56 protein-coding genes and 1 tRNA gene (1 of these 57 cut by a window edge) are annotated in these 57,061 nt (G+C 62.8%); 40 read left to right on the top strand and 17 right to left on the bottom strand.

Annotation, left to right across the window (positions count from 1 at the left end):
- A protein-coding gene (locus INT29_RS11940) for an aldose 1-epimerase family protein (protein WP_193071756.1) crosses the window boundary here: on the bottom strand, positions 1-636 show its 5' portion. It extends 306 nt beyond the left edge of the window; the window shows 636 of its 942 coding nt (coding positions 1-636); it begins with the start codon at positions 634-636; the stop codon falls past the left edge of the window.
- A 180-nt stretch (positions 637-816) separates the two neighbouring features.
- Between INT29_RS11940 and galT the strand changes: the two genes are divergently transcribed.
- Together galT and galK are read left to right on the top strand one after the other, a co-directional pair.
- The gene (galT, locus tag INT29_RS11935) at positions 817-2,016 is read left to right on the top strand and encodes a galactose-1-phosphate uridylyltransferase (RefSeq protein ID WP_193071755.1); all 1,200 of its coding nucleotides are present in this window, start codon (positions 817-819) and stop codon (positions 2,014-2,016) included.
- Entirely contained in the window at positions 2,013-3,251 is a 1,239-nt protein-coding gene (gene galK, locus INT29_RS11930; RefSeq protein WP_193071754.1) for a galactokinase, read from the top strand. Before galT ends, galK begins: the two co-directional genes overlap by 4 nt.
- A 107-nt stretch (positions 3,252-3,358) precedes the next feature.
- On the opposite strand, the gene INT29_RS11925 is transcribed toward galK, so the two are convergent.
- From INT29_RS11925 to INT29_RS11890, 8 genes are all read right to left on the bottom strand, one after another.
- Positions 3,359-3,646 carry a hypothetical protein gene (locus INT29_RS11925; RefSeq protein ID WP_193071753.1) on the bottom strand — a complete coding sequence of 96 codons (288 nt, stop codon included), beginning with the start codon at positions 3,644-3,646 and terminating at the stop codon, positions 3,359-3,361.
- A gap of 17 nt (positions 3,647-3,663) precedes the next feature.
- On the bottom strand, positions 3,664-5,361 hold the full coding sequence (locus INT29_RS11920; RefSeq protein WP_101571327.1) for a sodium:solute symporter family protein: 1,698 nt from the start codon (positions 5,359-5,361) through the stop codon (positions 3,664-3,666).
- A gap of 115 nt (positions 5,362-5,476) precedes the next feature.
- The gene (locus INT29_RS11915; protein WP_193071752.1) at positions 5,477-6,610 is read right to left on the bottom strand and encodes an ABC transporter permease; all 1,134 of its coding nucleotides are present in this window, start codon (positions 6,608-6,610) and stop codon (positions 5,477-5,479) included.
- On the bottom strand, positions 6,607-7,575 hold the full coding sequence (locus INT29_RS11910) for an ABC transporter permease (protein WP_193071751.1): 969 nt from the start codon (positions 7,573-7,575) through the stop codon (positions 6,607-6,609). The genes INT29_RS11915 and INT29_RS11910 overlap by 4 nt, the downstream gene beginning before the upstream one ends.
- Positions 7,572-9,176: a sugar ABC transporter ATP-binding protein gene (locus INT29_RS11905; RefSeq protein WP_193071750.1), complete on the bottom strand. Its 1,605-nt coding sequence runs from the start codon at positions 9,174-9,176 to the stop codon at positions 7,572-7,574. The genes INT29_RS11910 and INT29_RS11905 overlap by 4 nt, the downstream gene beginning before the upstream one ends.
- Entirely contained in the window at positions 9,145-10,233 is a 1,089-nt protein-coding gene (locus tag INT29_RS11900) for an ABC transporter substrate-binding protein (protein ID WP_193071749.1), read from the bottom strand. Before INT29_RS11900 ends, INT29_RS11905 begins: the two co-directional genes overlap by 32 nt.
- 145 nt (positions 10,234-10,378) lie before the next feature.
- Complete coding sequence (locus INT29_RS11895; RefSeq protein ID WP_193071748.1) at positions 10,379-11,152, bottom strand: DeoR/GlpR family DNA-binding transcription regulator; 774 nt, start codon at positions 11,150-11,152, stop codon at positions 10,379-10,381.
- 10 nt (positions 11,153-11,162) lie between these two features.
- Positions 11,163-11,879, bottom strand: a complete 717-nt coding sequence (locus INT29_RS11890) for an IclR family transcriptional regulator (protein WP_101571322.1) — start codon at positions 11,877-11,879, stop codon at positions 11,163-11,165.
- A gap of 196 nt (positions 11,880-12,075) precedes the next feature.
- Between INT29_RS11890 and leuC the strand changes: the two genes are divergently transcribed.
- The 7 genes from leuC to INT29_RS11855 all read left to right on the top strand — a co-directional run bounded on the left by leuC (position 12,076) and on the right by INT29_RS11855 (position 19,119).
- Positions 12,076-13,566 (top strand): 3-isopropylmalate dehydratase large subunit, encoded by a 1,491-nt coding sequence (gene leuC / locus INT29_RS11885; protein WP_101571320.1) that lies wholly within the window; start codon positions 12,076-12,078, stop codon positions 13,564-13,566.
- A 13-nt stretch (positions 13,567-13,579) separates the two neighbouring features.
- On the top strand, positions 13,580-14,179 hold the full coding sequence (gene leuD, locus INT29_RS11880; RefSeq protein WP_101571318.1) for a 3-isopropylmalate dehydratase small subunit: 600 nt from the start codon (positions 13,580-13,582) through the stop codon (positions 14,177-14,179).
- A 111-nt stretch (positions 14,180-14,290) separates the two neighbouring features.
- A complete protein-coding gene (murA, locus tag INT29_RS11875) occupies positions 14,291-15,607 on the top strand; it encodes a UDP-N-acetylglucosamine 1-carboxyvinyltransferase (RefSeq protein ID WP_101571316.1) in 1,317 nt (438 codons plus the stop codon).
- Positions 15,604-16,359 (top strand): lysophospholipid acyltransferase family protein, encoded by a 756-nt coding sequence (locus INT29_RS11870; protein WP_193071747.1) that lies wholly within the window; start codon positions 15,604-15,606, stop codon positions 16,357-16,359. The genes murA and INT29_RS11870 overlap by 4 nt, the downstream gene beginning before the upstream one ends.
- On the top strand, positions 16,356-17,369 hold the full coding sequence (locus INT29_RS11865; protein ID WP_101571312.1) for an NAD(P)H-dependent glycerol-3-phosphate dehydrogenase: 1,014 nt from the start codon (positions 16,356-16,358) through the stop codon (positions 17,367-17,369). The genes INT29_RS11870 and INT29_RS11865 overlap by 4 nt, the downstream gene beginning before the upstream one ends.
- 44 nt (positions 17,370-17,413) lie before the next feature.
- A complete protein-coding gene (locus INT29_RS11860; protein WP_193071746.1) occupies positions 17,414-17,947 on the top strand; it encodes a YbhB/YbcL family Raf kinase inhibitor-like protein in 534 nt (177 codons plus the stop codon).
- Between the two features lie 56 nt (positions 17,948-18,003).
- Complete coding sequence (locus INT29_RS11855) at positions 18,004-19,119, top strand: D-alanine--D-alanine ligase family protein (protein WP_101571308.1); 1,116 nt, start codon at positions 18,004-18,006, stop codon at positions 19,117-19,119.
- Between the two features lie 202 nt (positions 19,120-19,321).
- Here the strand turns inward: INT29_RS11855 and INT29_RS11850 are convergent, their stop codons facing one another.
- The gene (locus INT29_RS11850; RefSeq protein ID WP_193071745.1) at positions 19,322-20,278 is read right to left on the bottom strand and encodes a hypothetical protein; all 957 of its coding nucleotides are present in this window, start codon (positions 20,276-20,278) and stop codon (positions 19,322-19,324) included.
- A gap of 266 nt (positions 20,279-20,544) precedes the next feature.
- Positions 20,545-21,075: a DUF3515 family protein gene (locus tag INT29_RS11845; protein WP_226841906.1), complete on the bottom strand. Its 531-nt coding sequence runs from the start codon at positions 21,073-21,075 to the stop codon at positions 20,545-20,547.
- A 32-nt stretch (positions 21,076-21,107) separates the two neighbouring features.
- Between INT29_RS11845 and INT29_RS11840 the strand changes: the two genes are divergently transcribed.
- The 5 genes from INT29_RS11840 to INT29_RS11820 all read left to right on the top strand — a co-directional run bounded on the left by INT29_RS11840 (position 21,108) and on the right by INT29_RS11820 (position 27,140).
- A complete protein-coding gene (locus INT29_RS11840; protein ID WP_193071744.1) occupies positions 21,108-22,214 on the top strand; it encodes a thiamine-phosphate kinase in 1,107 nt (368 codons plus the stop codon).
- A gap of 1 nt (position 22,215) precedes the next feature.
- On the top strand, positions 22,216-23,856 hold the full coding sequence (locus INT29_RS11835; protein WP_193071743.1) for a DAK2 domain-containing protein: 1,641 nt from the start codon (positions 22,216-22,218) through the stop codon (positions 23,854-23,856).
- Positions 23,853-26,000 (top strand): ATP-dependent DNA helicase RecG, encoded by a 2,148-nt coding sequence (locus INT29_RS11830; protein WP_101571300.1) that lies wholly within the window; start codon positions 23,853-23,855, stop codon positions 25,998-26,000. The genes INT29_RS11835 and INT29_RS11830 overlap by 4 nt, the downstream gene beginning before the upstream one ends.
- Positions 26,001-26,067: 67 nt before the next feature.
- Complete coding sequence (locus tag INT29_RS11825; protein WP_193071742.1) at positions 26,068-26,862, top strand: RsmD family RNA methyltransferase; 795 nt, start codon at positions 26,068-26,070, stop codon at positions 26,860-26,862.
- A complete protein-coding gene (locus tag INT29_RS11820; protein WP_193071741.1) occupies positions 26,859-27,140 on the top strand; it encodes a hypothetical protein in 282 nt (93 codons plus the stop codon). Before INT29_RS11825 ends, INT29_RS11820 begins: the two co-directional genes overlap by 4 nt.
- 104 nt (positions 27,141-27,244) lie before the next feature.
- On the opposite strand, the gene ehuA is transcribed toward INT29_RS11820, so the two are convergent.
- Genes ehuA through INT29_RS11800 form a run of 4 tightly spaced genes read right to left on the bottom strand, consistent with a single transcriptional unit; the run spans position 27,245 to position 30,391 of the window.
- Complete coding sequence (gene ehuA, locus INT29_RS11815) at positions 27,245-28,033, bottom strand: ectoine/hydroxyectoine ABC transporter ATP-binding protein EhuA (RefSeq protein ID WP_193071740.1); 789 nt, start codon at positions 28,031-28,033, stop codon at positions 27,245-27,247.
- On the bottom strand, positions 28,020-28,679 hold the full coding sequence (ehuD, locus tag INT29_RS11810) for an ectoine/hydroxyectoine ABC transporter permease subunit EhuD (RefSeq protein WP_193071739.1): 660 nt from the start codon (positions 28,677-28,679) through the stop codon (positions 28,020-28,022). The genes ehuA and ehuD overlap by 14 nt, the downstream gene beginning before the upstream one ends.
- Positions 28,676-29,482: an ectoine/hydroxyectoine ABC transporter permease subunit EhuC gene (gene ehuC, locus INT29_RS11805; protein WP_193071738.1), complete on the bottom strand. Its 807-nt coding sequence runs from the start codon at positions 29,480-29,482 to the stop codon at positions 28,676-28,678. Before ehuC ends, ehuD begins: the two co-directional genes overlap by 4 nt.
- A gap of 24 nt (positions 29,483-29,506) precedes the next feature.
- On the bottom strand, positions 29,507-30,391 hold the full coding sequence (locus INT29_RS11800) for a transporter substrate-binding domain-containing protein (protein ID WP_193071737.1): 885 nt from the start codon (positions 30,389-30,391) through the stop codon (positions 29,507-29,509).
- A gap of 115 nt (positions 30,392-30,506) precedes the next feature.
- Between INT29_RS11800 and INT29_RS11795 the strand changes: the two genes are divergently transcribed.
- The 8 genes from INT29_RS11795 (at position 30,507) to INT29_RS11760 (ending at position 36,022) form a co-directional block, all read left to right on the top strand.
- The gene (locus INT29_RS11795; RefSeq protein ID WP_193071736.1) at positions 30,507-31,268 is read left to right on the top strand and encodes a GntR family transcriptional regulator; all 762 of its coding nucleotides are present in this window, start codon (positions 30,507-30,509) and stop codon (positions 31,266-31,268) included.
- On the top strand, positions 31,265-31,753 hold the full coding sequence (gene coaD, locus INT29_RS11790) for a pantetheine-phosphate adenylyltransferase (RefSeq protein WP_101571284.1): 489 nt from the start codon (positions 31,265-31,267) through the stop codon (positions 31,751-31,753). The genes INT29_RS11795 and coaD overlap by 4 nt, the downstream gene beginning before the upstream one ends.
- Positions 31,754-31,756: 3 nt before the next feature.
- Entirely contained in the window at positions 31,757-32,944 is a 1,188-nt protein-coding gene (locus INT29_RS11785; protein ID WP_193071735.1) for an MFS transporter, read from the top strand.
- Between the two features lie 121 nt (positions 32,945-33,065).
- Complete coding sequence (locus tag INT29_RS11780; RefSeq protein WP_101571280.1) at positions 33,066-33,584, top strand: YceD family protein; 519 nt, start codon at positions 33,066-33,068, stop codon at positions 33,582-33,584.
- Between the two features lie 2 nt (positions 33,585-33,586).
- Entirely contained in the window at positions 33,587-33,790 is a 204-nt protein-coding gene (rpmF, locus tag INT29_RS11775) for a 50S ribosomal protein L32 (protein WP_009885115.1), read from the top strand.
- A 3-nt stretch (positions 33,791-33,793) separates the two neighbouring features.
- On the top strand, positions 33,794-34,498 hold the full coding sequence (gene rnc, locus INT29_RS11770) for a ribonuclease III (RefSeq protein WP_193071734.1): 705 nt from the start codon (positions 33,794-33,796) through the stop codon (positions 34,496-34,498).
- Between the two features lie 61 nt (positions 34,499-34,559).
- Complete coding sequence (gene mutM / locus INT29_RS11765) at positions 34,560-35,504, top strand: bifunctional DNA-formamidopyrimidine glycosylase/DNA-(apurinic or apyrimidinic site) lyase (protein WP_101571276.1); 945 nt, start codon at positions 34,560-34,562, stop codon at positions 35,502-35,504.
- A gap of 122 nt (positions 35,505-35,626) precedes the next feature.
- A complete protein-coding gene (locus INT29_RS11760) occupies positions 35,627-36,022 on the top strand; it encodes a DoxX family protein (RefSeq protein WP_193071733.1) in 396 nt (131 codons plus the stop codon).
- Positions 36,023-36,133: 111 nt separating this feature from the next.
- Here the strand turns inward: INT29_RS11760 and INT29_RS11755 are convergent, their stop codons facing one another.
- Together INT29_RS11755 and INT29_RS11750 are read right to left on the bottom strand one after the other, a co-directional pair.
- Entirely contained in the window at positions 36,134-38,005 is a 1,872-nt protein-coding gene (locus INT29_RS11755; protein WP_226841905.1) for a BCCT family transporter, read from the bottom strand.
- 290 nt (positions 38,006-38,295) lie between these two features.
- A tRNA-Asn gene (locus INT29_RS11750) sits at positions 38,296-38,368 on the bottom strand.
- An 86-nt stretch (positions 38,369-38,454) separates the two neighbouring features.
- On the opposite strand from INT29_RS11750, the gene smc reads away from it, so the two are divergent.
- The 18 genes from smc (at position 38,455) to INT29_RS11660 (ending at position 56,979) form a co-directional block, all read left to right on the top strand.
- Positions 38,455-42,036: a chromosome segregation protein SMC gene (smc, locus tag INT29_RS11745; RefSeq protein WP_193071732.1), complete on the top strand. Its 3,582-nt coding sequence runs from the start codon at positions 38,455-38,457 to the stop codon at positions 42,034-42,036.
- Positions 42,037-42,235: 199 nt separating this feature from the next.
- The gene (locus INT29_RS11740) at positions 42,236-42,637 is read left to right on the top strand and encodes a hypothetical protein (RefSeq protein WP_009885107.1); all 402 of its coding nucleotides are present in this window, start codon (positions 42,236-42,238) and stop codon (positions 42,635-42,637) included.
- 178 nt (positions 42,638-42,815) lie between these two features.
- The gene (ftsY, locus tag INT29_RS11735; RefSeq protein WP_101571270.1) at positions 42,816-43,958 is read left to right on the top strand and encodes a signal recognition particle-docking protein FtsY; all 1,143 of its coding nucleotides are present in this window, start codon (positions 42,816-42,818) and stop codon (positions 43,956-43,958) included.
- A gap of 110 nt (positions 43,959-44,068) precedes the next feature.
- Positions 44,069-45,289 carry an ammonium transporter gene (locus INT29_RS11730; RefSeq protein ID WP_193071731.1) on the top strand — a complete coding sequence of 407 codons (1,221 nt, stop codon included), beginning with the start codon at positions 44,069-44,071 and terminating at the stop codon, positions 45,287-45,289.
- 133 nt (positions 45,290-45,422) lie between these two features.
- Entirely contained in the window at positions 45,423-47,036 is a 1,614-nt protein-coding gene (gene ffh, locus INT29_RS11725; protein WP_193071730.1) for a signal recognition particle protein, read from the top strand.
- Positions 47,037-47,196: 160 nt separating this feature from the next.
- Positions 47,197-47,625, top strand: coding sequence for a 30S ribosomal protein S16 (gene rpsP / locus INT29_RS11720; RefSeq protein ID WP_193071729.1), 429 nt, complete (start codon positions 47,197-47,199; stop codon positions 47,623-47,625).
- A gap of 2 nt (positions 47,626-47,627) precedes the next feature.
- The gene (locus INT29_RS11715) at positions 47,628-47,858 is read left to right on the top strand and encodes an RNA-binding protein (RefSeq protein WP_009885102.1); all 231 of its coding nucleotides are present in this window, start codon (positions 47,628-47,630) and stop codon (positions 47,856-47,858) included.
- A gap of 226 nt (positions 47,859-48,084) precedes the next feature.
- The gene (rimM, locus tag INT29_RS11710; RefSeq protein ID WP_101571262.1) at positions 48,085-48,585 is read left to right on the top strand and encodes a ribosome maturation factor RimM; all 501 of its coding nucleotides are present in this window, start codon (positions 48,085-48,087) and stop codon (positions 48,583-48,585) included.
- Between the two features lie 8 nt (positions 48,586-48,593).
- A complete protein-coding gene (trmD, locus tag INT29_RS11705) occupies positions 48,594-49,424 on the top strand; it encodes a tRNA (guanosine(37)-N1)-methyltransferase TrmD (RefSeq protein WP_193071728.1) in 831 nt (276 codons plus the stop codon).
- Positions 49,425-49,599: 175 nt separating this feature from the next.
- A complete protein-coding gene (rplS, locus tag INT29_RS11700) occupies positions 49,600-49,941 on the top strand; it encodes a 50S ribosomal protein L19 (protein ID WP_193071727.1) in 342 nt (113 codons plus the stop codon).
- Between the two features lie 33 nt (positions 49,942-49,974).
- Positions 49,975-50,598, top strand: coding sequence for a signal peptidase I (gene lepB / locus INT29_RS11695; RefSeq protein WP_193071726.1), 624 nt, complete (start codon positions 49,975-49,977; stop codon positions 50,596-50,598).
- Positions 50,599-50,821: 223 nt separating this feature from the next.
- A complete protein-coding gene (gene lepB / locus INT29_RS11690) occupies positions 50,822-51,526 on the top strand; it encodes a signal peptidase I (protein WP_101571257.1) in 705 nt (234 codons plus the stop codon).
- On the top strand, positions 51,526-52,257 hold the full coding sequence (locus tag INT29_RS11685) for a ribonuclease HII (RefSeq protein ID WP_193071725.1): 732 nt from the start codon (positions 51,526-51,528) through the stop codon (positions 52,255-52,257). Before lepB (INT29_RS11690) ends, INT29_RS11685 begins: the two co-directional genes overlap by 1 nt.
- Positions 52,254-52,571 (top strand): DUF2469 domain-containing protein, encoded by a 318-nt coding sequence (locus INT29_RS11680; RefSeq protein ID WP_101571252.1) that lies wholly within the window; start codon positions 52,254-52,256, stop codon positions 52,569-52,571. The genes INT29_RS11685 and INT29_RS11680 overlap by 4 nt, the downstream gene beginning before the upstream one ends.
- A gap of 182 nt (positions 52,572-52,753) precedes the next feature.
- Complete coding sequence (locus INT29_RS11675; protein WP_101571250.1) at positions 52,754-53,152, top strand: YraN family protein; 399 nt, start codon at positions 52,754-52,756, stop codon at positions 53,150-53,152.
- Complete coding sequence (locus tag INT29_RS11670; protein ID WP_193071724.1) at positions 53,149-54,699, top strand: YifB family Mg chelatase-like AAA ATPase; 1,551 nt, start codon at positions 53,149-53,151, stop codon at positions 54,697-54,699. The genes INT29_RS11675 and INT29_RS11670 overlap by 4 nt, the downstream gene beginning before the upstream one ends.
- Positions 54,696-55,952, top strand: coding sequence for a DNA-processing protein DprA (gene dprA, locus INT29_RS11665; protein ID WP_193071723.1), 1,257 nt, complete (start codon positions 54,696-54,698; stop codon positions 55,950-55,952). The genes INT29_RS11670 and dprA overlap by 4 nt, the downstream gene beginning before the upstream one ends.
- A 52-nt stretch (positions 55,953-56,004) precedes the next feature.
- Positions 56,005-56,979 (top strand): tyrosine recombinase XerC, encoded by a 975-nt coding sequence (locus tag INT29_RS11660; RefSeq protein WP_193071722.1) that lies wholly within the window; start codon positions 56,005-56,007, stop codon positions 56,977-56,979.
- Positions 56,980-57,061 lie beyond the last annotated feature (82 nt).

Raw genomic sequence — 57,061 nt, 5'->3', positions numbered from 1 at the left:
CCGGAAGTCCTTGCAGACGATGCACGAGGCCTCATCGGGTTCATGGTCGGTGGGGATGAACGACCCCGAGTTGAACGTCCCGGAGTTGAAGGGCCGTTCCTCGATCGGGATGAGTCGGTCATCGACAGTGAACCAGGTCTGTGCCGGAGTGAGCAGCTGAGCCTCGTCGACCGTGGCGGCACCGGGGTGGATCCAAGGATGGAACCCGAAGGCGAACGGTGCGGACTGCGTTCCTGAATTGCTGGCATGAGCGACGATTGCGACCGCGTCCTCGCGAAGCGTATACGTCACAGTCAGGGTGAGCTCGAAGGGGTAGCCGGGACTGGGCTCGATCGTGGTTCTCAGAGCCACCGAAGTCTCGTCACGGTCCGCCACGTCCCAGACCGTGTTCGCCACCAGTCCGTGGAGCGCGGTTCGGCGGGAGGGTTCTGTGATCGGCAGCTGGTGACTGCGTCCCCTGAAATCGTAGCGGCCATCGGCGATGCGATTGGGCCAGGGGGCGAGCACGGCCCCGTCGAAGGCGTTCATGCCGAGGACCACGGGACGATCGCCGACGGTGTATTCGAGGAGTGCTGCCCCGGTTCGGGAGATGACCGCGGAGTCCTCGCCGAGAGCGAGTTCGATGAAGGCGGCCATGCGACTCCTTCGTGTTAGGTGGACAAAAGTTCCTCTGCACCGGAATTCTACGCGAGATCTGGGATCTCCCCCGGGCGAGTGTTAGCATTATGATCGAAAATGATCACTTTTGGGAGGTCTGATGGGTCTGAGCTGCTTTTCTCAATCCCGCCGTCGAGTCGTTGAGTCCGTGGGCGTCCGTTGAGCACACGGATCCGTAGGGACGAGCTCGCCGACGGCAGAGAGATCCTGTTCTTCCAGGACGCCGATTCGCTGTCGGCGCCGATTGTCGAGGATCACCGCCCCGCCGAGCCTCGTCCCACAGGCGGACAGCTGCGCTTCGACCTGCTCACAGGCCAATGGGTGGCTGTTGCCACGCATCGCCAGTCGCGAACGCATCTCCCCGTCGCCGCAGAATGCCCGCTCTGCCCATCCTCGCCCGGACGACCTACCGAGATCCCCGCCGCCGACTACGAAGTCGTGGTCTTCGAGAATCGGTTCCCTTCGCTGGGACCTGAACTTGGTGCGGTGAGTGCCGATCCGAGTCAGGATTTCGCCGAGGCGGCGTCAGGAGCCGACGCAGCCTCCGAACCCGGGGCGGCTTCAGCGTCCGCATTGACCGCTCCAGCCTATGGTCGCTGTGAAGTCGTCGTTTTCTCTTCCGAGCACAACGGATCGTTCGCCGACCTTGACCCGGCCCGTGCACGCACGGTCATCGACGCCTGGGCGAACCGGACGAGCGAGCTTTCCACCCAAGAGGGAATCGAGCAGGTCTTCGTGTTCGAGAATCGCGGTGAGGAGATCGGCGTGACGATGAATCACCCCCACGGTCAGATCTATGCTTATCCGTTTGTCACTCCGCACACCGTTCTCACCTCGGCCCGAGCGGTGCAGCATCACCGCGAGACTGGCCGGCCGCTGATGGGCGACATCCTCGCCTTCGAACGCTGCTCGGGTGAGCGGATGGTTCTCGAATCCGCATACTTCTCTGCCTTCGTGCCCTACGCGGCTCGATGGCCGGTCGAAGTCCACATCGTTCCGCATCGGCAGGTGCTGAGCATCGACGAACTCGACGAGGCCGAACGCGACGACCTCGCTCGCATCTATCCCGAGGTGCTGGGAAGGATCGACGGACTCTATCCGACGCCCACTCCTTATATCGCAGCGTGGCACCAGGCACCGGTCAACTGTGAGGATCGCGGCGCAGAGTGGATGCATCTGGAGATCACCAGCCCCAGGCGGGCAGAGAACAAGTTGAAGTTCCTCGCCGGGTCCGAAGCGGCTATGGGGGCCTTCGTCGGCGACGTCTCCGCCGAAGAGACTGCGGCGCGGCTGCGTGCAGCGATACCTGACCAGCGGCAACGTACCGCGACTCCTGCAGACGAGGACGGTCGCCGATGAGCACGGCCACGGCTCCGACGGAAACACACTTGCGCAGCGAGTTCGAAGCACTCTTCGGCTATTCGCCGCTCGGCTGCTTTCGTGCTCCCGGACGCGTCAATCTCATCGGTGAACACACCGACTACAACAACGGGTTCGTCCTGCCTATCGCCATTGACAGAGCCGTATACGTGGCCATCGGACGGCGATCTCAGACGCACTACAGCAGCCACGATGCTGGTAGCGCGACACCGCCTCGGTGCGAAGAGAGCGTCCGGATCGTCTCCGATCATCGGGATGAGCGAGGCGAGCGACTCACGGACCAGTTCGCCGCCGAGGAGCTCGTTCCCGGAACTCTGCGTGGGTGGCTCAGTCATCCGGCGGGAGTCGTCGATGAGATCGCCAAAACGACGGGCACGACAGTTGGCGGCATCGACCTCTACATCGAATCGACAGTCCCGGTAGGGGCCGGGCTGTCCTCCTCTCATGCGCTCGAGGTGGCGGTCCTCATTGCCCTCGACGACGTCTACGGTCTCGGCCTCGATGACCGGGAGAAGGTGCTGCTCACCCAGCGTGCAGAGAACGACTTCGTCGGCGCTCCCACCGGAATCGTCGACCAGGCTGCCTCCGTGATGACCGAGGCAGGACATGCGCTCTTCCTCGACTGCAGGGACCTGCGAACTCGACAGATCCCCTTTGATCTCGACGCCGAAGAGCTGCGGCTGCTTGTCATCGATACCCGGGTGTCCCACTCGCACAGCGAAAGCGGCTACGGCGACCGCCGGCGTACGTGTGAGGAAGCCGCAGCGATCCTCGGTGCCGCGAGTCTGCGTGAGCTCGACGAGGCGGTCGACCTCGCTCCGCTCACCGAGGAGCAGCGGCGGCGATTACGGCACGTCTTCAGTGAGAACGCCCGGGTTCTCGACACCGTTGAACTCTTAGAAGGGCACGGGGGAGAAGGCCGCAGCATCCGCGGAATCGGCGAACTCCTGCTTGCCTCCCACAACTCGCTCGCCCATGACTATGAGGTCTCGTGTACCGAACTCGATGTCGCCGTTGCGGCGGCCATGTCGGCCGGTGCGATCGGGGCGCGAATGATCGGTGGCGGCTTCGGTGGATCTGCGATCGCTCTCGTCGACGTTGCAGGCGCCGACCAGATAGGTGAGACCGTCATGTCTGCGTTCGCCGAACACGGATATCGCGCACCCGATGTCTTCACCGTCAGCGCCGGAAAAGGCGCCGGCAGAATCGACTGATGCGGCCGGTGCCTACTTGCCGCTTTCTTGAGGCACCGCAGCCAATCTAGGCTCCACGGTCACACCACAGCGACGTTGGGCACCGCAGCCCAGGCTCCACGGCCAAACTAGGCGACCGTGTCGCCGGTCCCGGCCGTGTCCTCAGCCGAGTCTGTGTCGATGATGCGAATCGGGCGCAGCTTGGCCCAGACGAGAAACAGCACTGCGGTGAGAACCAGGCCGATTCCCGTCCAGAGGTTCGCGTCGATTCCGCCTGTCCGTTCCGCTTCGTCTGGGGTGAAGCCGACGATGCCGAGGATCGTGAGGATGACCCCGAAGATTCCCAGCAGCACGCCGATGAAGTTGCGGATGTCGAATGCACCAGCGGTCTTAGTCAGTTCGTTCGAATTGCTCACTAGTCTCACTTGTTCCTTTAGCCGAAGGTGATGTTGAGGATGATGACGATGACCAGTGCAAGCCCTGCGACTGGCACCGGACGTTTCCAGATCGGGGGCTTCGGCTCGTTCAAGTCCTCGAAGTCGGTCTTCGGCGTCTCCGAATAGACGAGTCCTCGAAGTTCATGCGCGGGCTTCGGCGCGGTCCTGTAGGTGACGATCACGGAGAGTACGATGTCGACAACGAAGGCCGTGCTGGCGGCGAGGAATGCTGCGCCCTGACCTGGCAGGTCGAATACTCCGGTCTCACTGAGGATAAAGACGGCGACGGCCGAGAGGGTACCGCCGACCAAGCCGACCCAACCGGCGGTCGCGCTCATGCGCTTCCAGAACATGCCGAGGATGAACGTGGCGAACAGCGGCGCATTGAAGAAACCGAACAAGGTCTGCAGGTAGTCCATGAGGTTGGAGAAGTTCCCGGCGATGAGAGCCGTGAAGATCGCAACGATGCAGGCACCGACTGTGGCATAGCGGCCGACCTTGAGGTAGTAATCGTCGTCTCGGTCCTTGACGACGTACTGCTGCCACAGGTCGTAGCTGAAGACAGTGTTGAACGCGGAGATGTTGGCGGCCATTCCCGCCATGAACGCGGCGAGCAGGCCGGCGATTGCCACGCCGAGGAGCCCATTGGGCAGAACCTCGCGCATGAGCAGCAGGAGCGCATCGTTATAGGTCACGCCGGTTTGGGCCTGAGCGGTCACCTCGTCGACGCTGCTCGCGATCTGCTTGAACTTGGTCAGCTGCGTCACGAGCACTGCGGCGATCATTCCGGGGATGATGACGATGAACGGGATGAACATCTTCGGGAAGGCGCCGAGGATCGGGGTCAGTCGTGCGGCGTTGATGCTCTTCGAAGCCATGGCCCGCTGGACCTCGACGAAGTTCGTCGTCCAGTAGCCGAAGGAGAGCACGAAGCCCAGGCCGAAGACGATTCCGACCACCGAGAGCACAGGGTTGGAGAATCCGGAGAGCTGTTCACCCGGCCAGCTGCTCAGCTGCTCTGCGCCGAGCATGCCGTCGTTGCTGATCTTCGCCACGAGTCCATCCCAGCCTCCCACACGGTTGAGGCCGATGATCGTCAGCGGCAGCAGAGCCGCGACGATGACGAAGAACTGGAGCACCTCGTTGTAGATCGCTGCCGTCAGCCCACCGAGCGTGATGTAGGACAGGACGATGGCTGCGGCGACGACAAGGGCGATCCACAGAGGCCACCCGAGAAGGCGATTGACGATGGTGCCGAGCAGGAAGAGATTGACGCCAGCGATGAGGATCTGAGCGACGGCGAAGGACAGCGCGTTGACCAGGTGGGCTCCGGTGCCGAAACGCCTGCGCATGAATTCGGGAACGGACCGAACCTTCGAACCGTAGTAGAAGGGCATCATGACGACGCCGAGGAAGAGCATCGCCGGGACGGCGCCGATCCAGAAATAGTGCATCGTCGGCATTCCGTACTGGGCGCCCGTCGCCGACATGCCCATGATCTCCACGGCGCCGAGGTTGGCTGAGACGAAGGCCAATGCCGTCACCCACGCCGGCAGGCTTCTTCCTGAGAGCAGGAATTCGATGCTCGAGGAAATACCGCGCTTGGCGAACCAGCCGATACCGAGAACGAATATGAAATAGATCGCTATCAGCACATAGTCGATCCACTGGGCGTCCAGACGGATGTCTTCCACAGGTCCTCCAACGTCTTCGGTGAATGGCTCCTTGTGATCAAAGCCACCTCAAGCGGATACTCTAGAGGACAGATCGGCTGATCTCCAGTGATCGAACATGAAAAGTTTTGATTGATTATGATCGCTCGCCTGTGAGCGGGGATTCTCCCTCCGAACTCGGCGTGTCGGAGGCGCCCACGACTTCGCCTACGCCAGTACCTTCGCCGTCGGCTCCGTCGGTCTCACCTCCGCGTCTGCGCTCACGCTCCTTCGCCTGGACCCGGGAGAGGAGGACCTGTGCGACCGCGACGACGAGGAGGACGGCGCCGTTGACGATGGCCTGCCAGTTCGAATTCGTCAGCCCGAGGCGGTTGATGAGATTGGCGACTACCTGCAGCAGCGTGACGCCCACCAGCGAACCCACGACCGTGCCGGCACCGCCGGTGAGCAGGGTCCCACCCAAGACCACCGCGGCGATGGCGGTGAGCTCAAGGCCCACTCCCAGAGTCGTGACACCGGAGGCCGTGTAGGAGGCCGTCAAAGCGCCGGCCAGACCCGCCATCGTGCCGCTGACCGCATAGACGATGAGTGTCGAGCGCAGCACGGGTAGACCCATCAGCCGAGCGGCATCCGGCTGACCTCCGATCGCCAGCAGGGTGGAGCCGTAAGAGGTCCGATGCAGGACGAGGACGCCGATGGCGAAGAGGACCACGACGATCCAGACCGGATAGCCCAATCCCAGAAACGAGCCGCGGCTGAGCTGGAGGAACGCCGCCTCGGCGGGCACCTTGTACGTTTCAGAGCCCTCCTGGGTCAGCGCCAGCAGCAGCCCCCGGGCGAACAGCAGCCCGGCCAGGGTGACGATGAACGCCGGGATCGACGTCCCGGCGATGATGGCCCCTTGGATGAGCCCGATGAGTGTGCACACGATGAGAGGGAGGAGCACCGCGGCCAGGAACCCGTACTGCGAGGCCCAAGCCGCAAGCACGCCGCCGAGGGCGAAGACCGATCCGACGGACAGATCGATTCCGCCGGTGAAGATGACGAAGGTCAGCCCCAGGGCCAGGGGGGCGAGGAACGCGGACTGCAGGGCGATCTGAGACAGATTCCCCGCCGAGGCGAATGACGGAAACGCGATTGACGTGATCACCACGAGTCCGAGCAGAATGGCCAGGGCGCCGTTGCGCTGGGTGAGTCTGGCCAGCATCTCGATGCGTGAGCGATTGGTCTGGTTGGCCGAGACCACATCGACGGGATCCTGGTTCGTCATGTTCTCCTCCTTCCGACTTGGAGTGCGACCGCGACGACGATCACGACGGCCTGGACCATCTGCGAGATTGAGTCCGCAACATTGTGGGAGACCAAGGTGGAGACGATGAGCTGCATGAGCAGTGCGCCTCCGACGGTGCCGAGGACTCTGACGCGGCCGCCGTTCAGCGACGTTCCGCCGATGACCACGGCTGCGATGGCGGAGAGCTCCATGAGCAGACCTAAGGTGCGCGGGTCGCTGGCCTGTGACCGGGCGGCGACGAGAATCCCGGCGAAGGCCGCGAGCAGGCCGGAGAGGACATAGACGGTGACGAGTACCGACTTGATCCGAATGCCGGCGAGCTCAGCTGCACGTTTGTTGCCGCCGATCGCCTCGATCATGACCCCGAACGAGGTCCGGCGCATGAGGAAGCCGACCACGATGACGAACACGATCGCGCTGAGCACCGAATAGGGCACGCCCAACAAGGAGCCGGTGCCCAGGACCGCGAGGCCGGGATCGGAGAGATTCTTGATCTCACCGCCGATGACATTGGCCAAACCCCGTCCGCCGATGAGGACGGCGAGGGTGGCGACGATCGGTTGGAGCCCGAAATGGGAGACGAGGAGGCCGATCATCAATCCACTGAGCCCACCGGCGACGATGCCGACGATGATCGCCGGCATCGTCCCATACCCGATGTAGAGCGGCATGACCGCGGCCGACAGGGCCATGACGCTGCCGACGGAGAGATCGATGCCCTTCGTGCCGATGACCATCGCCATCCCCAGGGCGACGATGAGTACCGGCGCGGTCTGGATCAGCTGCAGGCGCAGGTTGGACACGGTGAGGAAGTGCGGGGTGATGATGACGTTGACGACGACGAGCAGGGCAAGAGCGAGATAGACACCGTAGGCGGCGATCCACGTGCGCACCGAGGTCGAGCGCTTCAACGGCGCCGAGGTGGTGGCTGCGGCACTCATCATTCCTGACCTCCCGAGACCAGGGACTGCAGGAGTCGCGTGTTGTCGACCTCATCGCCGGTAAGTATCTCGCTGATCTCACCGTCACGCAGCACGATGACGGATTCGGATCCGGCCACGAGTTCCTCGGTCTCCGAGGAGATGAGGACGACGGCCATCCCTCGATCGGCGAGTTCGTCGATGAGTGCCTGGACCTCCTGCTTGGCTCCGACATCTATACCGCGGGTGGGCTCGTCGAGGAGGAATACCGACGGTTGGGTGGCCAGCCATCTGGCGATGAGGACCTTCTGCTGGTTGCCTCCCGAGAGCTCCGAAACGAGCTGCCTGGGCGAAGCCACCTTGATTCCCAGACGGTCGATGTAGGTGTCGACGAGTTCGTCGATCGTCTGCCGCGAGAGCACCCCGGCGGTGGACACCCGGGGCAGGATGCCGAGGACGATGTTGTCGCGGACGGAGAGCTCGGGCACGATGCCTTCGGATTTGCGGTCTTCGGAGAGCAGGGCGATGCCTGCCTTCAGCGCCGCAGGCACTGATTGTCGTCGAATGGATGCACCTTTGACGGCGATCGAACCGGCGCTCGTGTCGAGGGCGCCGTAGATCGCCTTGACGGTTTCGCTGCGCCCTGACCCCAGTAGTCCGGCCAGGCCGATGATCTCGCCGGCCCTAACCTCGACATCCACGTCGTGCAGACGTCCCGGAGCATTGAGCCCGATCGCCTCGAGCACCACCTCGGCGGTGGGGGAGTCGTCTGCAGAGGAGGGAGAATCCTCAGCAAACGATGTCACTCCGTGCTCGGCGATGTCGCGGCCTAGCATGGCCGAGATGAGGGATCGGCGATCAAGGTCAGCCATCGCTCCGGTGTGGACGACCTCACCATCGCGGAGGATCGTGACCTCGTCGCAGATCTCCCACAGCTCGTCGAGACGGTGGGAGACGAAGACGATCCCGGCACCCTGATCCCGGAGCCGACGTGCGACTCCGAAGAGGACGTCGACCTCGCGCCGTTCGAGTGAGGAGGTCGGCTCGTCCATGATGATAACCTTCGCCTCAGTAGTCACGGCCCGCGCCAGCGCGATCATCTGCTGGACTCCCAACCCCAGCGCACCCAGCTCGGCGGTCACGTCGACGTCGATGCCCAGGCCGGACACCACCTCGGCGGCACGCGAGTTCAGCGCTTTGAGGTCGATGAGTCCCAGGCGTGTGCGAGGCTCACGGCCGAGGAAGATGTTGCGCGCGACCGTGAGCAGCGGGACGAGGTTGACCTCCTGGTAAACGGTCGAGATCCCCGCGTCCTGAGCCTGAGACGGATGATTGAACCACACCGGGGTCCCGGCAAGCTCGATGCTGCCGGAATCCGCCTGATAGACCCCGGTCAGCGATTTGATCAGGGTCGACTTCCCAGCCCCGTTCTCACCCACAATCGTGTGGATGGTCCCGGGGCCGAGCACGAAGTCGACATCGCGCAGCACATGCACACCGGAGAAGGACTTGTTCAGTCCACGCGCAGACAGCACAGGCTGGGCTGCCGGTACCGGCTGAGCCTCGGCCGAGAGAGATCCGGGCTCCGCCACGTCAGAATGCCTGTCCGACCTGCTGCTGCGCATTGTCGGGGGTGTATTCGCCGTCCTTGATGATGATGTCCTCAGGGATCTTCTCACCGTCGTAGAACTTCGTGAGGGTGTCGAACACCAGCGGACCGAACCGAGGGTTGGATTCGATGACCGCGTTGTATTTGCCGTCGACGATGGCCTCTACCGCATTCTTCGTGCCGTCGATGGACACGATCTTGACCTCGTCACCCGGTGTCTTGCCCGCTTCCTGGATCGCAGCCATCGCGCCCAGGCCCTCTTCGTCGTTGAAAGCGTAGACGGCGTCGATGTCGGGGTCAGACTGGAGCAGCTGAGCCGTGACTTCCTGGCCCTCCGACCGTGAGGCATTGGCCGTCTGCTCCGCGACGATCTCGATGTCGGGATACTCGGCCTTGACCTGGTCCTTGAAGCCCTTCTGGCGACCATCGGTGACGTTGTTGCCCGAGGGTCCGAGCAGAACCGCGACCTTGGCCTTTTCGTCTGTGGCCTTCGCAAGGGCATCAGCGGCGCGCTCGCCCTGTTTGACGAAGTCCGAGCCGATGAACGTGAGGTAGTTATCGCAGGATTTGTTGGTCACCTTGCGGTCGATGGTGACCACAGGAACCTTCTTCTCTTTGGCCGCCTTGAGGGCAGAGTCCAGACCGTCGGAGTTGACCGGGGCGATGACCAGTGCCTTGATGTCCTGGCTGAGCAGATTCTCGATGTCGCTGATCTGCTTGGGCAGTTCATTGTTGGCATTGGTGACGACGAGATCTGATCCCGCCTCTTTGGCTGCGTCTTTGAGCGACTTCGTCTCTGCAGCTCTGAAGCTCGCAGAGTCCGGTTCGGACTGGGAGAAGCCGATCTTGGCCCCATTGAGGTCGATTTTGTCGACTCCGTAGTCGTCCATAGTGCAGGTGGGGCCCGAAGAACCTGCGCTGTCGGCTGCCTGTGCGGCCTCGCCGCTGCTCGTCGGCTCGGACGTCGACCCTTCGTTCGTGCAGCCGGACAGCAGGAGGGCCCCTGCTGCCGCGACTGCGGACACTCGGAATGCAGTGGCCTGGATGACTGAACGCGATGGTGCGGTTTTCATATGTACCTCTTCTGTCCAGCACGGCGCCATCGCCGCGATTGATCAGAAGTTATCAGAATCACAACAAAACAATCAAGAAGTGACACCGGATCGTCATCAGATCGAGAGGTCGAGATGCTCCGGCTCGCCCGGCGCAGGTCCTCGGTCAGCTCGCCGAGGTGGTCGTGACCTCGACATCGACGCCGGCGGTGCGCAGCGCATCCAGCTCGGAGCCGTCGCTGCCGGAGTCCGTGATCAACTGGTCGATCTCCTCAGTCGGAACCGTGAGCACTGAGGATCGCAGACCCACCTTCGTGTGGTCGACGAGCGCGACCACCTTCCCAGCCCCGGCCGCCATGGCCCGGTCGGTGTCGGCCACAGGAAAAGCAGGTGTGGAGAGACCGAAGTCCGCGGCCAGGCCATTGCCTGAGAGGAAGACGGTGTCGGCCCTCAGCCCGAGGAGCTGCGAGACAGTTCCGCCGCCCACGAAGGCGCGGATCGAATGTCGCAGGATTCCGCCGACGACGATGACTTCGATGTCGGGGGAGGAGACCATCGCCTCGGCGACGAGGAGGGAGTTGGTCACGATGCGGATGCCGGAGCGTTCTTTGAGCTCCTCGGCTAGCAGCTCGGTGGTGGTGCCGGGGCCCAGTGCCACAACGTCGCCGTTGCGCACATGCTTCGCTGCGGCACGGGCTATTGCGGTCTTCTCTGCCAGCGCCTGTTCGAGCTTCTCCGCATACGTGGACTCGCGCGCACTGGAGAAGAGGACCGCACCTCCATGGGTGCGAGTCAGGCGTCCTTCATCGGCGAGCTGATCGAGATCACGCCGAATGGTCACCGCTGAGGTGCTCAGCAGGTCCGAGAGGGCGGAGATGGAGACCGCACCATCTCGTTCGATCGTCTCGATGATCACGTTGCGTCTCTGGGCGGCGATCATGGCGGCGTCCTCAGCCCCTGATGAGGGCTTCGCTCAGGGTCCGGGCCGCGTCGATGATGGACTTCGCGTGCAGGCGTCCGGGCTGACGTGTCAGGCGATCCACGGGTCCGGAGATCGACACCGCGGCCACGACGCGGTTGCTGGGCCCGCGGACTGGGGCTGAGACGGAGGCGACGCCCCGCTCGCGTTCTGCGATGGACTGGGCCCAGCCTCGGCGACGGACACCGGAGAGCATGGTTGCAGAGAAGCGGGCACCGCGCAGGCCCGTGTGCAGACGGTCGGGCTCTTCCCAGGCCAGGAGGACCTGAGCGGCAGAGCCGGCGCGCATGCTCAGTGTGGCGCCGATCGGCACCGAGTCGCGCAGACCCACGGGACGTTCGGCGGCGGCCACGCACAGGCGCAGGTCGCCCTGGCGGCGGAAGAGCTGAGCGGACTCGCCGGTCTGGTCGCGCAGCTGGCCAAGGACGGGTCCGGCCGCGGCAAGCAGGCGGTCCTCGCCGGCAGCAGAAGAGAGTTCGGCCAGACGTGGACCGAGGACGAAGCGACCCTGGAGATCACGACCGACGATGCGATGGAATTCGAGCGCAACGGCGAGTCGGTGGGCAGTGGGTCGGGCGAGTCCAGTCAATGAGACCAGCTCGGCCAGTGATGCGGGTCCGGCCTCAAGGGCGGAGAGAACCATTGCGGCCTTGTCGATGACTCCGACGCCGCTACCATTGCTTGTCATAGACACTATTGTGCGCGTCTCAGTGGGCGAGATGCAAGTTCGAAATGCGATACGGGCGAGTAAGTTTCCTGTACACACTCGTTGAGACCCCATTGGGCCCTCCTCGAGTCACCATATCGAATGTCACTCGCGCCCGAATACGGGCCATCACAGCAGTAAGCATGTACAGGCAATCCCTGTACCCGCGGGAGGAATCATGCCACGCACTTTGGCCGAGAAGGTCTGGGCCGACCACGTCGTATCCCTGGGCGAAGACGGTGCGCCCGACCTCATCTACATCGATCTCCACCTCGTCCACGAGGTCACCAGCCCGCAGGCATTCGACGGACTCCGACTCGCCGGGCGCCCCGTGCGCCGCCCCGACCTGACGATCGCCACGGAGGATCACAACACTCCGACCTGGGACATCGACAAACCCATCGCCGAACCCACCTCCGCCACACAGATCGAAACTCTGCGGCAGAACACGAAGGAATTCGGGATCCGGCTGCACAGCCTCGGCGATGCTGATCAGGGAATCGTCCACGTCGTCGGCCCCCAGCTGGGCCTGACCCAGCCGGGCACCACCGTCGTCTGCGGCGACTCGCACACCTCCACCCACGGCGCCTTCGGTGCTCTCGCACTGGGCATCGGCACCTCCGAGGTCGAGCATGTGCTCGCCACCCAGACGCTGAGCCTCAAGGCCTTCAAGACGATGTCGATCACCGTCGACGGCGAACTGCCCGAAGGCTCGAGCGCCAAGGACATCATCCTCGCCATCATCGCGAAGATCGGCACCGGCGGCGGTCAGGGCTATGTGCTCGAGTACCGTGGCTCGGCGATCCGGGCGCTGTCGATGGAAGCACGGATGACCATCTGCAACATGTCGATCGAGGCCGGAGCCCGCGCCGGCATGGTCGCCCCCGACGAGACCACCTTCGACTACGTCAAGGGTCGCCCGCACGCACCCGAGGGTGAAGACTGGGACGCAGCGGTCGAGTACTGGAAGACCCTGTACACCGACGAGGGCGCCACCTTCGACCACGAGGTCGTCCTCGAAGCCAAGGACATCGAACCGTTCGTGACCTGGGGAACCAACCCCGGACAGGGACTGCCGCTGTCTGCCTCCGTGCCCTCACCGGATGACTTCGCCGACGAGAACGACAAGGCCTCGGCCGCCAACGCACTGGCCTACATGGGTCTGACGCCGGGCACCCCGCTGCGTGAGATCGAAGTCGACACCGTGTTCCTCGGTTCGTGCACGAACTCACGCATCGAGGACCTGCGAGCCGCCGCCGAGGTGGTTCGGGGCCGGAAGAAGGCCGAGAACGTCCGCTTCATGGTCGTTCCAGGCTCCGCGAAGGTCCGCCTGCAGGCCGAGGACGAGGGCCTCGACAAGATCTTCAAGGACTTCGGAGGTGAGTGGCGCTTCGCCGGCTGCTCGATGTGCCTGGGCATGAACCCTGACCAGCTGGCCGACGGTGAACGGTGCGCCTCGACCTCGAACCGCAACTTCGAGGGCCGTCAGGGCAAGGGCGGGCGCACCCACCTCGTGTCCCCGCTCGTGGCCGCCGCCACCGCCGTGCGCGGGACCCTGTCCTCACCCGGTGACGTCAAGGATCTCCCACGCGACGCCGAGCCGGTGGCGTGGACGGACGATAAGCCCACCTTGACACTGACACCCACCCCCACCTCGGCGAACGTTTAAGGACTGACGACTGATGGAAGCTTTCAGCACACATACCGGCACCGGCGTTCCCCTGCGCCGCGCCAACATCGACACCGACCAGATCATCCCGGCGAAGTTCCTCAAACGCGTCACCCGCACCGGATTCGAAGACGCCCTGTTCTACCGGTGGCGGACCGCCGAGGACTTCGTCCTCAACGATCCCGACTTCTCCGCCGGCTCGGTCCTCGTGGCCGGACCCGACTTCGGCACCGGCTCCTCGCGTGAACACGCCGTGTGGGCACTGAAGGACTACGGATTCCGTGTCGTTCTCTCCTCCCGCTTCGGCGACATCTTCCGCGGCAACTCCGGCAAAGAGGGCCTCCTGGCAGCTCAGCTGGAACAGGACGACATCGAACTGATCTGGAAGATCCTGGAGAACCACCCGGGCACGCCGATCACCGTCGACTTGAACGAGAAGACCGTCACCTGCGATTCGGTCACCGTGACCTTCCAAATCGATGACTACACGCGCTGGCGCCTCCTCGAGGGCCATGACGACATCAGCCTGACCCTGGCCAAGGAATCCGAAATCTCTGATTTCGAATCCCGACGCGCCGCATTCAAACCGAAGACCCTGCCCGCGAAGGTCTGAGAGCCTTCCCACAGGGGACCCACGCGTCGTCTGCGCTAGTCTTGGACGAGTCCGGATTAGTCTGGACCACGTCCGGATCCCACCGGGTGCAAGTGTGACGCAGGGAGGAACATGCTCGAAGTTCGCGGCGGCAATCCGCTAGGCGGAACCGTCCAGGTCAGAGGTGCCAAGAACCTGGTACCCAAGGCCATGGTCGCCTCATTGCTGGGGGAGACACCCTCCGTGCTGCGGGGAGTCCCGCAGATCAGGGACGTTGAGATCGTCACCGGTCTGCTCGAACTCCACGGAGTTCGGGTCACGCCCGGTCCCGATGGGCAGTTGCCCGACGGTGAGCTCCACCTGGATCCCTCGGACATGGCGCAGGGGTCGATCGTCGACATCGATGCGCATGCCGGTTCCTCACGGATCCCGATCCTCTTCTGCGGACCTCTCCTGCACAGCTTGGGCCAAGCGTTCATTCCTGACCTGGGCGGCTGCCATATCGGTGACCGTCCCATCAACTTCCATCTCGACGTGCTGCGGCAGTTCGGCGCCGAGGTCGACAAGACCTCCGGCGGCATCATGCTCACCACCCGGGGACGCCTCCAAGGCACGAAGGTCGAACTGCCCTTCCCCTCCGTCGGAGCCACCGAGCAGGTGCTGCTGACCGCCGTCCGCGCCGAAGGTGTGACCGAACTGCGCAATGCGGCCATCGAGCCCGAGATCATGGATCTCATCGCGCTGCTCCAAAAGATGGGCGCCATCATCACCGTGGACACCGACCGGGTGGTGCGCATCGAAGGTGTGGACTCCCTGCGCGGCTTCATCCACCGGGCGCTGCCTGATCGCAATGAGACCGCCTCATGGGCCTCGGCCGCGCTGGCCACCGGCGGAGACATCTTCGTCGAAGGCGCCTCCCAGCCCGAACTCATCACCTTCCTCAACGTCTTCCGCCGCATCGGCGGCGAATTCGAGGTCGAGGAGTCAGGGATCCGCTTCCGCCACCCCGGCGGCAAACTCACATCCTTCGCGCTGGAAACCGATGTGCACCCGGGCTTCATGACCGACTGGCAGCAGCCGCTCGTCGTGGCCATGACCCAGGCCGAGGGCCTGTCGATCATCCACGAGACCGTGTACGAGAACCGCTTCGGCTTCACCCACGCACTCGGTGAGATGGGCGCCCAGATCCAGCTCTACCGCGAGTGCCTCGGCGGCACACCCTGCCGCTTCGGGCGCCGCAACTACCAGCACTCGGCCGTGGTCTCCGGACCCACCGAACTCACGGGAACACGCATCGACGTGCCCGACCTGCGCGGCGGGTTCAGCCACCTCATCGCCGCATTGGCGGCACGCGGCACCAGCCAGGTCCACGGCATCGAACTCATCAACCGCGGATACGAGAACTTCCTCGACAAGCTGCTGGGTCTCGGCGCCGAGGTCTCCGCATGAGCGAGGATGTTGAGTCGAAGGAGCTCGTCTCCTTCGACCCCGCTTCGGTGCGTTCGCAGAAGCGAGTGGCCTTCGCCGCCGCGACCTCGGCCTACGGGCTCATGCGCACCGCCACGAAGATGACGGTCGAGAACTCGGAGAATCTGCCGCCCCGGGGTACCGGAGCGATCGTTGCCGCCTATCACGCGAACCACCTCGACCCGATCCTCGTCGGCCTCGCACTGTGGCGCAATGGTCGGGTCCCACACTTCCTTGCGAAGTCGACTCTGTTCTCTGGGGCACTCGGTGTCATTCTCAAGGGCCTGGGCCAGATCCCGGTGCTGCGGGCTTCGGCACAGGCCGGTGACTCCCTGGACTACGCCAAGGAAGCGCTGGCTAGGGGTGAGACCGTCGTCATCTACCCCGAAGGCACGCTGACGAAGGATGAGGAGTTCTGGCCCCAGCACTTCAAATCCGGAACCGCGCGGCTGGCGCTGGAAACTGGGGCCCAGATCATTCCCGTCGCCCACTGGGGGCTCAACGGAATCTACCCACGGGGAGCGAAGCTGCCCAAGTTCAGGCCGATGAGCAACACCTCGGTGGTGCGCTTCGGTCCTGCCCTCAGCTATGACGATTTGTGGGGACATCGCGACGAGAAACGATCGAAGACGTTGCTGACGAAGCGTCTGACGAACACCATCGCAGTGATGGTGGGTGAGCTCTCGGGCCGGGAGCTGCCAGAGAGATTCCACAACGAGGAGGCAGGCGAATGAGCGTCGAGAAGACAGCAGTACTGGGTGCAGGATCGTGGGGGACCACCTATGCCGCCGTCGTCGCCGATGCCGGATTCCCCGTCACGCTCTGGGCCCGGAGGGCCGAGGTCGCAGAAGAGATCACGCGCTCGCACACGAACGAACGGTACCTGGGCGATCGGGTCCTGCCCGAGCTGCTGACGGCCACCGATGACGACGTTGCCGCGGTCACCGACGCCGAGGTCATCATCCTCGCCGTTCCCGCACAGACCCTGCGAGAGAACTTGAGTCGCTGGAAGGATCACCTGCGTCCGGGAGTCAGGCTCGTGAGCCTGATGAAAGGCATCGAGGTCGACACCGGCATGCGCATGTCCGAGGTTATCGCCGAGGTCGCCGAGGTGGATCCGGGCCAGATCGCGGTCGTGTCCGGACCGAACCTGGCCCGTGAGATCGCCGACCAACAGCCCACCGCCACCGTCGTCGCCTCGGAGAGCATCGACACCGCCGAGGTGGTCGCTGAGATCAGCGCCAACGGGTACTTCCGTCCATACACGAACACCGACGTCGTCGGTGTCGAGATGGGCGGCGCGGTGAAGAACGTCATCGCACTGGCCGTCGGCATCGCCGATGGGCAGAAGCTCGGCGACAACTCGAAGGCGTCGATCATCACCCGTGGTCTGGCCGAGACGTCCCGCTTGGCTGCCGCCATGGGCGCCCAGTCGCATACCCTCTCCGGGCTGGCCGGGCTCGGTGACCTCGTCGCCACCTGCGCCTCGCCGCTGTCGAGGAACAGAACTTTCGGGCGCCACCTCGGCGAGGGCATGAGCCTTGACGACGTCATCGCCCACACCCTCCAGACCGCTGAGGGAGTGAAATCGGCTCCTGCCATCCTTGCGCTGGGACGCAAGTACTCGGTCGACCTGCCGATCACGGAAGCCGTGTGTGCCGTCCTCGCCGGGCGGCTGCGGGTTGACGAACTCGCCGGTTTGCTGTTGTCTCGGAAGCGTAAGCACGAAGGGCCACCGGCCTGATCGCCTCAGCGTCTCAGCAGGAATTTCAACGAGAAGGAGCAGTCATGAGCGTCAACTCACCGTTCTACAACCTTTCCGACGTCCCGACATTCACCCTCACCAGCACAGACATTGAGAACGGCGCCGAACTCACCGGTCCGCAGCTCTCGGGTGCGATGGGTGTTGACGGCGGTCAGGACGTCTCCCCGCAGCTGTCCTGGTCGGGATTCCCCGAAGAGACCAAGGCCTTCGCTGTGACCTGCTATGACCCGGATGCACCCACCGGTTCCGGCTTCTGGCACTGGGTTGTGACCGACCTCGACGCGTCGACGACCAGCCTGCCCGCCAACGCCGGCGATCCCTCGGCAGACCTCCTGCCGGCAGGATCCGTGACGCTGCGCAACGATGCAGGTGAACCCCGTTTCGTCGGTGCTGCACCACCCCAGGGGCACGGATCACACCGCTACTTCTTCATCGTCACAGCACTCGCTGAGCCGCTGGGCCTCGACGATTCCGCTTCACCGGCCTTCGCCGGGTTCAACATGTTCTTCAAGGGCATCGCCCGTGCCTGGTTGGAATGCACGTTCGAGCTCAAGTGAGCTAGAGTTTTCCAGTCCGTACAAACGGTCACGCGCTCTGACGACCAAGGATTCCTATGCCTGAAAATGATCACCGGCCACTCGTCGCAGTCCTCTTCGGCGGACGATCGAGCGAACACGCCGTCAGCTGTGTCACTGCTGCCGGAGTCATTCAGGCCATCGATGAAGACGCCTACCGAGTGCTGCCGATCGGCATTACGAAGGCCGGTGTGTGGCGCATCGTCGACGACTGGTCGACGATGGCCTTCGACCCGGCCGATATGCCAGAGGTGCTCGACAACGGAACCGAGGTCATCCCGCCGATCTCCGCTCAGGGCTCGCCCCTGCTGCAGCGCGATGCCGAGGGCCGCTACACCGAACTCGGATCCGTTGATGTCTACTTCCCGCTGCTGCACGGCCAGTACGGGGAGGACGGAACTCTGCAAGGTCTGTTCGAGCTCAGCGACACGGCCTTCGTCGGTTCCGGGGTCTTCGCCTCGGCGGCGAGCATGGATAAGCACTACACGAAGTCCCTGATGGCCCATGCCGGAATCCCGACATGCCCCTGGGAGCTCGTGACCGAAACCATGTGGGACGCCGATCAGGCCGAGGCGCAGGAGCGGATCGCCGGCCTGGGGCTGCCCGTGTTCGTCAAGCCTGCTCGGGCAGGATCGTCGATGGGAGTCAGTCGCGTCGAATCAGCCGAGGGGCTGGATCAGGCGCTGCGCTCTGCCTTCGAGCATGATGCGAAGGTCATCGTCGAACCACAGGTTGTGGGCCGTGAGATCGAGTGCGCGGTGCTCGGCTCCGTCTACGACCGTGAGATCCGAGTCTCGTACCCCGGAGAGATCGAAGTCTCAGGGGAGCACTCGTTCTATGACTTCGAGGCCAAATACCTCAACCTCGCGGATGCGCAGCTGACCTGCCCGGCACGGGTGGACGAGAAGACGACGGCCCGGATCCAGGAACTCTCGGCCCAGGTCTTCCGGCTCTTCGACTGCACGGGACTCTCACGCGTGGACACGTTCGTGACAGGGGCGGGGGAAGTCCTCATCAACGAGATCAACACCCTCCCAGGCTTCACCCCCACCTCGGCGTACCCATTCATGTGGTCGAACTCGGGCATCGAGTACCCGGCACTCATCTCAGAGCTCATCACCATCGCACTGGTCGATCACGCCCGCACCCACTGAGTTCCGGTGCCATACGGCGCTTCTCGTCGAGGGGCCTACTTAGCGTCGAAGGATCACGCTATAGCCTCGTCGCTCGAGGCTAAGTAGCCCGGTCAATGCTGAGTGGTCTCACTGAGGCGTCTCATTGAGTCACCTTGCTGGGTGTGCACGCCCGTTCTTGCTTGCCGCAATGCACTCAGTTGATTGTGTGCGTCGGCGGCTGTCAGTCGAACTCGGCGAGAGCTGCTCTGATCCTCACGAACTCACTCGTGCGGAAGAGGTCTGCCCAAACGAGGTTGAAGACTCGGTATCCGGCGTTGAGCAGCTTCATGTGTCGTTCATGGTTAGCAGAACTCGCTTGGTCTGGCCCTGCGGCATTGAGATAGTACTTTCCCACGCCGTGGACCTCGACGATCAGCGGATGCTTGTCATGTTGGAAGTCATTGCGTGCGATCCACTTTCCGGAGAGGTCGTAAGCATTAATCTGCGGAACCATCCCGGTGATGTTGAAGCGAAAGAACTTCACGGCGCACAGTGCTTCCGCAGATGACTCGTGAGCCGGGCTGGCCAGATTGATAGCCTGCACGGCTTGTCTGCAACCACGAGTGCCTGTTCGGATACCGTCGCGCAGCGATTCGCACGAAGTGAGTCCTCGCCGCAGTGCCTCAGAGATGTAGGGGACCGATACTTCCAGAGGATAGTCGCTGGCAAGGTCGAGAAGTGTTCTGGCGATGGTGGTCACGGGCAGATCGCCGATCTCTGCCAGTTCTTCAGAGTTCAGTGCACGGTCCCGAGTTAGCAGGGTCTTCTTTGCACGGTGCATGCCGGGCCGGATCACCTCGGCGGACTCTGTTGCCGGAAACGGAGGGGCAAGACCGTGTATCAGCGCTGCGGACACGTGAGAGAAGACCGCTCCCGACTGAAGTTCATCAGCATACGAGCGGATAAGCACCTTCAGCCATTCCGAATTGTCTCGAATGTCCCCATATTGTCGCGGGTAGTCCGTGGCGGTGGCGTCGTGCAGAAGGTGGAGCGGTATATGTTCAGTCGTGGTGCAGGGCGAATACAGAACGAAGTGTCCGCGCCGAATCCGGCGCAGACAACAGCTCAGCGCACCCTGAATGCCCGCCTCGGTGAACCCGAGGTTATGGAGCTCTTTGGATCTGAAGACAGAGACCATGGGCTCATTATGACTCTCAATGATGCCGAAATGCAATGAACGTCATCAAGCGTCATCAAACGGCGTTGAGTACACACATGTCCAGTGATCGCCCCTCATCGTTTACAAGCATGGTGACTGCGCCGAGGGGGCTACTTATCATCGAGCGGCCATAGTAGAACGTCTACCCTCGAAGGTAAGTAGCCCGGTCGAGGCTAAGTATGCCCCTCGATGTTGAGGGGGCCTGCTGAGGGGACTGGTTCAGAGCACCAACTCAGCGGACCTGCTCAGCTGTCGAGGTCTTGGGCTCCTACGCACTTGGCCTCTGCCTTGACGGCGGTCAGGGCCGGTGAGATGGCAGCGAGGACATTGTTGCCCGATTCTGCTTTGCGGTTGACAAGAACTTCGACCGCCGGGGTGCGACCGTAGCTGGTGAACACCCAAGTGTCGTCCTCTTCGGAGGCCTTTGAAATCCAGTCGACGCTGCTCACGCTCACGCACTGATCAGTCGTCGGTCCCGGAGGAGTGACGCCGCAGCGGACGACAGCGATATTGGGATCTCCCCACGCCATCGTGCCCTGGGAGGATGTCGTGCGTGACTTCTGGCCGGCGATCTCATCGGGCATGCGCAGCATGATGTCGGCGCATTTGGGATTCTGTGCGTCCTGAGCCGGGTCAACGACGACGGTTCTCTCGCATCCGGCCAGGCTCACACCAGCCACCACAGTGGCAATGGCTGCGAGTGCGATAGTGCGCGTCTTCTGAGGCCTCTTCCGAAGCGAGGGGCGAGGCGACGGGCGGAGGCGACGAGATCTCATACAACTACCGTATCTCCCGATAACCTTGAGTCATGACCCGACTGTCCGAACTTGGCGAATCACACGTGCTCGAACGCATCCTCTCTCACAATCGCGGCGGTTCGCAGGTGATCATCGGACCCGGAGACGATGCCGCGGTGACCGCGGTGGAGGGTAATCTTGTGTCGACTGCCGACATGCTCGTGGAGAACGAGGACTTCACTCGCACCTGGCTCGACTGGTCTCGGCTCGGAGTCAAAGCCGCAGCACAGAATCTTTCCGATGTGTGCGTCATGGGCGCCGTGCCGCACGGGCTGCTCGTGTCATTGGCCGTGCCGAACTCAACCGATATCGATGACCTCGAGGCACTCTTCGCAGGCATCGTCGCCGAGGCGGCGCGTGCCGGTGAGGAGCTGGACTGCGACATTCCCATCATCGGTGGTGACCTTTCGTCCTCCGGGCTCATCGTCGTCGCGATCACAGCGCTGGGCACCGTCGGAGGCCCTGAAGCCACAGCTGCAGGAAGCGGCGCAGCGATCACCCGCGTGGGTGCCAAGCCGGGCGACTCGATCTACCTGGCCGGGACCATCGGTCGCGCCGCTGCCGGATTGGATCTTCTCTTCGCCGGTCTCGGCGATCGTGCCGGGAACACGGGCGAGCAGCCCGAGCTCGATGCGAGTCTCAAAGAGCTGATCTCCACTCAGTTGGCCCCACAGCCGGACTATGCGGCCGTCTTGAGCATGGGGGCAGCCTCGGCGATGATCGATGTCTCCGATGGGCTGAGCACGGACCTGGGCCGGGTCGCAACGGCCTCGGGCGTCCACGCAGACATCGACCGAGCCGCACTCCAGGAACTCATCGATCCGCTGCTGCCCGCAGCACGCTACCTGCTGGCCAGCGCTAAGAGCACCGACGAAGCCGAGGCACCTGAGGAAGGAGCCGAAGCCCCGGCACCTGTGGCAGAAGCCCGGTCTGCCGAGGAATTGGCGTTGAGCTGGGTGCTGAATGGGGGAGAGGACCATGGCTTCGTCGCGTCGTCGATGCAGTTCGACACGCCTCCGGTAGGCTGGCGGAGAATCGGAGAGATGACAGTCGGCAGCGGGGTCAGTCTCGACGGCGCACCGGTGCCGACGAGCGGCTTCAGCCATTTCGGGAAGTGACATGAGCGGACCCAATCAAGCCATCGGCCTCAACGGGCGTCTGGCCGCCAGGTGGGCTCGGCGGGCCGTGGATCGTCTGCGCAAGGAACGCGTCGAAATCGACGAACTCAACGTCTTCCCTGTCCCCGACGGTGACACCGGCACAAACATGTATCACACGCTGCGCAGCGCCTACTTAGCCGTCGAAGAGCTCACTGGCCCCGTCACCTTGCCCCAGGTCGTTGCCGCACTGGCAGAGGGCGCCGGTCGCGGGGCTCGTGGGAATTCCGGACTGATCCTGGCCGTCGCGCTCCAAGGTGTTGCAGATGCCTTGGACGGTGTGACCGTGGCGACGCCCGAAGCGATGGCAGCAGCCCTCGAGCTCGCCTCCGGTCGGGCCAGAAAGGCAGTGGCCCGACCGGTCGACGGCACTATGCTCACCGTCCTCGACGCCATGGCCACCGAGGCACATGAGAAGGCCGAGAAAGGCGCCAACCTCATCGAACTCATCTCCGCGGTGCGGCTGCGCTCCCGGTCGGCTCTGCGCGAGACCACCGGACAGCTGCCCGTGCTGCGCGAAGCCGCGGTCGTAGATGCCGGCTCGACAGGGATCGTTGAACTCTTCGACCTCCTCTACGCCACGGTCACCGGCCGCACACCCCAAGACTCGATGCTCGTCGAGGTCACCAGGGCCCCACGAATCGTGCATCAGGCCAGTTCCGATGAACTCGAGATCATCGCCATCCTGGCCACGAACCCGGCATCCGTCGATTCCGAAAAGACGTCATCCACCCTCGCCGAGGCGCTTGATGCGCTCGGTGGGACATCGATCGTCATCAACGGTCCCAAGGTCCACGTCCACGTCGCGGACGAAGCCACCGCCGTGATCGTCCTCGACCACCTCGCCAGCTACGGCATCGCCCGCCTCGACATGGAGGACTTGCGCCTGCACGAGGAAGAGGGCGAGACCCATCTGGTGGCCATCGTCTCGGGCACCGGCCTGCTCATGCACTGCGCACTCAACGGAGCAAGCGCCCTGTCACCGGATGCCGGTGACGCGGTGGCCATGACCACAGACATCATCGCCGAGGAGGAACGAGAGGTCCTCGTCGTCCCCAGTTCCACCACGGTCCTCAAATCGCTGGGACAGGTGAGCGGGGCACAGGTGCTGCGCTCCCGCAATGTGGCCACGCTGCTATCGGCACTGGCGGTCTATGACCCCTTCGCCCCGACCAACGAGATCGTCGCCGATATGACCGAAGCCGCAGCCGGTACCCGCGTGGGAACCATCGTCTCGGCCGAGCAGCTGGCACTGAACCCACCGACCGGTGCCCTGCCGATCATCGATGACTCGATGGGCGCTGAACCTGGCTCGGAGGGTGGGCGGAGGATCCCACTGTCTCATCCTTCGCAGTTCTACCGCGTCTTCATAGATGGGAAGGTCAAGACTCAGAGCACCGAGCTCAGCACCTTGGTCGAGAAGCTTGCGGATCGTCTGCTGGGCGCCGGAGGGGAACTCCTCACCGTCGTCCACGGGCCGGGCTGCGCACCCGATGTCCTCTCGCACCTGCGGGACTGGATCCGGAAATCACACGCCCAAGTGAGGTTCCAGGACATCGACTCAAGGGATCGGGCCACACTGCTCATCATGGGAGTCGAATGAGCGCCCGCCTCGACGACTACTTCACCGCACGAGACCGCGGTGCACTGAAGAAGCGGGGGATCACCTCGGTGGCGGATCTGTTCCGCTTCTTCCCTCGCCGGTTCCTCGTGCCCGGAGAGAAGACGCCACTGGGCGGGCTCCCCCTGGGCGAGACCGCGATCCTGCAGGCCGAAGTCATCTCCGTGGACACCAGACGCATGCAGAAACGCCGCGGCACCATCACCGACGTGATCGTCCACGATGGACAGCAGTCGATGAAGATCGCCTTCTTCAACCAGCGCTGGCTGGACAGCCAGCTGGTGCCCGGGCTCACCGTCGTCTTCGCCGGGAAGGTCGAGGAGTACCGCGGGCAGCTGACGCTGAACTCCCCCACCTGGCTGAACCGGGACGAACACGATGAGAAGTGGACGCCGGAGGACCTCAACTCCCCATTCCCCGTCTACTCACGAGTCAAAGGCATCGCGCAGACACGACTGTGGAAGGCCATCAAGGTTCTCCTCGATGTCGCCGACCCTGCCGAGTTCGAAGACCCGCTGCCAACCGCCATGCGAGAAAACCTTGACCTGCCCGACCTGCGCACCGCATTCAACGACATGCACCGGCCCAGGTCAGCGGCGGCGACGGAGAAAGCCAAGCAGCGGTGGAAATGGGAAGAGGCACTCGCCTTGCAGGCGGAGTTCGTCTCCCGCAAGGCTGATTACGAAAGGCTCGAGGCCACCCCTCTGCTCAACGTCGGAGCCAGAAGTGAACGCTTCGACAACAATCTGCCCTTCTACCTCACCGCCTCTCAGCTGCGCGTCGGTGAGGAGATCGAGGCAGACATGGGCCGGAAGACGGCGATGCATCGGCTGCTCCACGGCGACGTCGGCTCCGGCAAGACCGTCGTGGCGCTGCGGGCGATGCTCACAGCCGTCGATTCGGGAGCGCAGGCCGCCATGCTGGCCCCCACCGAGGTGCTGGCCACTCAGCATTTCCGCTCAATTGAGAGCCTCCTCGGCGATCAGATGGCGCTCAGCCCTCTGCTCTCGAGCGATGATCAGGTGCGGGTGGCGCTGCTGACGGGGTCGATGCCGGCTCGGGAGCGCAAACAGCTGGCACTCGACCTCGCCACCGGTCAGATCGACATCGTCGTGGGCACGCATGCCCTGATGTCGGACACCACGATGTTCGACGCCTTGGGTCTCATCGTCGTCGATGAGCAGCACCGGTTCGGCGTCGAACAGCGTGAAGCGCTGCGGGCGAAGGCCGGACTCAAGGTTCCGCACACCCTCGTGATGTCCGCGACCCCGATCCCACGCACCGTGGCGATGACCGTCTTCGCCGACCTCGATGTGTCCACCCTCGATGAGATGCCCGCCGGCACCAAGGACATCACCACCCACGCCGTCTCCCTGGGCGATCATCCCAACTGGTTGGCCCGCGTACTCCAGCTCATCGACGAGGCAGCCGAGAACGGGCGGGGCACCTTCGTGGTCTTCCCCCGCATCGACCCCTCCGACATCGAAGATCCCGAAACGGGCGACGTGATCGGCAGCCGACAGGGAATCGAAGACCTGAGAGACCTGCTGCAGAACTCCGAGCAGCTCCGGTCACGTTCGATTGCTCTGCTGCACGGTCGGATGCCTCCGGCGGAGAAGGACCGGACGATGGCGGCCTTCGTCTCCGGCGAGACCGACATCCTGGTCTCCACCACCGTCGTCGAGGTGGGCGTCGACGTCCCTCGGGCAACCATGATGGTCGTCTTCGAGGCTGAGCGCTTCGGCGTCGCTCAGCTCCATCAGCTGCGCGGACGCGTCGGACGTGATGGCAGTGCGGCCATGTGCTTCCTGCTCACCGAGGTGCCTGAAATCGATGAGAGCTTCGAACGGCTCAGCGAGGTCGCAGGCACCCTCGACGGCTTTGCGCTGGCCGAATACGATCTCGGCACCCGTGGAGAAGGTGATGTGCTCGGGTCCTCACAGTGGGGAGGATCGTCGTTGAAGCACCTGTCTATTCTCCGTGATGCACCGATCGTCGAAGAGGCGAGAGCCATCGCGGAGAAGATCATCTCCGTCGACCCCGACCTGAGCGCACTGCCGGCTCTGCGGACCTTCATCAATAGGGTTCTGCCCGCAGAATCGGCTCACTTCATCGAGGCGAGCTGATGTCGCGCTACTGTGAGATGACAAGGTTTCGTGTGCTGTCGAACCACCCCCTTGAGGAGGAGACGCAATGAGAATCATCGCTGGTGCGTTCAAAGGTTCCAAGCTTGTGGCACCGGGCGGGTCCAACACCCGTCCGACCTCGGACCGGGTCAAGGAATCTCTTTTCTCCATGCTCGACGGTTACGGGGTGCTGCAGGCTGCGAATGTTCTCGATCTTTTCGCCGGGTCCGGTGGGCTGGGGTTCGAGGCCATGTCGCGGGGTGCTGCCGAGGTCGATTTCGTCGATTCGGCCGGTGCCTCGGTCCGCGCGGTCGAGGCGAATGCCGCGAAGCTCGGAATCGATCACTCGACTCGGATCCATTCCTCGGACGTTGTGTCATTCCTCAGCGCTCAGCGTGTCCCTAAGCTGCAGGCTGCCGCGCAGCAGGCATCGGGGCAGCAGTCTTCGTCGGAGCAAACTTCGGCGCAGCTGCAACCCGAGGGCCACAACGGGGGAGTGGAGCACGCTGACGGGCTCGACGCGGTTCTGGACGGCGAGGTACTGGAAACCAGAAGCGACTTCGACGACGGTGAGGGGCGCATCTTCGACCTGGTGTTCATGGATCCGCCGTACCCGCTGGGTGAGGACGCAGTGACTCAGATTCTGGGCAGGCTCTCCGGGCTCCTCGACATGGAATCCATCGTCGTACTCGAACGCGCATCACGCGCACCTGAGCCGACGATGCCGGCGGCGCTTGAAATCTTCCGTTCGAAGAGCTTCGGTGAGACCGCTCTGTACTTCGTCCAACTCAAGGCCGACTCTGAAGAGGCAGCGGATGTCGCCAGCGCAGTAGGTGCTACGGCAGCAGACGAGTCGGCGTGAGTTCTCATCGTCCCTGGCACCGCACACCCTGGGTGTTCGCAGCCTGCGGGGTGGGTCTGCTGCTCCTCTGGTTGGCACTCAGGTGGCTGACGAGTCAGTCGGAGACTGATGCCGGTGCAGGCAGGAGCGACGCGGTCACGAACGCAGCGGATCCGGTGCGGCGCTCCGATGTGTTCTGGGCCGGGCCTTCGGACATCCTGTTCTGGGTGGCCATGGTGCTCATCGCCATTGCAGTCGTCGTGAGGATCTGGCGGCTCGTGCGCCGCATCCGCAGCTGAGGTCCGTCGGAACGATCGAGACCTGAAAGTACGGCTGAAGCCCACCGGGAACGCCAGAGGCCCACCGGAATCGCATACCGGTGGGCCTCCGTTGAACGTGAGGCTTACTGCACGCTGGAGAGGAACGTACGGGTCCGTTCATGCTGCGGATTGTTGAAGATCTGATCGGGCGGACCCTCTTCGAGGACCTGGCCGCCGTCGAACATCATCACCCGGTGTGAGACCTCGCGGGCGAACTGCATCTCGTGGGTGACCAGGAGCATCGTGATGTCGGTCGTCTCTGCGATATCGCGGAGGACTCCGAGGACATCTCCCACGAGCTCGGGGTCGAGCGCGGACGTCACCTCGTCGAGGAGGAGGATCTCCGGGCTCATCGCCAGTGCCCGTGCGATAGCCACACGCTGCTGCTGACCGCCCGAAAGGCGAGTGGGATGCTCATCGGCCTTGTCTGCGAGTCCGACCTTGTCCAACAGCGACTTCGCCTCTGCCACGGCATCGGCCTTGGATCTGCCCAGCACATGGACGGGAGCCTCGATGATGTTTTCGAGCACCGTCATATTGGGGAAGAGATTGAACTGTTGGAAGACCATGCCGATCCGTGTTGTCATGGCGCGCGTCGTCTTCGACGGCAGCTCGACCCGCTTGCCGTTCTTCTCCGTGTGAGTCAGAGGCTTGCCGTCCACGAAGATGTAGCCGCCGGTCAGTTCTTCCAGGGTCATAACCAGACGCAGAATCGTCGTCTTGCCCGAACCGCTGGGCCCGATGAGGGTCACACGCTCGCCGGGAGCGACAGTGAAGTTGAGGTCTTTGAGGACCGTCGTCTTCCCGAAGGACTTCTCCACGTCCTTGAACTCGATGGCCGGGCTTGATGAGGTGTTCTCAGTAGGTGGCAAGGCGCTTGTCCAATCGTTGGATGAGCAGGGATGTCGGGTAGCTGGCGGCCAGGAAGATGAATCCGGCCAGGGTGAAGGCTTCCGTGTAGGCGAAGGTGGAACCGCCGAACTGCTTCGCCGAGGTGACGAGTTCGACCACCGAGATCGCGAACAGGAACGGGGTGTCCTTGAACATCGCCACGGCGTAGTTGCCCAACGACGGGATCGTGGCGCGCAGCGCCTGCGGGAGGACGACGGCGGTGAATGTGCGCACCGGTGGTAGGGACAAAGCCGTGGCGGCCTCGTGCTGTCCCGGAGGCACCGAATCGATGCCCGCACGGTAGCTTTCTGACATGTATGTCGAATAGTGGATGCCGATGACGATGCAGCCGATGGCAAGCGCCGGAATGTTCACCAGTCCGGGAATGTCAGAGAACGCAAAGTAGACGAACATCAGCTGCACGATCAGCGGCGTGTTGCGAACGAAGGCGACGAGCAACCTGACCAGCCAGTTGATCCAGCGGGGCAGTGAGCGGATAGCCACAGCTATGAGGAGGCCCAGAATTGCGGCGATGATGGTGCCGACCACGGTGGCGATGAGCGTGTTGACGAATCCTCGGAGGAGGATCGGCAGCGCTTCGGCGGCGAATTCCCAGTTCCAGATCACAGGCCACCTCCTTGACCGGTAGGGCCTAGCTTGGAGGCTCCATGTTTGGCAGCAGCATTGGATTTGAGACGATCGCGGCGAAGTTCCTCGCGAGCATCGCGACGAGCATCTCGTCGATCACTCCGGGAGTTCGGACGTCTGCGTCCCAGCCGTTTGGTGGCTTGGCGTTCGAGAAGGTTCATGCCCTCCTGGATCAACCAGGCGAGGGCGAAGTAGATGAGGAGACCGATGGTGAAGGCAAAGACGGTGTCTCCGGTCGACTGGCGCAGTTGTTGGATCTTGTCCGTGAGGTCACTGAGCGTGATGAAGAAGACCACAGCCGTGCCCTTGAGGAGCTGGATGAGCAGAGTGGCAAGCGAGGGAATCATCAGAGCCCAAGCCTGGGGAAAGATGACGCGGATCATACGTCGGGTCGGGGAGATGCTGAGCGCGATTGCCGCCTCCCATTGGCCTGGGTTCACGGTCTTGATCGACGATCGGACCACCTCGGCGGAATAGGCCCCGTAGTTGAGTGACAGGGCAACGATGCCGCACATCAGAGGGTCAAGGTGGATATCGAAGACGAGCGGGAAGACGTAGAAGAGCCAGAACAGCTGGACCAGCAGTGATGTGCCGCGGAAGAATTCCACGATGATCCTGGCTGGGATGTGCAGCCAGGAGTGAGGGGAGGTCATCGCGAGTCCGAGGATGAGCGCGATGATGATGGTGCCGATCGAGCCGGCGATGGTGAGGATGATCGTCGTCTGAATTCCCTCCCACAGCTGTGGGAGGAAATTCAGCAACGTTGTGAGATTGTCAGTCATGATCGGCAGTGACTAGGGGCCGGTTCAGGACTCGGCTGTGGGCAGTTCGCCCTTGCACAGCTGATCGGTCGTGATCTCACCGTCAGGACGCTCTTCCTTGGTGAAGCCGAAATCGCCGACGACATCGAGGTACTTCTTCTCATCGGAGACGATCTCGTCGAGCTTCTCATTCCACTTGTCGCGGAGTTCGGTGTCATCTGTGCGGAACACCGTGGCACCGGCACCGACCTGTGGGACTCCCTTGATCTCCTGGACGAAGGAATCGCCGACCTCGACGTCTGCATCCTTGTTGTTCTTCTCCATCCAGTTGAGCGAGATGGCGGTCAGTGCGAAGACGTCCGCGCGGCCCGTGGTCACGGCGTCCATGCCGTCCTGCGGAGTGCCGACTTCCTGAGTCTTGATGCCGAGTTCTTTGGCATAGATGGTGGTCTCAACCGCTCCGGTCATGGTGGCGAGCTTGAGGCCCTTCTTCTTCACATCGTCCATGGTCTTCATGCCGTCCTGCTTGCCCTTCTTGGTCATCAGGGCGGTGGTGTACATGAACTCCGGGTCGCCGAAGGCGGCCTGCTCACAGCGATCGGGCAGGATGGACATGCCCGCGGAGATCGCACCGAAGCGGTCGGCGTTCAGTCCGGGGATCAGCGAACCGAATTCGGTGTTGACACCCTCGACGTCGTCGACACCGAGTTCCTTGAAGACTGCTTCTGCCATGGCGACCGATGCACCCTGGAGCTCGCCGTCCTTTTCGAAGCTGTACGGAGCCTCACCGGCGAAGCCGACGGTGATCTTTCCGTCATCGACGGCCTTCTGGAGAGTGCTCTTGTCGGAATCGCTTCCGCCGCAAGCCCCCAGGGTGAGTGTCAGAGCGAGGATCGAGGTCGCGGCGGCTAGCCCCTTGATGGCTTTCATAGCTGTCCCTTTCTTAGTACGTCGACACATCTTCGTGACATGCGTCTCAAGAACACTATTCAATACTTTTGTTGTTCGGATGTCACACTGTCAGACAACGTTATATGATCGTGATATGCCTCAACCCCCGACTTCGGAGCTTCCTGTCCTGCGCAAGGTCATCCGTTCCTCGACGATCGACCTCATCGCCGATCAGATCAGGAACGCCATCTACAGCGGCTCGCTGGCGCCGGGGCAGTCCATCAACGAGGTGCGCACGGCAGAGCTCCTGGTCGTCTCCCGCCCCTCCTTGCGGGAGGCCCTGCAGCGTCTTGTCAGCGAAGGGGTGATGACCCACGCACCGGGCCGCGGAGTCTGGGTCAAGCGGATGACGTCTGATGACATCGACGACGTCTATGCGGTCAGGGAAGCCATTGAGGCGCAGGCTGTGAAGATCATTATCCGGTCGGGCAAGCCGATCGCCCGCATCCACCAGGCGCTGGCCAAGCTTGAGCTCGCGATCGAGGAGAACACTGCGCGAGCAATCGGCGACGCCGACCTCGACTTCCACCATTCGATCGTCGCCTGCTCCGGCTCCATCAGGCTCAGCAGCCTGATGAAGGTCTCGATGGTCCACACCCGACTTCTCTCACTCTCCGATCCGCGCGGATACGAGGTCAGGTGCGACCTCATCGAAACGCACAGAGAGCTGAATGAGGCCATCGCAGCCGGTGACGAGCGCCTCTCCTTGGAGATCGTGGGCAGGATCATGACCGGCGCCGCCTGCCGTCTGCACAATCCGCTGACTGAACCCGAAGCCGTCATCGTCAGGGCCGGTGATCAGGACGGGCTCGTTGATGACCAGTGGTCGCAGCTGAGAGATACGATGAAGACATGAAGGTTGTCTGCCCCGGTTCCTATGACCCGATCACTATGGGTCATCTCGATGTCATCGCCCGCAGTGCCCGACTCTTCGACGAGGTGGTCGTGGCCGTTGTGCACAATCCCAAGAAGTCCGGACGTTTCGACCCTGAAGTTCGCGCCGATCTTATCCGGCGGTCCCTGGACGAGGACGAGCGGACACGCGACGCCGAAAACGTCATCATCGACACCGTCGCCGGGGGGCTCCTCGTTGACTACTGCACCTCTATCGGAGCCCCCGCCGTGGTCAAGGGACTGCGTTCGGGCACAGACTTCGCCTACGAACTTCCGATGGCGCTGATGAACAAGCATCTGAGTGAGCTCGAGACGATCTTCGTCCCCGGCAACCCCGAGTACGAGCATGTCTCGTCCTCGCTCATCAAGGAAGTCCACGGTGGTGGGGGAGACATCGAAGGTCTGGTTCCCGGCGCGGTGCTGTCGGCGCTGAACGCCAGCGCCTGAGGCATGCCGATTCCCTCTTCCTCGTCTCGGGCGTGGTTCCTCGGTCTCATCTTCCACACCGTGATCGCACATGCCACCTACAACGGCGTGCGCGTCCTCATCTCCTACCGGACCCTGGAGCTGGGCGGCAGCGGGGTCGTCCTCGGTCTCATGACCGCTTGCTATTCACTCGTGCCGCTGATCACAGCGCTCCTTGTGGGCCGGCTCGTCGACCGCGGATACGCCACCGCTGTGCTGTGGACGGGAACGATCCTCTCGATCCTGCCCGTCGGGCTCGCAGCGATAGCGCCCAACCTCGGCATGCTTCTCATCGCCACGATGTGCCTGGGGCTCGGGCAGCTGCTGACCACGGTCGCGTCGCAGGCGCTGATCCCACAAAGCTTTCCCGCCTCGGCGCTGACCTCGAAGTTCGGCTACCTCACCCTCGGCGTCTCGATCGGACAGACAATCGGTCTGCCCGTAGCCGGTGCCATCGCCGGCGCCACCGATGGTGCGCCGCAGATCGTCAACGCCCTGTGGTTCATGACCGGGGTCTCCGCGCTGACCCTGGTCGCCGCAGTCATCGTCATGCTCCGCGGTCGCACCCCGCACGTCTCCCGTGCTGATGCGGCCAAAGACGCCCGAACCCCCTTGTCTCTGCTGGCGATCCGGGGCATGAAGCCCGCGATCCTCGCATCAATGACGACCCTGGCCGCCGTCGACCTGATGACGGCCTACCTGCCGCTCATCGGACAGCAGAACGGGTTGTCGGTGACGACGGTGACCTGGTTGCTGACCCTGCGCACACTCGCCTCGGTGATCTCACGACTCATCATCGGACAGCTCACCCGCAGATGGCGCAATCTCTCGCTCCTGTGGACCGCCTCGGCGCTGGCAGGGGTCTGCATCATCCTCATCCCTGTCTTCACCCAACCGTGGGCGCTGGCGATCCTGCTGCTCGCCTCCGGGTTCTGCTTCGGGCTCACCCAGCCGCTGACGATGACCTGGGTCTCGACATTGTCGGACCCGGCCAACCGGGCCGCAGTCCTCTCGATCCGACTTGCGGGCAACCGACTCAGTCAGGTGGCGATCCCCTCGGCGGCCTCTCTGCTCACCATCGTTGCCGGATCCGGAATCGTGTTCACGATCTCCGGGGCACTGCTCTTAGTCGCCGGTGGCGTCACCTGGCGCAACCAGCACGAGAAATGGTGACCAGGAACACCCGCGCATCCGCACAGGCTCGATTGGTAATGACCGGCGATGATGACTAGAATGGTGAGTCGCGTGTGAACGCAGGAGTAAGCATCCTCAATCACGTAAAGGAGGAGTGAGCATGAAGAAGCAGTCTGAGTTCGTCTACGATCTCAGGTCGATGGGATTGCTCGGTCATCCTGGTGAATGGGAACGGGTGAACACCACCCTGTCTGCTCCGTCGGATCTCAAGATCGAAGTGATCGGGGTCGCCGAAGGTTCACCACTGACACTCGAGCTGATGTTCGAAAGCGTGTCGGAGGGAATCTACGTGTCGGGCACAGTCTCGACAGTGGCCCGCGGCGAAGATGTAAGGACTCTCGACGAAATCGAGTTGCCTATAGATGTCGACATCCAAGAGATGTATGTCTATGAGCAGGCCGATGGCGACGAGGATTCCTATGTCATCGATCGCGATCAGCTCGACCTCGAGCCCGCAATCAGAGATGCTGTCGTCATGGCTCTGCCCTTCAGTCCGTCAAAGGACCGGAGCGAAGAGTTCAGCTTCACCCTCGGTGAAGATCTTGAGGTCGATGACAGTGAATCGGATTCGCCGTTCGCATCATTGAAGAGTTTGTTGGATGAGAAGAAAGAGAGCTAGACGTGGCTGTTCCAAAGCGTAAATTGTCGCGCAGCAACACCCGCCACCGTCGTTCGCAGTGGAAGGCACAGGCGCCTAGCCTGGTCAAGACTGTGGAGAACGGTCGCGTTGTGTACTCGCGCCCTCACCAGGCCAAAGTTGTCGAAGACGCAGCCGGCACCCCGCTGTTCCTTGAATACAAGGGACGCAAGGTCGCTGACGTCTGACCTGTGGACACTGACACCACAGCAGAACTGCAGAAGAGTCTCGGGATCGATATTGATCCCGAGACTTTTCGTCTCGCCTTAACTCACCGCTCCTTCGCCTTCGAAGCCGGCGGCATACCCACGAACGAACGCCTCGAATTCCTCGGCGATTCCGTCCTGGGCCTCGTGGCCACCGAGTCGCTGTACTACGACAACCCGGACCTGGCCGAAGGTTCACTGGCCAAGATGCGCTCCGCCGTGGTCAACACCAAAGCACTGGCGTCGATCGCGCGCAGACACAGAATCGGCCCCCATATACTCCTGGGAAAGGGCGAAGAGCTCACCGGCGGTCGCGACAAGGACTCGATCCTCGCCGATACCGTCGAAGCCCTCATCGGTGCGACCTTCGTCGCCCGCGGACGTGAAGAGGCCTTCGCCTTCGTTCACCGTCTCATCGACGGTATGCTTTCCGACGCCGTGAACCTCGGTGCCGGAATGGACTTTAAGACGACCCTGCAGGAAGCAGCGGCCGACCTTGATCTGGGCGCCGTGAGCTACGAGATCGTGTCCTCGGGACCCGACCACGCCATGGTCTTCACCGCCACAGCGCTGTTGGGCTCCAACGGTTGGGGCTCCGGAGACGGTTCCTCGAAGAAGAACGCGGAAGCCGCCGCCGCGGAAGTCGCCGTCAAGGCCATCCGCACCATCTACCCGGACTACACTCGCTGAACATAGCTGTGGCGGGGCCTCGTAGCCCCGCTCTGAGCGTGAGAGCTCGAAGGAGTTCCTGATGCCTGAGCTGCCCGAGGTTGAGAGCGTCCGTGTGGGCGTCCATGAATGGACTGCCGGCACCACCATCACCGGCGCCGAGGTGATCGATCCCCGAATACTCGGCACGACGTCACAGCGTCGCATCGATGCTTCCGCAGCCGAAGAGTTCGTCGCAGCCGTCACCGGTCGGCGAATCATCGGTGCCGAACGTCGTGGAAAATTCATGTGGCTGACGTTGGGGGAGGACCCCGGCGTTGGGCAGTCGGCCGAACCGGCTGCCCCTGAACTCAGTCTGCTCGTCCACCTCGGCATGAGCGGGCAGCTGCGCGTGCACAACGCGAATGACTCAATCCACAAGCACACGCGAGCCATCTTCCGGCTCGAACGGGGCAGCGCCGGATCCGAGACCGACGGTGAGAGCCTTCAGCTGCGCTTCGTCGACCAACGGATCTTCGGCCATCTGGGCGTTCAGCCCCTAGTGCACGCCTACGGTCGGCTCGTGCCCGCCTCGGCGAATCACATTGCGGCCGACCCGCTGGAGCCTGCATTCGAACCCGGTCTGGCTCTCGAGCAGCTCTCCCGCAAGCGGACGGTGGTCAAATCAGCGTTGCTCGATCAGTCTCTGGTCAGCGGAATCGGCAATATCTATGCCGATGAAGCTCTCTTCAGAGCCGGCATCCACCCTCTGGCGATTCCCGCTCGCACCCGCAAGTCACGCCTGGCTGCTGTCCTCGATTCTGCGGCGCGGGTGATGAGCGATGCGCTGGCCGTGGGTGGGACCAGCTTCGACGCGCTCTACGTCAACGTCAACGGAGAATCCGGCTACTTTGACCGGGCCTTGCTGGTCTACGGTCGCGGTGGCCAGGAATGTGTGCGCTGCGGGACCGAGATCGAGAAGATGACGATCGGCGGACGCGGCAGCCACTTCTGCCCGAACTGCCAGAACGCTCCGCGCTACCGCTAGCCGCGTGCCGACGACTGCGGCGCTGGCGCATCAAGCCGAAGAGTCGCTGGAGCCCGTCAGCAGTGTGAGTAGACTCGGGACAAGCGAACGCCAGGTCGGTGGATGTTCAGAGAGGAACAGACATGTTCACAATTCCAACGTTCATCGGCGGGATTGTCCTCCTGCTCGTTCGGGCGCTGCTCACTGCGGCATTCGTCCGCGAGTTCTGGGTCAAGGCAAAGGACATTCCGGGTTTCGCAAAGAACGACGGGCTCAACGTCCCGACCGCGTGGTTCGTCGCCATCGCCGAACTGACTGCGGCGGCATCCTTCGCCTCCGGCGTTCTCGCTCAGTGGGCCGGAATCGGAGTGATCGTCCTGATGCTCATCACCACCTGTCTGCACGTGTTCAGATGGCACTCGAAGTACTGGGTCTCGGCCGGAGGTCCGGAGTACGACCTGCTTCTGCTGGTCTTGGCCGCGGTCATCACCGCCTTCGGGACGGGACCGATCGCGATTCCCACCCTGTTCGGGATGTGACCCTGACTCGAATGTGACCCTCTTGGGGCAGGAAGCCCAGGGAATTGCCGAGGGCCGGGTACCGCTCCTCTCGGAGTGATACCCGGCCCTCGGCTCGGTTTCTGGGACTAATCAGCGCATGCGGTACTTGGAACCCTCCTCACCGGACGTGTCACCGGACTTCGAGGAATCACCCTTCGACGAAGACTCAGCACCCGCCTCGTCGTCGGTGGAGGTCGTGCCTTCGTCGTCTGCGATCTCCTCGGCAGGCAACTCGGACGTGTCGAGTCCGAAGACCTCACCGTCGTACTCGTCGACGGCCGTGGCGACTGACTGTTCGAGGATGTGGTCGGCCAGCTGCCCCTGGATGATCAGCGGATCTCGGGACAGGTCCTTCCACACCGCCACACACAGCAGCAGCATGACGATGACGAACGGCAATGCCGCCACGATCGTGATGTTCTTCAGACCTTCGAGCGCCTCGGCGGGGTCATCACCTCCGGCGAGGAGCATCACCGCGGCCACAGCACCGGTGGCCACACCCCAGAACAGGACAAGACCTCGTCCTGGCTCTTCGCGACCGTTGGCCGAGAGCGTGCCCATGACGATCGAGGCAGAGTCGGCGCCGGTGACGAAGAAGATCGCGATCAGGATGACCGTGACGATCATCAGGATGATGGCGATGAGGTTCGGCAGCGGAAGCGCGCCGAGGAGGTCGAAGAGGATCGTGTCCATGTTGATGTCCGGCTCACCGTCGACGACCTTCGCCAGTGCCTTGACAGTTCCTTCGCCGCGTTCGGCACGCTCCTGGATGCCGATGGCACCGCCGCCGAAGATCGCGAACCAAATGGTCGACACGACGGAAGGGACGATGAGGACGCCGGTGACGAACTGACGCACGGTGCGGCCGCGCGAGATACGGGCGATGAAGAGGCCGACGAAGGGCGACCAGGAGACCCACCAGGCCCAGTAGAAGACCGTCCACGAGGACAGCCACTCATTGACGCCCTGACCGTTGGCCGCGGTGCGCGAGGCCATCTGGGGCAGATCCTCGATGAACGAGCCGATCGAGGATGGGATCACGTTGAGGATGAACAGTGTCGGCCCGCCGATGAACACGATGAGGGCGACGATGATCGCGAGAACCATGTTGATGTTCGACAGCCACTGGATGCCCTTCTCGACACCGGACACGGCCGAAGCGACGAAGGCAGCTGTGAGGATTGCGATGATGATGACGAGGATCGGCGAAGAGACGTGGGACATGATGCCCGCCGATTCGATGCCGCCGCCGATCTGGATCGCGCCGAGACCGAGCGAACAGGCGGAGCCGAAGAGCGTCGCGAGGATCGCGAGGATGTTGATGACCTTGCCGCCGGCGCCGTTGACGGCACGCTCGCCGAACAGTGGGGTGAACATCGAGGAGAACAGCTGGGAGCGACCGAGACGGAAGGAGCCGTAGGCGACGCCGAGTCCGACGATGGCATACATGGCCCAGGGGTAGAGGGTCCAGTGGAAGAGCGTGGTTCCCATCGAGGTGCCCATCGCCTCCGCCGTGGAACCATCAACGGTCGCCGGGGGAGGAGACATGTAGAAGAACAGCGGCTCACCGACAGCGGAGAAGACCAAACCGATGCCCATGCCGGTGGCGAACATCATCGAGATCCACGACGAAGTCTTGAACTGCGGCTTCTCATCGTCCCTGCCCAGCGGGATGCGCCCGAACTTGGACAAGGCGACGATGATGACGAAGATCGTGAAGACCGTGGCGGCGATGACGAAGAGCCAGCCGAAGTTGTCCATGACACCGGTCAGCAGAGTGCCCGCGACAGAACCGAGGCTCTCTGGAGAGATGAAGCCCCAGACAACGAATGCAACTGCGAGGATGCCGGCTGTGAAGAAGACCACCTTGTCGACTCCCTGGCGAATCAGGGGCCTCTGTTTGGTGGTCGGATTCTTCAGGTGCTTGATCAGCTCCTGAGTCTTAGTTAATTCACTGCTCATAGGGACGCTAGCCGATCAGCTGGGCCGCAATAGGTTCGCGACCATTCCCAGTCGGCGCTCCTTCCTGTTCATGGACGGCATTGATAGTCATCGGGCGGTATTACGATGTGCTTACCTAGAAATAGCCCGATTTGTCAGTTTCCTGTCGATTCACACCGATGATCTCCTCAGATGAGATGCGATCTTCTCAGGTGAGATGCGAGGCGGGCCGAGCTTTCGCCGGTGCGACGATGATTGATTCTGCCCGGGCAAGGACGAGGCCTCGTCGCTAACGACGAGGCCTCGATCCGCTCCTCCGGCTGGGCTCGAACCAGCGACCCTTCGATTAACAGTCGAATGCTCTGCCAACTGAGCTACGGAGGATAGGCGCCGATTTCGGCGCACGAGGGAACACTCTATCAAAAGATCGGAGTATTGCAGGAACTCCTTCGCGATATGCTGGATGGACAATGCATCTCAAAAGCCTGACTCTGCGAGGATTCAAATCCTTTGCCTCGGCGACGACTCTCAAATTCGAGCCGGGCATCACCTGTGTTGTCGGCCCCAACGGCTCCGGCAAGTCCAACGTCGTCGACGCCTTGTCCTGGGTGATGGGAGAGCAGGGCGCGAAGAATCTGCGCGGCGGAAAGATGGACGACGTCATCTTCGCCGGGACCTCGAAGAGACAGGCATTGGGCCGCGCCGAGGTGGCCCTGACCATCGACAACACCGACGGAGCCATTCCCGTCGACTACACCGAGGTCACGATCTCGCGCACCCTGTTTCGCACCGGGGGCAGCGAATACGCCGTCAACGGGACACCGGCACGACTGCTGGACATCCAGGAACTGCTCAACGACTCCGGTCTGGGCAAAGAGATGCACGTCATCGTGGGACAGGGGCGCCTCGACGCGATTCTGCACGCCGACCCGATCGAGCGCCGCAGCTTCATCGAAGAGGCCGCCGGCGTCCTCAAACACCGCAGACGCAAGGACAAAGCCGTCCGCAAGCTCACCGGTCTGCAGACGAACCTTGATCGTCTGTCCGACCTGCGGACTGAACTCAATCGACAGTTGGGGCCGCTGGGGCGACAGGCCGAGGCCGCTCAGAAAGCCGCCACCGTCCAAGCCACACTGCGCGATTCCGCAGCACGGCTGTTGGCTGATGACACCGTGCGCCTGCAGGCCTCACTGGCCTCGTCTTCCACGGTTGAGGGCGAAGACGGCAATGACCGGATCGGTGACCTCGAGCATCGGCGATCCCGCACAGAGGCGCGATTGCAGGAGATCGAAACACGTCTGGGAACCCTTGATGCCGAGCTGGAGAACCTGCGGACCTCCGAATCGCGGACACAGACCCAGATCGTCCGGGCCAGAGGACTTGCCCAGCGCGCCGAGGACAAGCGCTCACACTTGCTCTCCGAGGTTGCAAGCCTGGGCAGACGGGAATCGAAGTCGCCGGAAGAGCTGAGATCCCAAGCCGAGCACCACCAGCAGGAACTCGGCGCCGCGCGGAAGGCAGTGGAGGAATCCGCGGTGGCACTGGATCGCAGCCAGATGCGAAAAGAAGAACTCGCACTGGCGTTGAAGAAGGCCGAAGACGAGGTCAAGGCGACCCAGTTGGCCATCACCGAGGCGATCAAGAACCGCTCGGCACTGCAGTCCAAGAGCTCCCAGGCGCGAGAGCGCATCAGCGACCTCACCTCCAGAATCGAATCCAACCGGGCAGAGATCGACACCGCGTCGGCCCGTATCGCCGAACGCCGTGAAGAACTGAGCACCGCCGAGGCAGCTGTGGAAGGCGTGGAAGCAGGCGAGAGCGAACTCGACACGGAATACGAATCCGCGAAAGACGCCCAGACCGCGTTGGAGACCGAACTCGACGAGCTCCGAGCACAGCAGGCGAAGACCGCGTCAGAACTCGCCTCGGCCCAGGCCCGCGCGGAGGCCCTGTCTCTGGGCACCGCGTTGGAAGCCGACCTCGAAGACATCGTCAACGCCGATCTGCCAGGGGTCGGCTCGGCCGTGACCGAACGGTTGAGCGTGGCCAACGGATTTGAAATGGCTGTGGCGGCAGCCCTGTCGAACACGGTCTCCGGTGTGCTCGTCGACTCCGGTCGGGTGGCACTGACAGTCCTCGACCACCTCGGCGAGGACACCAATGTCCACCTCACGATCCCTGCCGGGACGAGAACAGGTCGGACCGCTGGTGGGACCGCTGGTGGGATCGCCGGTAGGAGCGGCGAGTCGAAGAGCCTGCCCACCCTCAGCCCGACCGCGGACGGTGGGGCGGCCGCGCGGTGGCTCTCCGACGTGGTCAGCAGCGACGTCCCTGAACTCACCGAACTTCTGAACTCTGCGCTGGAGGCGGTCGTGTGCGTTGATGACGCTGACAGCGCCTTGTCCCTCATCGACGCCCACCCCGAACTCACCGCCGTCACGGTGCACGGTGAGATCCTCACCGCCACCCGGGTCAGTCGGGCCCGCACCGCCTCGGGCGCCCGTCTGTCCTCACAGACCGCGCTCGAAGAGACCCGTACCTCAATCACCGAACTGGAGCAGGCACGGAGCCGCATCGACGCCGACATCGATCGGGTCGACGCGAAACTCGTCGAGGCGAAGACAGTGGCCGCCGCGGCCCTTGCGGAACTGCATGCCTCGGACGCGGCGATCATGGCCGCAGGGGAAGAGGTCTCGCGAATCACGGGCGACATCACCACCGCCCAGACTCGCCTGCAGCGGGCCAAGGACAACGAAGTAGAACTGAAGACACGGCTGGAGACCGCCGAAAGTGAGGCCCGCACAGCCGAATCCGCACTCGCCGGGGCAGACGACGTCGAAGAGGTCGTCGACACCACAGCCCGAGACGAGCTCAGCCAGCAGGTGTCTCAGTCCTCTGAAGACGTCATCGAGACTCGGATCAGCCACAAGGCAGCCACGGACCGGGCACAGTTCCTCTCCGACCGTGTTGATTCCCTGCTGCGTCAGGCAACGGCGGAGGAGACTGCACGTGAGCAGACGCAGCGGACGATTGTGCGCAAGAACAGAGCAGCCGCCTCGGCGCTGCTCATCGTCGAGACCGCACAGAACGCGAGCACCCTCGCGGAGACGACGGTGTCCGAACTCGGCTCCCAGATCCAGGTCCTCGTCGAGGAGCGCGGGCAGCTGCGCGAGGAGAAGGGCCACCTCGGCGAAGAATTGGGCACCACGCGCACAGAACTCCAACGACTCAAGGACATGGCGGCCGAAGCCGAACTCGCAAAGGAACGGTTCCGACTTAAGCTCGAAGAGATCGAGAACCGGGCGGGGGAAGAGACCGGCCTCGGGCTCGAACGACTGGTCGAACTCTACGGTCCGCATACCCCTGTGCCCGCCTTCGACGAGAGCGAGGAAGAACGACCCTACGTGAGAGCCGAGGTCGAGAAGCGTCACAAGCAGGCAACCGCTGCCCTCAAGCGCATCGGAACCGTCAACCCGCTGGCGCTCGAAGAATACGAAGCGCTGAAGGAGCGACACCAGTTCCTCGAAAAGCAGATCACCGACATCGAGTCCTCCCGGAAAGACCTGATGAAGCTCGTCGATGAGGTCGACCGGCACGTCGAACGCGTCTTCTCGGAGGCCTATGCGGACACCGCTCGCGAATTCGAAGACATCTTCTCCCGACTCTTCCCCGGCGGCGAGGGATCCCTGAGCCTGACCGATCCCAATGACATGCTCACGACCGGCGTCGATGTCCACGCCCGGCCCGCCGGTAAGAAGGTCAAACGACTCTCCCTGCTCTCCGGCGGTGAGCGCTCACTGGTCGCCGTGGCCATGCTGGTTGCGATCTTCAAGGCCAGGCCCAGTCCGTTCTACGTCATGGACGAGGTCGAGGCGGCACTCGACGATCTCAACCTGTCTCGCCTGCTGACCGTGTTCGAGGAGCTCCAGGACTCCTCTCAGCTCATCGTCATCACGCACCAGAAGCGCACGATGGAGATCGCCGACGCGCTCTACGGGGTGACGATGCATGGTGATGGTGTGTCGAAGGTCATCTCGCAGCGGATTCCATGAGCGGCAACCGCCCGCCAGAGACCGATTCGGCAGAGACGTCCAGGGGAGTCCCAGGGAATTCTCCAACAGGCTCACGGCCCCCGAACACAAATGTTGTGGGTTTGGACGATAGACTTGGGGACAGGGAAGCATTGTCAAAAAGCTTGAGGAGCGAGACGTCCATGGCCGAGTCGGCTGAATCACGGGGTGACTCGAGAACATGAATGCAGTACTCGTCGTCATCGTCGGACTCGCCGTATCGTTCGCGTTGGCACTCATCGTCGTCCTCCTCGTCGCACTGCCCGGGTTGAGGGCCGAAGGCCGCCTGAAGTACTCATCCGATGTGCAGCGGTTTCGACTGCCGGGCCAATGGACCGGGTATGACGATGAGGTCCACGAATTCTTCGGACATGATGATGGCACCTCCCATCTGGCGACTCGGGAACAGGCCGCCGTCACCGCGATCCGAGACCATTCCTACGTGCTCAGGCCGCAGCCGCGCCGGCACGCCGCGCCATCACTGCTGACAGTGAGGCCGCGCACCCGTCATTGGAAGATTCCGGAATCCGGCACAGGGTGGAGAACCACAGCCGGTCTGCTCTTCGGCAGCCGAGGTTCCTGACCCGAACACAACATCATCCACGTGCCCCGAGACAGTGGGGCGCCTGAGTGCGGGCCACCTGAACGCGACACCGGTCTGGAACCGATGCGCGCAACGGCAGGCGCACAGCACCCTCAACTGGCGGTCGCCGCGTGAGAGCGTGGGGCCGACGAAGGTAATCAAAGGAGGACGTACGTCCATGGATCAGCCGATCGTATTGCTCATCGTCGCAGCCGTCGTCTTCATTCTGGTCGTCGGCCTGGGCTTCACCCTGCGCGTCAACGCCAAGAGGAAGGGTCTGCGGGATCAGCGCAGCATCGACGCCGATGTCACCGGTGAAGGGGAGGTCGGCGAGCCCTCCGAGGCCATCGCCAAGGAGAAGGCCGCCACCCGCGGCTCCGAAGTTCCCACCGAACCTGCGAACCGACTGGTCCGCCTGCGCGAGCGCCTCGCGAAGTCCAACTCAGGCCTGGGACGCGGACTGCTCAGCCTGCTGTCTCGTGACACTCTCGACGAATCGACATGGGAGGAGATCGAGGACACTCTCATCCTCGCCGATGTCGGAGTCGATCCGACCACCGAACTCGTCGACCGTCTGCGCGAACGCGTCAAGGTCCTCGGCACCCGTGAGCCGGAACAGGTCAGGGAACTGCTGCGCGAAGAACTCATCAACCTCGTCGATCCCTCTATGGATCGTGAACTGGCCGCCACCGGCACCGACGGCGACCCCACTGTGATGCTCGTCGTGGGTGTCAACGGTGCTGGCAAGACGACGACCGTGGGCAAGATCGCTCGCGTCCTCGTCGCCGAAGGCCAGAGTGTGCTGCTGGGTGCTGCCGATACGTTCCGTGCTGCTGCGGCCGAACAGCTGGCCACCTGGGGCGATCGCGTCGGCGTGGAGACCGTACGCGGTGAAGAAGGAGCCGACCCTGCTTCCGTTGCATACTCTGCCGTCGAAAGGGGTAAGCAGGACAGCACCGATGTCGTGCTCGTCGACACCGCCGGACGCCTGCAGAACAAGATCGGCCTGATGGACCAGCTCGGCAAGGTCAAGCGTGTGGCCACGCGTCCCTTGGGTGAGGGACACGAGATCGACGAGGTGCTCCTCGTCCTCGATGCCACGACCGGGCAGAACGGCATGCAGCAGGCCAAGGTCTTCGCCGAGGCGGTCAACATCACCGGCATCGTGCTGACGAAACTTGACGGCACTGCCAAGGGCGGAATCGTCATCGCCGTTCAGCGTGAGCTCGGAGTTCCGGTCAAGCTCATCGGCCTCGGAGAAGGTGCCGACGATCTGGCGCCATTCACCGCCGAGGGATTCGTCGACGCTCTCCTCGACTGAACCCGGGTGTCACACGCTGGAAACATGACTGACTCACCGTGGTGACATGTGTCATAGACACTGTCATTGTTCGGCTCGACCGGAGCCGGCGATGACGTGGAAGAGACGATATGGAACTCGATGCGGTAAGCGTGTGGATGATGATCGCGGCAGGCTTGGTCCTGCTCATGACACCGGGGGTCGCCTTCTTCTACGGCGGAATGACCCGAATCACCTCGAGCATCAACATGATGATGATGGTCTTCTCCGCGATGGCCGTGGCCGGTCTCGTCTGGGTCCTCTTCGGCTATGGGTTGAGTTCCGGTGATTCGCTGGCCGGGATGGTGGGCAATCCGCTCTCGCAGATCGGCCTCGCCGAGGCGGTCGCGAGTCAGCCCGAGACCCTGATTTCCATCGGCTATGGATCCACCTTTGCGATGATTGCGATCGCACTCATCGCCGGAGCTGTGGCCGATCGTGCGAAGTTCTCCACCTGGTTGGTCTTCGCCGCACTGTGGGTCACGTTCGTCTACTGTCCCCTGGCGTTCATGGTCTGGGGCGATGGGCTTCTCAGCGAAAAGGGTGCGATCGGCAGCGTCGTGGGGACCGCGATCGATTTCGCCGGCGGCACCGTCGTGCACATCAACGCGGGCGTTTCGGCACTGGTCCTGGTCGTCGTGATGGGACGTCGTGCCCGCTTCTCGACACCGCACAAACCTCACAACATTCCGATCACCGTCCTCGGTGCTGCACTGCTGTGGTTCGGGTGGTTCGGATTCAACGGGGGAGCCGCCTCGACGATCGAGCAGGCGGGCCTGATCTGGATCAACACTCTCATCGCACCGGCCGCCGGACTGGTCACCTGGATCGCAATCGAACGGATCCGTGCCACCCGGCCCAGCAGCATCGGCAGCGTCTCCGGCGCCATCGCCGGCTTGGTGGCCATCACCCCTGCCTGCGCGAACGTCGAACCCTATGCGGCGATCATCATCGGAATCGCTGCGGGCGCGGGCGCCGTCCTGGCCGTCGAGGCGAAGAATCGTCTGCGCTACGACGATGCGCTCGACGTCGTCGGCGTTCACCTGGTCGCCGGGGTCATCGGTACCGTGCTGATCGGACTCTTCGCCGTCCCGAGTGCGAACTCTGCGGCCGGTCTCTTCCACGGCGGAGGCCCAGGGCTGCTCGTGTCACAGATCGCGGCCACCGTGGTCGCTCTGGTCTATGCAGGAGGCGTCACCCTGGTCATTGCCCTCGTGCTGCGCACGACCATGGGCCTTCGCATCGATCCGCGAGACGAGCTTGCCGGCATCGACGCCTTCGAACACGCGGAGCAGGCCTATTCCTTCCGCTGAGCCAGCGTCGGCGCCCACGATCGGTCTCGAGGGGACTGGTTGTGGGCGCATTCTCAGCTTCTCCGGTTTCAGTCGGACACCGGTGAGTTGTTAGGCTAGGGAGTCGACCAATTATCGTGAAGAAGGCTTGTACGTGTTTAATTCTCTTTCCGACAGGCTCACCGCGACGTTCAAGAACTTGCGCGGCAAGGGCCGGCTGTCCGAAGCCGATGTGGATGCCACCATCCGCGAGATCCGGCGTGCTCTTCTGGACGCCGACGTCGCTCTGCCCGTCGTCCGTGCATTCACCGGACGCATCCGCGAGAGGGCGCTGTCCGAAGAAGTCTCGGGTGCGCTCAACCCGGGCCAGCAGGTCGTCAAGGTCGTCAATGATGAACTGGTCGGCATCCTCGGCGGAGAGACCCGTCGCCTGAACTATGCGAAGCGCCCGCCCACGGTGATCATGCTCGCCGGTCTGCAGGGTGCGGGTAAGACCACACTGGCCGGAAAGCTCGCGTACTGGCTGAAGTCCGAAGGCCATCGTCCGATGCTCGTTGCAGCTGACCTGCAGCGTCCCAACGCCGTCAATCAGCTCGAGATCGTCGGCGAACGTGCGGGCGCCTTCGTCTACGCACCAGAACCCGGCAACGGCGTCGGCAATCCGGTGCAGGTGGCAACCGACTCCCTCGATGTCGCAAAGTCCAAGCTTCACGATGTCGTCATCGTCGACACCGCCGGTCGTCTCGGCATCGACGAAGAGCTCATGCAGCAGGCCGCTGACATACGTTCCGCGGTCAACCCGGACGAAGTCCTGTTCGTCATCGATGCGATGATCGGTCAGGACGCGGTGAAGACCGCCGAGGCGTTCCTCGAAGGCGTTGACTTCACCGGTGTCGTGCTCTCGAAGCTCGATGGTGACTCACGTGGTGGTGCCGCGCTGTCCGTCGCCGAGGTGACCGGAAAGCCGATCATGTTCGCGTCGACCGGTGAGTCGATGAAGGAGTTCGAACAGTTCCATCCCGACCGGATGGCTGACCGGATCCTCGATATGGGTGACATCCTCACCCTCATCGAGCAGGCCGAGAAGAACTTCGACGAGAAGGAGACCGCGAAGCTTCAGAAGAAGGTCGAAGCCGGTGAGGACTTCGACCTCAATGACTTCCTGACTCAGATGTCGGGCCTGAAGAAGATGGGCTCGATGAAGAAGATGCTGGGCATGATGCCCGGCATGAGCCAGTACAAGGATCAGCTGGAGAACTTCGACGAACGCGAAGTCGACCGCGTCGAAGCCATTGTGCGATCGATGACTCCGGCAGAGCGCACCAACCCGAAGATCCTCAACGGATCACGCCGGGCACGCATCGCCAAGGGCGCCGGCACCACGGTGACCGCGGTCAACCAGCTGATGGAGCGTTTCACTCAGGCGCAGAAGATGATGCGTGGGATGACTCGTGGCGGCGGGATGCCCGGAATGGGCGGAGGCGGCGGTATGCCGGGCATGGGCGGTATGCCAGGAATGGGCTCAGTGCCAGGCGGCGGCAACCGTAAGAAGAAGGCTGTGGGCAAGAAGAAGGGCCGCAAGGGCGGTCAGTCGGGCAACCCCGCCAAGCGTGCGCAGCAGGCGCAGGCGCTTGAGGACAAGAAGGCCGGCAAGACGAAGGACCCCGTCGGCTCGGCCTTCGGGGGAGTCGATCTCGACGGTGAAGAAGACTTCGATATGAAGAACCTGCCGAAGGGCTTCGGCGGGATGTTCCCAGGTGGAAAGTAGTACGGCTTTCTGGCACAATTGAGTCTTGTACTTTTGCTTCCGACGCGGGCCCTCTCTTCCGCGTTGAGGTGATAGTCCAGGTCACAGACTCCGACAGGTCAACCCCACGATTCTTCTGGAACCTCTGTGCAACATAAAGACAAAAGGAGACACCACTAAAGTGGCAGTCAAAATTCGCTTGACCCGCATGGGCAAAATCCGTGCACCGTTCTACCGCGTTGTCGTGGCCGATTCGCGCACACGTCGCGATGGTAAGGCCATCGAACAGATCGGCATCTACCACCCGACCCGCAACCCATCGGTCATCGAGATCGATTCGGAGCGTGCACAGCACTGGCTCTCCGTCGGTGCTCAGCCGACCGATCAGGTTCGCACACTCCTGAAGCTCACAGGTGACTGGCAGAAGCACACCGGCATCGGCGAAGCAGTGAACACTGTGAAGCCGCAGCCGGAGAAGGAAGCCTTCGTGGCTCCTGCTGCCGGATCCGTGATCAAGGAAGCCATCACTCCTAAGGGTTCGGACAAGGCTGCGGAAGCACCTGCCGAAGAAGCAGCTCCTGCTGCCTCCGAAGAGAGCGCTGAAGCCTGATCATGTTGGCTGATTCGCTCGAACACCTGGTCCGCGGCATCGTCGATCATCCAGACGATGTTGCTGTTCGATCCCGCTCGTCACAGCGCGGGACCACGCTCGAGGTTCGGGTTCACCCGGAAGACCTCGGTCGTGTCATCGGTCGCGCGGGGAGAACCGCAAAGGCTCTGCGTACCGTGATCAACTCTCTTGCCGGCCGTGAGTCGGTGCGAGTGGACCTCATCGAGGCGTAACACCTTCATCAGGAAAGGGGGACCCGGCGTTTCATCGCCGGGTCCCCCTTTCCTGTATTCACTGATCAGGCGGTGATATTGCACGGTGCAAACCGGGCGCGAGGCAGATATGACCGAGTCAGCGGACTAAACTGTGTGCTTGAAGTGAATGCGTACCCGCATCTGCACGGTCACACGCATCATCACACGCACGAGCTTGAGTACTTTCATGAACACGAGGAGCAGCATGGACACGGTGATCGCCCGGTTGGGCAAACCGCACGGCATCAAAGGCGAATTCACCGTCGAGGTGCGTACCGACAGGCCGGATGAACGACTCGTCCCCGGCCAGACCTACACGACCGATCCCGACATCGGCGAGCTGACGCTGGCGACGGCGAGGTGGCACCGGGACCGTCTGCTGCTGACCTTCGACGAGGTTCCCGATCGGAACCGGGCCGAGGCGATCCGCAACACCCTGATCCTCAGTGACCTGGATGAGGACGAGGTCGAAGACGATGCCTGGTACCTCGAAGACCTCATCGGGCTGAGAGTCCTCGAAGGCGAGACACAGGTCGGCGAGATCGTCGACGTCACGAACGGCACTGCCCAGGACCTGCTCCATATGAAGCACGTCGACGGTCATCAGGCGCTCATTCCATTCGTCACCGAGATCGTGCCCGAGGTCGATGTTGAGGCCGGATGGGTCAGAGTCACGCCTCCGGCTGGTCTCTTCGACGCCTCGTGAGCACAGGCATGAAGATAGACGTCGTCTCCATCTTCCCGGAGTACCTGGCCGGACTCCAGCTATCCCTCATCGGCAAGGCTGTCGATCAGGGGCTGCTGGACTTGAACGTGCATGACCTGCGCGACTTCACCTTCGACCGACACAACACCGTCGATGACTCACCGTATGGCGGAGGAGCCGGCATGGTGATGAAGGCCGAGCCGTGGGCGCTGGCACTCGAGCACATCCTCGGCGGGAAATCACCTGAGACTGTCGGCGGCGAGGAGCGCACAGTCAGCGGGAACTCTGCTGAAGGCGAGCCCGCCGGTAACGGGAAGCCGATCCTCATCGTGCCCAGCCCTGCCGGCCCCGTGTTCAACCAGCGCATCGCCGAGGAGCTCTCCAACGCCGACCACCTGGTGTTCGCATGCGGACGATACGAAGGGATCGATCAGCGCGTCATCGACTGGTCGGCTCAACATTTCGATCTGCGACCCATGAGCATCGGAGACTATGTGCTCAATGGGGGAGAGGTCGCCTCGATGGTGATGATCGAAGCGGTCAGCCGCCTCATCCCCGGAGTCATCGGCAACCCCGAGTCCCTGACAGAGGAAAGCCATGAAGACGGCCTCCTCGAATACCCGATCTACACGAAGCCCGCCAGCTGGAGAGACCGGGACGTGCCCGAAATCCTACTCAGTGGAAATCACGGTGCGATCGCACGGTGGCGACGGGACCGGAGACTCGAGCGCACGGCCGAGATCAGACCCGATCTGCTCGCCGAACTCCACGATCTGGATAAGCACGATCGAAGCGTTCTGGACCGGTTTGAGTCCGGAGACGAATCCGTGAAAGAATAGGTCGTCGCGTTTGTTGGCATTCACCTGCTTCAGGGGGATGGATGCCCAGAACTGTTCTCCGATGTCGACATCGGAGAATTTCGGGGAGTGATCCCGACAGACGATCCAATCACCGGTTCAACCGGTCCGATATGCGTGTCCTCGACCTGAAGCTGGGGATACATGGAGAAACACAATGCAGAAGCTTGATGTTGTTGATGCAGCCTCGATAAAGTCTGATGTTCCTGAGTTCCGCCCAGGCGACACCCTCAACGTTCACGTTCGCGTGATCGAAGGATCGCGTTCGCGTATTCAGGTGTTCAAGGGAATCGTCATCCGTCGCCAGGGCGACGGAATCCGCGAGACCTTCACCGCTCGTAAGATCAGCTTCGGCGTCGGTGTCGAGCGCACGTTCCCAGTGCACTCGCCCATCGTCGAGAAGCTCGAAGTCCTCGCACGCGGTGACGTTCGTCGCGCGAAGCTGTACTACCTGCGCGACCTGCGCGGCAAGGCTGCACGCATCCGCGAAAAGGCCTGATTATTGCCTGGCACTGTGGGCAATGATCACGCTGTGCCGAAGAATCAAGAAAACGCGACCTTCGGGTCGCGTTTTCTGTACTCTGGCCGCTTCTGGAAGATCGTCGCCGTCATTGCGATCCTCATCATCGTCATCGGCGGGTCGGTACGCGGGTTCGTCATCCAACGGTTCACGATCCCTAGCGCATCGATGGAACCGACCCTCAACGTCGGCGATGACATCACCGTGTGGCGTCCCGACGCGCTGACGTCTGATATCCAACGCGGAGACATCGTCGTCTTCGACGGTCGAGGCTCCTTCGTTGACGATGCGCTGCCGACCCCGCTGCAGAAGGTGGGGTCATGGGTTGGGATCGGAAATCGAGACGTCTACTACGTCAAACGCGTCATCGCGCTCGGTGGAGACACCCTCCGATGCTGCGACGCGCAGGGCCGGATGCTGCTCAACGACGAACCTCTTGCAGAGGATTATGCTCCGCAACCGGCCTCAGCCACTGAGTTCTCGATCGAAATCCCTGCAGACACCATGTGGGTGATGGGCGACAACCGGAACAACTCCGCCGACTCGCGTGCACTGATGGGCAAACCAGGCGGCGGGTTCATCCCCCTTGACCGAGTCATCGGACCAGTGATCGGCCATGGCTCCTCGATCGACTGATCTGCCGCGCTGACTTGGCCGGCTGACCTGGCGCGCTGATCTGGCACGCGGATCTGGCACGCGGATCTGGCACGCGGATCTGGCACGCGGATCTTAGTGGCCGACCTGGGTGGCCGATCTGGGCAGCCGAGATGATCGCCGGCTGAAAGGTGGCGCTCCGGAGTGCTGGTACGCTCATTTCATTCCCTCTGGGGAACCTGTGGTCCGATGCGAAAGCGAACGAATGTCAACCGAATCAGAAGCTTCCCCACCTTCAGCCTCGAAGAGATTCCTCCGTGGCCTGCTCGAGATCGCAGCGATCATCCTCGTCGCCATTATCATCTCCACCGCCCTCAAGACCTGGGTCGTCCGCTCGTTCTACATTCCTTCAGGATCGATGATGGAGACCCTGCAGATTGATGACAGGGTCCTTGTCAATGAGATGGCGCCCCGTTTCGGACCGGCCAACCGTGGTGACATCATCGTCTTCGACGACCCAGACCATTGGCTGAGCCCTCAAGAAGTCTCGGAATATCAGCCCAACCCTCTCCTCGAATTCATCGGATTGGCTCCCGCAGACGGTGGCCAACAGCTGATCAAACGCGTCATCGGCGTCGGCGGCGACACCGTCGAATGCTGCGATGCGCAGGGACGGATCCTCGTCAACGGCGAACCCATCGATGAGACCTACCTCGACGCCGACACAGCTCCTTCCGAGATGGACTTCAAGGTCACCGTTCCCAAGGGCCACTACTGGGTGATGGGAGACAACCGCAGCAACTCCGCAGACTCCCGATATCACGTCGACACACAGCCCTATGTTCCCGAAGACAACGTGGTGGGCACCGTCTTCCTCATCAACTGGCCGTTTAAGCATTTCAGCTGGATGTCCACGCCGAAAGCGGTCTTCGCCGATGTCCCCGACTCCGAGGGAATCACCGGCAGCTGATGGCACAGATCGGATTGCAGGACCTCAGCCTCGAACGCGCACTGCTGGCAGAAGGCTATGAGTTCGTCATCGGCATCGACGAGGTCGGCCGTGGTGCGCTGGCCGGACCGGTCAGCGTGGGAGTTGCTCTCTTCGACCTCAGAGAGCTCACCGACGCCGAGGTGCCTGCGGGCATTCATGATTCGAAGCAGTTGAGCGCGCTGTCGCGTCAAACCGCGACCGATCGTGTCAATGGGTGGGCGCGGGCGACAGCAGTGGGGTCGACGACGCCGAATGAACTCGACGAACTCGGGATGACCATGGCTCTGAACCTGGCCGGGCGTCGGGCACTGTCTGACATGCTGGTGACGCTCTTCGGCGCAGCAGTCTGCCCGCAGTCGACGATGGTGCTCCTCGACGGCAAACACGATTGGCTTTCAGCTCCACTCACGCTCGACTGCCTGGGGATATTCGGGCCCGCAGCGGACTTGGATCTGCCCCCGGTGCGGACTGTGATCAAAGGTGACGGCAGCGTCCCAGTCATCGCCGCAGCAAGTATTGTGGCAAAAGTGGACCGAGACGAGGAGATGATCGCACTCGCGCAGGCTCACCCCCAGTATGGTTGGGAGTCGAATGTCGGGTACGGAACCATGAAACACCGTCGGGGCATCGCCGATTTCGGCCCCAGCATTCACCACCGGAGAAGCTTCCGCCTGCAAACGGCGCACGATGCGAAGGAGGGATCGTCATGAGCACCGATGATCTGGACGATTACGAAGCTCAACTGGAGCTGCAGCTCTACAAGGAGTATCGCGATGTCGTAGGACTCTTCGCCTACGTTGTAGAGACCGAACGGCGCTTCTACTTGGCCAACCACGTTGACCTCAAGGCCCACAACGATGCCGGAGACGTCTATTTCGAACTGACGCTGCGCGACGCTTGGGTGTGGGACAGCTACCGATCAGCACGCTTCATCAAGACCGTGCACGTGCTGACCTTCAAGGACGTCAACATCGAGGAGATCGCGAAGAACGATCTGGAACCGCCGACGTCAATCAGGGGCTGAGAACTCTGACGACCAGTGGCTGCCGTACGTGAGTTCCTGAATCGAGAGAACCACTCGCACACACTTCGTCTGTGGACCGAACCCTGACTTGCACGTGATCGGCCTGTGGACGGCTAAGCGCCGTCCACAGGCCGATTTTGTGCTCTTGCCACGCTTGCAGTGCCGGTAGTGGTCTGTCTGTCATGGAACCAACATCGGGCAGACGGAGCACAACGACATCGGGGATGCGTCAGCGTGCTGTGGGTCAGACAGGGGAGGACCTGGCCGCTGAATTCCTGCAGCGGCAGGGAATGGTCGTCATCGAACGTAACTTCAGGTGCCCGCGGGGAGAGATCGACATCATCGCCCGAGACGGTGACACCATCGTCTTCGTAGAGGTGAAGACCCGCAGAACCTTCGCCCTCGGATCTCCGCTCGAGGCCGTGACCAGGGCGAAGCTGAAGCGGATCAGAATGCTCTCGGGCATCTGGCTGCGCGGACAAAGTGACTTCTTCCCCAGCGTCCGCATCGATGCCCTCGGCATCGTAATGGAACCAGAACCCGCCTACTCCCACCGCCGCAATCTGCAGGTCGACTCATGAGCGAGGAGGCGAAGCTCAATGTGATCGGTCGCTCGTCCGCCGTGGCGCTCTGGGGTCTGGCTGGCAAGATCGTGTCCATTGAAGCCTGCGTCAGCGCTGGTCTGCCCGGTATCGACATCGTCGGTCTGCCGGACGCCTCGGTCAGCGAATCGCGGAAACGACTTCGGGCCGCACTCGCATATCTGGGCATCCCCGTGGCCACACAGCATGTGACGATCAACCTCACTCCCGGCACTGTGCCGAAGGTCGGGACAGGATTCGACCTGGGTATCGCCGTGGCCGTGCTCAAGGCGCAAGGAATCATCACCGAAACGCACACGGAATCGATCATCCACTGTGGTGAGCTCGGCCTCGACGGACGCATTCGTCCCGTCAACGGTGTGCTGCCGAGCCTGCACAGCGGTCTTCAGGCAGGTTTCGACCGATTCGTCGTCCCCGTGGGCAACCGTCAGGAATCAGCACTGCTCGCCGGTGCCAGGGTCATGACCATCTCCTCTTTGGCCGAACTGATCAACATCTATGGCGGAGCACTCAACGTCCCGCAGCTGCCACCCGTCGTCGATGCAGCAGCCGCCCACCCAGAAACCTCGCAACGTCACGACCTCGCCGAAGTCCAAGGGCAGGCCGAAGCGCGTTTCGGCCTCGAGGTCGCTGCAGCCGGTGGACACAATCTCCTGATGCGAGGCACACCGGGAGCGGGGAAGACGCTGCTGGCGCAGTGCCTGCCGGGGATACTCCCACCGTTGGATGACCCACAAGCCGTCGAGGTGGCGGCGGTGCGTTCCCTGCGCGGAGAGCTGCCCATCGGCGAAGGCCTTGACCATCGGCCCCCATTCGAAGCGCCCCACCATCGCAGCACAGCCTCGGCGCTCATCGGCGGACGCAGACCGGGGTCGATAGGAATTCTCAGCAGAGCCCACCGAGGCGTTTTGTTCATGGACGAAGCACCCGAGTTCTCACGGGATGTACTCGAAGCACTACGTCAGCCGATGGAGGCTCGACAGGTCCACATCCACCGGGCCTGGGGATCCATGGTCCTTCCTGCATCGTTCCAATTGGTGATGGCGGCGAACCCATGCCCCTGCGGAGCCGGGATGCGCGGAGCCGAATCCACGTGTCGATGCACGCCGATGGACAAACGTCGCTACCGCAACAGGCTCTCCGGCCCCCTGCTGGACCGAGTCGACCTGCAACTCGAACTGTTCCCCGTCTCCCCAGCAGACATTCGCCTCGGCGGGGCACAGGAAGACAGTGCTGCAGTCGCTGGGAGAGTCAGGCTTGCCAGGCAGAGACAGGCCGACCGATACGTCGACTGTGACTGGACGCTGAACTCGAACGCCCCCGGGGCCTGGCTGCGTGAGCATTTCTCCCTGAGCCCGCACAGTCTGCGCGACCTAGACCGTGCGCTCGACACAGGAAGGATCACCATGCGCGGATACGACCGAGTGCTGAGGGTGGCAACGACCCTGGCAGATCTTGAAGGGACAGAGGCGCCCACACCGGACAAGATCACGACGGCTCTGGCGCTGAGGACCCAAGACTCATGAACGACGAAGGCAATAGAGACACTCGCGCGGCGATCGCTGCCCTGCTGAGGATCGGAGAACCAGGCGACGGACTGCTCACCGGACTCGTGAACGAGGTTGGTCCGATCGCCGTCCTTGAACTGATTCGGGCGGTGGCGGCCGGAAGATCGTCAGCAGCCGAGGCCGCGGAGAGTCTGTCGTCGTTTGTGGCCGCGGTGGCCGGCGGCGGGCAGCTGGGAGAGGCTTTCGACCGGTGGGCAGTGCGGGGCGAGGACGCGCAGGGGCATCGCGACCTCGAAGCCGTGCACAGACTGGGTGGGCGACTCGTCATTCCCAGTGACGACGAATGGCCGGCTTCGCTCAGTGACCTGGGGCCGGCGGCACCACTGGGACTGTGGGTCCGGGGCGAGGCGAAGTTGAACGCAGCATTAAAGCGTGCGGTCGCCATCGTCGGGGCACGCGCTGCCAGCAACTACGGCACCAAATGTGCCTCAGATCTTGCTTGGGACCTGGCCGCGAGAGGGCTGACCATCGTCTCCGGGGGAGCCTTCGGCATCGATGCGGCCGCCCATCGAGCAGCCATCGCCCGAGAAGGCACCACGATCGCGTTCATGGCTGGGGGAGTCGACCGTTTCTATCCGGTCGCGAACACCGAACTGTTCCATCAGATACTCGAACAAGGTGCGATCGTGTCCGAAACCGCTCCCGGGATGACTCCGATGCGACACCGCTTCCTGCTCCGCAACCGGCTGATCGCCGCCTCGTCCCAGGTCACCGTCATCGTCGAAGCAGGCTGGCGCAGCGGAGCCCTCAACACTGCTCGACACGCCCTCGAGCTCTCCCGTGAAGTCGCGGCATTCCCCGGATCCGTGTATTCGGCATCATCGACGGGAACCCACAGACTCATCCGAGATCATGAAGCGGAATTGGTGACCAGCTGCGAGGACGTCATCGAACTCACCAAAAGTGGGGAACCCACACTGTTCGACAACCGAAGCCCCTCGTCAGAGGACTCAAGTCTTCCTGCCGGCACCTCAAGCCTCCAAACCAGCAGCCGAAAGCGCGTACCGGCAGATCCGATCGATGACCTCGCCGAGCGAGAGAAGATCTGTGTCAACGTCCTCTCGGCGACCAAGGCTCTGGATGTCGGAACTGTGGCAGCACGAGCCGGACTGACCGTGCCGAACACTCTCTCTGCGCTCGCCGTCCTCGAACTGGCCGGTCTGAGTGCTCGTCGCGATTCCGGCTGGATCAAACTGCGCAGACCGGCCTAGATCCACTCCGTAGGTCCACCGTCAGGCTCGGCCGATCGCGTAACCTGAGGTTGTGACCCAATCGATGACCATCGCCGAGGTGGTGTCCGGCTATGCCGACCACCTGAGATCGCGCGACGTCTCCGCCCACACCTCGCGGGCCTACATCGCAGATGTCACCGAATTCTTCGACCATGCGGCTCACTCTCGAGCGGCCCAGTCCACGACCACGGACGCCGGGGTCCGAACCGCTGAGTTCGGGGTGGACGACATTGATCTCAACGACCTGCGTTCGTGGCTCATCACCCTCGATGACGCCGGAGCAGCGAAGTCCACCGTGGCTCGGAAGATCGCAGCCGTGAAGTCCTTCTTCGCCTACTGCGTGAACCGGCACGGGCTGACGAACAATCCGGCGGCGCGGCTGCGGACTCCGAAGAAGGAATCGCGTCTTCCCACCGTACTCAAACCTCAGCAGGCAGCCGATCTCGTATCCCGGGGGCGTCCTGCTCACGCTGAGGCGGAGGACAGCGATCCCATCGAAGCAGCCAAGTGGGCCAGGGACGCAGCCATCCTGGAGATGCTCTATGCCACGGCGGTGCGTGTATCGGAACTGACCGGACTGAACCGCAGCGACGTAGACTACCAGCGCTCGATGATCACCGTCCTGGGCAAGGGCAACAAGGAACGACGCGTCCCGTTCGGGAAACCCGCCCAGTCGGCGCTGCAGCAGTGGCTGAACCTGCGGCAGACGTTCGCCTCCGGCGGCAGCGGTGATGCGCTCTTCCTCGGCGTCAGAGGCGGTCGCATCGGAGCCAGACAGGTGAGAGAGCTCGTCCATAAGTACGGCTCCGATGACCCCAGCGCACCGGATATCGGCCCGCACGGGCTCAGGCATTCGGCGGCTACCCACATGCTCGACGGGGGAGCGGATCTGCGACAGATCCAAGAGTTCCTGGGGCATTCGACCATGAGCAGCACGCAGATCTACACCCATGTCTCGATGCAGCGACTGCAGGAGACCTATCGGCAGGCACACCCTCGGGCCTGACCACACCCGGCAATGTCATCACTTTCGTACCGGTGGGGTGTCATATTCAGATTGCATGAGTTTCTCCTTTTTGGCCTGCCTG

It is taken from the genome of Brevibacterium sp. FME37, from assembly GCF_014897485.1.
Taxonomy (GTDB): Bacteria; Actinomycetota; Actinomycetes; order Actinomycetales; family Brevibacteriaceae; genus Brevibacterium.
This window is presented reverse-complemented; position numbering and strand designations above follow the sequence as displayed.

Bases quoted from the DNA above. Each gene is read 5' to 3' on its own strand.
- dprA (WP_193071723.1), top strand. From the start codon at position 54,696: ATGAACGACGAAGGCAATAGAGACACTCGCGCGGCGATCGCTGCCCTG.
- lepB (WP_101571257.1), top strand. From the start codon at position 50,822: ATGTCAACCGAATCAGAAGCTTCCCCACCTTCAGCCTCGAAGAGATTC.
- INT29_RS11795 (WP_193071736.1), top strand. From the start codon at position 30,507: ATGCCTCAACCCCCGACTTCGGAGCTTCCTGTCCTGCGCAAGGTCATC.
- rplS (WP_193071727.1), top strand. From the start codon at position 49,600: ATGCAGAAGCTTGATGTTGTTGATGCAGCCTCGATAAAGTCTGATGTT.
- INT29_RS11730 (WP_193071731.1), top strand. From the start codon at position 44,069: ATGGAACTCGATGCGGTAAGCGTGTGGATGATGATCGCGGCAGGCTTG.
- INT29_RS11715 (WP_009885102.1), top strand. From the start codon at position 47,628: ATGTTGGCTGATTCGCTCGAACACCTGGTCCGCGGCATCGTCGATCAT.
- INT29_RS11780 (WP_101571280.1), top strand. From the start codon at position 33,066: ATGAAGAAGCAGTCTGAGTTCGTCTACGATCTCAGGTCGATGGGATTG.
- mutM (WP_101571276.1), top strand. From the start codon at position 34,560: ATGCCTGAGCTGCCCGAGGTTGAGAGCGTCCGTGTGGGCGTCCATGAA.
- INT29_RS11840 (WP_193071744.1), top strand. From the start codon at position 21,108: ATGACCCGACTGTCCGAACTTGGCGAATCACACGTGCTCGAACGCATC.
- trmD (WP_193071728.1), top strand. From the start codon at position 48,594: ATGAAGATAGACGTCGTCTCCATCTTCCCGGAGTACCTGGCCGGACTC.
- ftsY (WP_101571270.1), top strand. From the start codon at position 42,816: ATGGATCAGCCGATCGTATTGCTCATCGTCGCAGCCGTCGTCTTCATT.
- INT29_RS11850 (WP_193071745.1), bottom strand. From the start codon at position 20,278: ATGGTCTCTGTCTTCAGATCCAAAGAGCTCCATAACCTCGGGTTCACC.
- INT29_RS11845 (WP_226841906.1), bottom strand. From the start codon at position 21,075: ATGAGATCTCGTCGCCTCCGCCCGTCGCCTCGCCCCTCGCTTCGGAAG.
- ehuC (WP_193071738.1), bottom strand. From the start codon at position 29,482: ATGACTGACAATCTCACAACGTTGCTGAATTTCCTCCCACAGCTGTGG.
- INT29_RS11785 (WP_193071735.1), top strand. From the start codon at position 31,757: ATGCCGATTCCCTCTTCCTCGTCTCGGGCGTGGTTCCTCGGTCTCATC.
- INT29_RS11905 (WP_193071750.1), bottom strand. From the start codon at position 9,176: ATGCGCAGCAGCAGGTCGGACAGGCATTCTGACGTGGCGGAGCCCGGA.
- INT29_RS11685 (WP_193071725.1), top strand. From the start codon at position 51,526: ATGGCACAGATCGGATTGCAGGACCTCAGCCTCGAACGCGCACTGCTG.
- leuC (WP_101571320.1), top strand. From the start codon at position 12,076: ATGCCACGCACTTTGGCCGAGAAGGTCTGGGCCGACCACGTCGTATCC.
- smc (WP_193071732.1), top strand. From the start codon at position 38,455: ATGCATCTCAAAAGCCTGACTCTGCGAGGATTCAAATCCTTTGCCTCG.
- INT29_RS11910 (WP_193071751.1), bottom strand. From the start codon at position 7,575: ATGATGAGTGCCGCAGCCACCACCTCGGCGCCGTTGAAGCGCTCGACC.
- INT29_RS11870 (WP_193071747.1), top strand. From the start codon at position 15,604: ATGAGCGAGGATGTTGAGTCGAAGGAGCTCGTCTCCTTCGACCCCGCT.
- INT29_RS11760 (WP_193071733.1), top strand. From the start codon at position 35,627: ATGTTCACAATTCCAACGTTCATCGGCGGGATTGTCCTCCTGCTCGTT.
- leuD (WP_101571318.1), top strand. From the start codon at position 13,580: ATGGAAGCTTTCAGCACACATACCGGCACCGGCGTTCCCCTGCGCCGC.
- INT29_RS11835 (WP_193071743.1), top strand. From the start codon at position 22,216: ATGAGCGGACCCAATCAAGCCATCGGCCTCAACGGGCGTCTGGCCGCC.
- INT29_RS11680 (WP_101571252.1), top strand. From the start codon at position 52,254: ATGAGCACCGATGATCTGGACGATTACGAAGCTCAACTGGAGCTGCAG.
- coaD (WP_101571284.1), top strand. From the start codon at position 31,265: ATGAAGGTTGTCTGCCCCGGTTCCTATGACCCGATCACTATGGGTCAT.
- INT29_RS11740 (WP_009885107.1), top strand. From the start codon at position 42,236: ATGAATGCAGTACTCGTCGTCATCGTCGGACTCGCCGTATCGTTCGCG.
- galK (WP_193071754.1), top strand. From the start codon at position 2,013: ATGAGCACGGCCACGGCTCCGACGGAAACACACTTGCGCAGCGAGTTC.
- INT29_RS11895 (WP_193071748.1), bottom strand. From the start codon at position 11,152: ATGATCGCCGCCCAGAGACGCAACGTGATCATCGAGACGATCGAACGA.
- INT29_RS11755 (WP_226841905.1), bottom strand. From the start codon at position 38,005: ATGAGCAGTGAATTAACTAAGACTCAGGAGCTGATCAAGCACCTGAAG.
- INT29_RS11825 (WP_193071742.1), top strand. From the start codon at position 26,068: ATGAGAATCATCGCTGGTGCGTTCAAAGGTTCCAAGCTTGTGGCACCG.
- murA (WP_101571316.1), top strand. From the start codon at position 14,291: ATGCTCGAAGTTCGCGGCGGCAATCCGCTAGGCGGAACCGTCCAGGTC.
- INT29_RS11800 (WP_193071737.1), bottom strand. From the start codon at position 30,391: ATGAAAGCCATCAAGGGGCTAGCCGCCGCGACCTCGATCCTCGCTCTG.
- INT29_RS11900 (WP_193071749.1), bottom strand. From the start codon at position 10,233: ATGAAAACCGCACCATCGCGTTCAGTCATCCAGGCCACTGCATTCCGA.
- INT29_RS11855 (WP_101571308.1), top strand. From the start codon at position 18,004: ATGCCTGAAAATGATCACCGGCCACTCGTCGCAGTCCTCTTCGGCGGA.
- INT29_RS11915 (WP_193071752.1), bottom strand. From the start codon at position 6,610: ATGACGAACCAGGATCCCGTCGATGTGGTCTCGGCCAACCAGACCAAT.
- INT29_RS11865 (WP_101571312.1), top strand. From the start codon at position 16,356: ATGAGCGTCGAGAAGACAGCAGTACTGGGTGCAGGATCGTGGGGGACC.
- rimM (WP_101571262.1), top strand. From the start codon at position 48,085: ATGGACACGGTGATCGCCCGGTTGGGCAAACCGCACGGCATCAAAGGC.
- INT29_RS11670 (WP_193071724.1), top strand. From the start codon at position 53,149: ATGAGCGAGGAGGCGAAGCTCAATGTGATCGGTCGCTCGTCCGCCGTG.
- INT29_RS11860 (WP_193071746.1), top strand. From the start codon at position 17,414: ATGAGCGTCAACTCACCGTTCTACAACCTTTCCGACGTCCCGACATTC.
- INT29_RS11890 (WP_101571322.1), bottom strand. From the start codon at position 11,879: ATGACAAGCAATGGTAGCGGCGTCGGAGTCATCGACAAGGCCGCAATG.
- INT29_RS11830 (WP_101571300.1), top strand. From the start codon at position 23,853: ATGAGCGCCCGCCTCGACGACTACTTCACCGCACGAGACCGCGGTGCA.
- INT29_RS11675 (WP_101571250.1), top strand. From the start codon at position 52,754: ATGGAACCAACATCGGGCAGACGGAGCACAACGACATCGGGGATGCGT.